Source organism: Thermosynechococcus sp. TG215, from assembly GCF_031583455.1.
In the GTDB taxonomy this organism is placed as follows: domain Bacteria; phylum Cyanobacteriota; class Cyanobacteriia; order Thermosynechococcales; family Thermosynechococcaceae; genus Thermosynechococcus.
In genome coordinates this window covers 230687-288357 of record NZ_CP134178.1, presented here as the reverse complement: position 1 = coordinate 288357, position 57671 = coordinate 230687, and the positions used below count along the sequence as shown (strand labels likewise).

Annotated in this window: 50 protein-coding genes and 2 tRNA genes (2 of these 52 running past the window's edge); 32 read left to right on the top strand and 20 right to left on the bottom strand. The window is 53.8% G+C overall.

The window, feature by feature from the left end:
- The 3 genes from psaB to RHJ02_RS01285 all read left to right on the top strand — a co-directional run.
- A protein-coding gene (gene psaB / locus RHJ02_RS01295) for a photosystem I core protein PsaB (protein WP_206200733.1) crosses the window boundary here: on the top strand, window positions 1-1185 show its 3' portion. The gene continues 1041 nt to the left of window position 1, outside the view; 1185 of the gene's 2226 nt are visible here — the last part of the coding sequence; the start codon falls outside the window, past its left edge; the stop codon is at window positions 1183-1185.
- Between the two features lie 319 nt (window positions 1186-1504).
- Window positions 1505-3109 (top strand): mechanosensitive ion channel, encoded by a 1605-nt coding sequence (locus tag RHJ02_RS01290; RefSeq protein WP_310822141.1) that lies wholly within the window; start codon window positions 1505-1507, stop codon window positions 3107-3109.
- Window positions 3110-3268: 159 nt separating this feature from the next.
- On the top strand, window positions 3269-3856 hold the full coding sequence (locus RHJ02_RS01285; protein WP_206200731.1) for an RNA-guided endonuclease TnpB family protein: 588 nt from the start codon (window positions 3269-3271) through the stop codon (window positions 3854-3856).
- Between the two features lie 37 nt (window positions 3857-3893).
- Here RHJ02_RS01285 and folE read toward each other — a convergent pair whose 3' ends face one another.
- From folE to RHJ02_RS01265, 4 genes are all read right to left on the bottom strand, one after another.
- Entirely contained in the window at window positions 3894-4544 is a 651-nt protein-coding gene (gene folE / locus RHJ02_RS01280; RefSeq protein ID WP_206200730.1) for a GTP cyclohydrolase I FolE, read from the bottom strand.
- Between the two features lie 183 nt (window positions 4545-4727).
- Window positions 4728-6623: an ATP-dependent zinc metalloprotease FtsH2 gene (gene ftsH2, locus RHJ02_RS01275; protein WP_206200729.1), complete on the bottom strand. Its 1896-nt coding sequence runs from the start codon at window positions 6621-6623 to the stop codon at window positions 4728-4730.
- 61 nt (window positions 6624-6684) lie between these two features.
- A complete protein-coding gene (gene recG / locus RHJ02_RS01270; RefSeq protein WP_310743263.1) occupies window positions 6685-9072 on the bottom strand; it encodes an ATP-dependent DNA helicase RecG in 2388 nt (795 codons plus the stop codon).
- 15 nt (window positions 9073-9087) lie between these two features.
- On the bottom strand, window positions 9088-9936 hold the full coding sequence (locus RHJ02_RS01265) for a hypothetical protein (protein WP_310800373.1): 849 nt from the start codon (window positions 9934-9936) through the stop codon (window positions 9088-9090).
- Between the two features lie 134 nt (window positions 9937-10070).
- Here RHJ02_RS01265 and RHJ02_RS01260 point away from each other — a divergent pair, with 134 nt between their 5' ends.
- The 9 genes from RHJ02_RS01260 (at window position 10071) to RHJ02_RS01220 (ending at window position 18860) form a co-directional block, all read left to right on the top strand.
- Window positions 10071-10892, top strand: a complete 822-nt coding sequence (locus RHJ02_RS01260) for an undecaprenyl-diphosphate phosphatase (protein WP_206200726.1) — start codon at window positions 10071-10073, stop codon at window positions 10890-10892.
- A gap of 233 nt (window positions 10893-11125) precedes the next feature.
- Window positions 11126-11911: an RNA polymerase sigma factor SigF gene (locus RHJ02_RS01255; RefSeq protein WP_206200725.1), complete on the top strand. Its 786-nt coding sequence runs from the start codon at window positions 11126-11128 to the stop codon at window positions 11909-11911.
- 19 nt (window positions 11912-11930) lie between these two features.
- Window positions 11931-12959 carry a circadian clock protein LdpA gene (gene ldpA, locus RHJ02_RS01250; protein WP_310743262.1) on the top strand — a complete coding sequence of 343 codons (1029 nt, stop codon included), beginning with the start codon at window positions 11931-11933 and terminating at the stop codon, window positions 12957-12959.
- The gene (locus RHJ02_RS01245) at window positions 12952-14655 is read left to right on the top strand and encodes a R3H domain-containing nucleic acid-binding protein (RefSeq protein WP_206200723.1); all 1704 of its coding nucleotides are present in this window, start codon (window positions 12952-12954) and stop codon (window positions 14653-14655) included. The genes ldpA and RHJ02_RS01245 overlap by 8 nt, the downstream gene beginning before the upstream one ends.
- A gap of 293 nt (window positions 14656-14948) precedes the next feature.
- A complete protein-coding gene (locus tag RHJ02_RS01240; RefSeq protein WP_206200722.1) occupies window positions 14949-15548 on the top strand; it encodes a hypothetical protein in 600 nt (199 codons plus the stop codon).
- Window positions 15549-15653: 105 nt separating this feature from the next.
- Window positions 15654-16232, top strand: coding sequence for a hypothetical protein (locus RHJ02_RS01235; protein WP_206200721.1), 579 nt, complete (start codon window positions 15654-15656; stop codon window positions 16230-16232).
- A 158-nt stretch (window positions 16233-16390) separates the two neighbouring features.
- Window positions 16391-17422 carry a uroporphyrinogen decarboxylase gene (gene hemE, locus RHJ02_RS01230; protein WP_206200720.1) on the top strand — a complete coding sequence of 344 codons (1032 nt, stop codon included), beginning with the start codon at window positions 16391-16393 and terminating at the stop codon, window positions 17420-17422.
- On the top strand, window positions 17422-18369 hold the full coding sequence (locus tag RHJ02_RS01225) for an NAD(P)-dependent oxidoreductase (RefSeq protein ID WP_206200719.1): 948 nt from the start codon (window positions 17422-17424) through the stop codon (window positions 18367-18369). The genes hemE and RHJ02_RS01225 overlap by 1 nt, the downstream gene beginning before the upstream one ends.
- Window positions 18370-18392: 23 nt before the next feature.
- Entirely contained in the window at window positions 18393-18860 is a 468-nt protein-coding gene (locus RHJ02_RS01220; RefSeq protein WP_302677061.1) for an EVE domain-containing protein, read from the top strand.
- Here RHJ02_RS01220 and RHJ02_RS01215 read toward each other — a convergent pair.
- From RHJ02_RS01215 to folB, 4 genes are read right to left on the bottom strand one after another with little or no spacing between them, the layout of a single operon-like run.
- Window positions 18857-19399, bottom strand: coding sequence for a hypothetical protein (locus RHJ02_RS01215; RefSeq protein WP_310743261.1), 543 nt, complete (start codon window positions 19397-19399; stop codon window positions 18857-18859). The two genes, RHJ02_RS01220 and RHJ02_RS01215, sit on opposite strands and share 4 nt — an antisense overlap.
- A 49-nt stretch (window positions 19400-19448) precedes the next feature.
- Window positions 19449-20525 (bottom strand): glycine cleavage system aminomethyltransferase GcvT, encoded by a 1077-nt coding sequence (gcvT, locus tag RHJ02_RS01210; protein WP_304941101.1) that lies wholly within the window; start codon window positions 20523-20525, stop codon window positions 19449-19451.
- A complete protein-coding gene (locus RHJ02_RS01205) occupies window positions 20518-22554 on the bottom strand; it encodes a thioredoxin domain-containing protein (RefSeq protein WP_310800372.1) in 2037 nt (678 codons plus the stop codon). The genes gcvT and RHJ02_RS01205 overlap by 8 nt, the downstream gene beginning before the upstream one ends.
- On the bottom strand, window positions 22538-22921 hold the full coding sequence (gene folB / locus RHJ02_RS01200) for a dihydroneopterin aldolase (RefSeq protein WP_255521478.1): 384 nt from the start codon (window positions 22919-22921) through the stop codon (window positions 22538-22540). Before folB ends, RHJ02_RS01205 begins: the two co-directional genes overlap by 17 nt.
- A gap of 12 nt (window positions 22922-22933) precedes the next feature.
- Between folB and cax the strand changes: the two genes are divergently transcribed.
- Complete coding sequence (gene cax, locus RHJ02_RS01195; RefSeq protein ID WP_206200715.1) at window positions 22934-24004, top strand: calcium/proton exchanger; 1071 nt, start codon at window positions 22934-22936, stop codon at window positions 24002-24004.
- Window positions 24005-24008: 4 nt separating this feature from the next.
- Here the strand turns inward: cax and RHJ02_RS01190 are convergent.
- Window positions 24009-24089: transfer RNA gene (locus RHJ02_RS01190), tRNA-Leu, on the bottom strand.
- Between the two features lie 123 nt (window positions 24090-24212).
- On the opposite strand from RHJ02_RS01190, the gene RHJ02_RS01185 reads away from it, so the two are divergent.
- Window positions 24213-24629, top strand: coding sequence for a heavy metal-responsive transcriptional regulator (locus RHJ02_RS01185; protein ID WP_149821266.1), 417 nt, complete (start codon window positions 24213-24215; stop codon window positions 24627-24629).
- On the opposite strand, the gene pxcA is transcribed toward RHJ02_RS01185, so the two are convergent.
- Complete coding sequence (gene pxcA, locus RHJ02_RS01180; RefSeq protein WP_206200714.1) at window positions 24630-26015, bottom strand: proton extrusion protein PcxA; 1386 nt, start codon at window positions 26013-26015, stop codon at window positions 24630-24632. It lies immediately after the preceding gene.
- Window positions 26016-26075: 60 nt separating this feature from the next.
- On the opposite strand from pxcA, the gene RHJ02_RS01175 reads away from it, so the two are divergent.
- From RHJ02_RS01175 to RHJ02_RS01140, 8 genes are all read left to right on the top strand, one after another.
- Window positions 26076-28142 carry a hypothetical protein gene (locus RHJ02_RS01175; RefSeq protein WP_310743258.1) on the top strand — a complete coding sequence of 689 codons (2067 nt, stop codon included), beginning with the start codon at window positions 26076-26078 and terminating at the stop codon, window positions 28140-28142.
- Window positions 28143-28155: 13 nt separating this feature from the next.
- Entirely contained in the window at window positions 28156-29745 is a 1590-nt protein-coding gene (metG, locus tag RHJ02_RS01170) for a methionine--tRNA ligase (protein ID WP_206200712.1), read from the top strand.
- 65 nt (window positions 29746-29810) lie between these two features.
- Window positions 29811-30506 (top strand): NYN domain-containing protein, encoded by a 696-nt coding sequence (locus RHJ02_RS01165; protein ID WP_310743257.1) that lies wholly within the window; start codon window positions 29811-29813, stop codon window positions 30504-30506.
- Entirely contained in the window at window positions 30493-31722 is a 1230-nt protein-coding gene (lptC, locus tag RHJ02_RS01160) for an LPS export ABC transporter periplasmic protein LptC (RefSeq protein ID WP_310800371.1), read from the top strand. The genes RHJ02_RS01165 and lptC overlap by 14 nt, the downstream gene beginning before the upstream one ends.
- Window positions 31723-31755: 33 nt before the next feature.
- Window positions 31756-32349 carry a 2OG-Fe(II) oxygenase gene (locus RHJ02_RS01155; RefSeq protein WP_206200709.1) on the top strand — a complete coding sequence of 198 codons (594 nt, stop codon included), beginning with the start codon at window positions 31756-31758 and terminating at the stop codon, window positions 32347-32349.
- Window positions 32350-32391: 42 nt separating this feature from the next.
- A complete protein-coding gene (locus RHJ02_RS01150; RefSeq protein ID WP_206200708.1) occupies window positions 32392-32922 on the top strand; it encodes a hypothetical protein in 531 nt (176 codons plus the stop codon).
- Between the two features lie 25 nt (window positions 32923-32947).
- Window positions 32948-33406: a hypothetical protein gene (locus tag RHJ02_RS01145; protein ID WP_206200707.1), complete on the top strand. Its 459-nt coding sequence runs from the start codon at window positions 32948-32950 to the stop codon at window positions 33404-33406.
- 224 nt (window positions 33407-33630) lie between these two features.
- A complete protein-coding gene (locus tag RHJ02_RS01140) occupies window positions 33631-35658 on the top strand; it encodes an IMS domain-containing protein (RefSeq protein WP_310800369.1) in 2028 nt (675 codons plus the stop codon).
- Here the strand turns inward: RHJ02_RS01140 and RHJ02_RS01135 are convergent.
- The 5 genes from RHJ02_RS01135 to glgA form a co-directional block, all read right to left on the bottom strand.
- Window positions 35651-36529 (bottom strand): carbohydrate ABC transporter permease, encoded by an 879-nt coding sequence (locus RHJ02_RS01135; protein ID WP_206200705.1) that lies wholly within the window; start codon window positions 36527-36529, stop codon window positions 35651-35653. The two genes, RHJ02_RS01140 and RHJ02_RS01135, sit on opposite strands and share 8 nt — an antisense overlap.
- A complete protein-coding gene (carA, locus tag RHJ02_RS01130; protein WP_206200704.1) occupies window positions 36526-37674 on the bottom strand; it encodes a glutamine-hydrolyzing carbamoyl-phosphate synthase small subunit in 1149 nt (382 codons plus the stop codon). Before carA ends, RHJ02_RS01135 begins: the two co-directional genes overlap by 4 nt.
- Before the next feature lie 93 nt (window positions 37675-37767).
- Entirely contained in the window at window positions 37768-38826 is a 1059-nt protein-coding gene (hrcA, locus tag RHJ02_RS01125; RefSeq protein WP_206200703.1) for a heat-inducible transcriptional repressor HrcA, read from the bottom strand.
- A gap of 136 nt (window positions 38827-38962) precedes the next feature.
- Window positions 38963-40261, bottom strand: a complete 1299-nt coding sequence (locus tag RHJ02_RS01120; RefSeq protein ID WP_206200702.1) for a recombinase family protein — start codon at window positions 40259-40261, stop codon at window positions 38963-38965.
- A gap of 20 nt (window positions 40262-40281) precedes the next feature.
- Complete coding sequence (gene glgA, locus RHJ02_RS01115) at window positions 40282-41706, bottom strand: glycogen synthase GlgA (protein WP_302678627.1); 1425 nt, start codon at window positions 41704-41706, stop codon at window positions 40282-40284.
- A gap of 121 nt (window positions 41707-41827) precedes the next feature.
- On the opposite strand from glgA, the gene RHJ02_RS01110 reads away from it, so the two are divergent.
- The 5 genes from RHJ02_RS01110 to RHJ02_RS01090 all read left to right on the top strand — a co-directional run bounded on the left by RHJ02_RS01110 (window position 41828) and on the right by RHJ02_RS01090 (window position 48173).
- A complete protein-coding gene (locus tag RHJ02_RS01110; RefSeq protein WP_310453897.1) occupies window positions 41828-43123 on the top strand; it encodes a glutamate-5-semialdehyde dehydrogenase in 1296 nt (431 codons plus the stop codon).
- A 360-nt stretch (window positions 43124-43483) separates the two neighbouring features.
- Entirely contained in the window at window positions 43484-45922 is a 2439-nt protein-coding gene (ppsA, locus tag RHJ02_RS01105) for a phosphoenolpyruvate synthase (RefSeq protein WP_310744711.1), read from the top strand.
- Window positions 45923-46029: 107 nt separating this feature from the next.
- Entirely contained in the window at window positions 46030-46710 is a 681-nt protein-coding gene (locus RHJ02_RS01100) for a HEAT repeat domain-containing protein (RefSeq protein ID WP_206200698.1), read from the top strand.
- A 5-nt stretch (window positions 46711-46715) separates the two neighbouring features.
- Entirely contained in the window at window positions 46716-47819 is a 1104-nt protein-coding gene (gene cbiD / locus RHJ02_RS01095) for a cobalt-precorrin-5B (C(1))-methyltransferase CbiD (RefSeq protein WP_310743982.1), read from the top strand.
- Window positions 47820-48173 (top strand): hypothetical protein, encoded by a 354-nt coding sequence (locus tag RHJ02_RS01090; RefSeq protein WP_310800368.1) that lies wholly within the window; start codon window positions 47820-47822, stop codon window positions 48171-48173.
- A 34-nt stretch (window positions 48174-48207) separates the two neighbouring features.
- Here RHJ02_RS01090 and RHJ02_RS01085 read toward each other — a convergent pair whose 3' ends face one another.
- Window positions 48208-48915, bottom strand: a complete 708-nt coding sequence (locus tag RHJ02_RS01085) for a class I SAM-dependent methyltransferase (protein WP_310744326.1) — start codon at window positions 48913-48915, stop codon at window positions 48208-48210.
- A 70-nt stretch (window positions 48916-48985) separates the two neighbouring features.
- Between RHJ02_RS01085 and RHJ02_RS01080 the strand changes: the two genes are divergently transcribed.
- Window positions 48986-49072: transfer RNA gene (locus tag RHJ02_RS01080), tRNA-Ser, on the top strand.
- A 60-nt stretch (window positions 49073-49132) separates the two neighbouring features.
- Here RHJ02_RS01080 and RHJ02_RS01075 read toward each other — a convergent pair.
- The 3 genes from RHJ02_RS01075 to RHJ02_RS01065 form a co-directional block, all read right to left on the bottom strand.
- Complete coding sequence (locus tag RHJ02_RS01075) at window positions 49133-49570, bottom strand: peroxiredoxin (protein ID WP_206200694.1); 438 nt, start codon at window positions 49568-49570, stop codon at window positions 49133-49135.
- Between the two features lie 70 nt (window positions 49571-49640).
- A complete protein-coding gene (locus tag RHJ02_RS01070) occupies window positions 49641-50666 on the bottom strand; it encodes an ABC transporter permease (RefSeq protein ID WP_206200693.1) in 1026 nt (341 codons plus the stop codon).
- A 12-nt stretch (window positions 50667-50678) separates the two neighbouring features.
- Window positions 50679-50906 carry a hypothetical protein gene (locus tag RHJ02_RS01065; RefSeq protein ID WP_206200692.1) on the bottom strand — a complete coding sequence of 76 codons (228 nt, stop codon included), beginning with the start codon at window positions 50904-50906 and terminating at the stop codon, window positions 50679-50681.
- Between the two features lie 135 nt (window positions 50907-51041).
- Between RHJ02_RS01065 and RHJ02_RS01060 the strand changes: the two genes are divergently transcribed.
- On the top strand, window positions 51042-51887 hold the full coding sequence (locus RHJ02_RS01060; protein WP_206200691.1) for a lipopolysaccharide assembly protein LapB: 846 nt from the start codon (window positions 51042-51044) through the stop codon (window positions 51885-51887).
- A 4-nt stretch (window positions 51888-51891) separates the two neighbouring features.
- Here the strand turns inward: RHJ02_RS01060 and RHJ02_RS01055 are convergent, their stop codons facing one another.
- A complete protein-coding gene (locus tag RHJ02_RS01055; protein WP_310453140.1) occupies window positions 51892-52431 on the bottom strand; it encodes a peroxiredoxin in 540 nt (179 codons plus the stop codon).
- 102 nt (window positions 52432-52533) lie between these two features.
- Here RHJ02_RS01055 and RHJ02_RS01050 point away from each other — a divergent pair, with 102 nt between their 5' ends.
- The 3 genes from RHJ02_RS01050 to RHJ02_RS01040 all read left to right on the top strand — a co-directional run.
- Window positions 52534-55377, top strand: coding sequence for a UPF0182 family protein (locus RHJ02_RS01050; RefSeq protein ID WP_310800367.1), 2844 nt, complete (start codon window positions 52534-52536; stop codon window positions 55375-55377).
- Window positions 55378-55814: 437 nt separating this feature from the next.
- The gene (locus tag RHJ02_RS01045) at window positions 55815-56684 is read left to right on the top strand and encodes a DNA methyltransferase (RefSeq protein WP_206200688.1); all 870 of its coding nucleotides are present in this window, start codon (window positions 55815-55817) and stop codon (window positions 56682-56684) included.
- 311 nt (window positions 56685-56995) lie between these two features.
- A protein-coding gene (locus RHJ02_RS01040; RefSeq protein ID WP_310822136.1) for a DUF559 domain-containing protein crosses the window boundary here: on the top strand, window positions 56996-57671 show its beginning. The gene runs 1865 nt beyond the window's last position; 676 of the gene's 2541 nt are visible here — the first part of the coding sequence; it begins with the start codon at window positions 56996-56998; its stop codon lies beyond the right edge, outside the window.

Here is a 57671-nt window from a genome sequence, read left to right as displayed (position 1 = left end):
ATCACCTCCTTGGTGGCACAGCACATGTACTCGCTGCCACCCTATGCCTTCATTGCCCAAGACCACACCACGATGGCTGCCCTCTATACCCATCACCAGTACATTGCTGGCTTCTTGATGGTGGGTGCCTTTGCCCATGGGGCTATCTTCTTGGTGCGGGACTATGATCCAGCCCAAAACAAAGGCAATGTGTTGGATCGGGTACTACAACACAAAGAGGCGATCATTTCCCACCTAAGCTGGGTGTCCCTCTTCTTGGGCTTCCACACCTTGGGTCTCTATGTCCACAACGATGTCGTGGTCGCCTTTGGTACCCCCGAAAAGCAAATCCTCATTGAGCCGGTGTTTGCTCAGTTCATTCAAGCGGCCCATGGCAAACTGCTCTATGGCTTTGATACGCTGCTGTCGAACCCCGATAGCATTGCTAGCACCGCTTGGCCGAACTACGGCAATGTCTGGCTACCCGGCTGGCTCGATGCCATCAACAGTGGCACCAACTCTCTGTTCTTGACGATTGGCCCTGGGGACTTCTTGGTGCACCACGCCATTGCCTTGGGTCTGCACACCACCACCTTGATTTTGGTCAAAGGTGCGTTGGATGCCCGTGGCTCCAAACTGATGCCAGATAAGAAAGACTTCGGCTATGCCTTCCCCTGCGATGGCCCCGGCCGTGGCGGTACCTGCGATATTTCTGCATGGGATGCCTTCTATCTGGCCATGTTCTGGATGCTGAACACCATTGGCTGGGTTACCTTCTACTGGCACTGGAAACACCTTGGTGTCTGGGAAGGCAATGTGGCTCAGTTCAACGAAAACTCTACCTACCTCATGGGTTGGCTGCGGGATTACCTCTGGTTGAACTCCTCCCAGCTCATCAATGGCTACAACCCCTTCGGCACCAATAACCTGTCGGTGTGGGCATGGATGTTCCTGTTTGGTCACCTTGTGTGGGCAACAGGCTTCATGTTCCTGATTAGCTGGCGTGGTTACTGGCAAGAGCTGATTGAAACCTTGGTGTGGGCGCATGAGCGCACTCCCTTGGCCAACTTGGTGCGTTGGAAAGACAAGCCGGTGGCGCTGTCGATTGTGCAAGCCCGCTTGGTGGGTCTGGCACACTTCAGCGTTGGCTACATCTTGACCTATGCGGCCTTCCTGATTGCCTCAACCGCAGCCAAGTTCGGTTGATCTACTTAAGTTAAGTTAAATTTTGTCAGCTCCCCTGCCTCTAGGTGGGGGATTTTTGTGTTTGATAACAAGTTGTAGCTGCTTGTTTTAGAGCGAGCCAACTGATTCCTTGCTAGTGACCACAGTTAGGATTTTTTAACATATCTCAATATCTCAGTACCTAAAAACGTTTTTCAATGACATCACGCTACTTTTTAGATATCCTAGGACTGAATTTTGCATTGATAAGGGTGTGTCTGAATTGAGGACGGTTGTAATGCGTGATACATTTAACCTAGCTATTTTAAGGTTTTCATCTAAGAACCCTATTGAAGGCTTGTTGGCTCAAGTTAATACTGAAGAAACTTCCCAAATTGTCGGTGAAAATTCAGTGAATCCAGCTTTTGATCTCAACAATTTGGGGAGCCTTTTAGCGCAAGTCATTATTGCAGTTGCTTTGCTGCTCATTGGCTGGATTGTTGCCACTATTCTGGCAAAGATAACACGCTCGGTTTTGAAACGAATGCGGGTTGATGAACGATTGACCCAATTCTTTGGTGGAAATGAGTCGCTCCAAGGCATATCAGTGACTGCGATTCTGGCAGCAGTAGTTTTCTGGGTCATTCTTTTGCTGGCGGTGGTGGCCTTTTTAGATGCCCTGCGCTTGACGACAGTGTCACAGCCCCTCAATGCGTTTCTCAATCAAGTTTTTAGTTTCCTGCCAAAGCTGGGGGCAGCGATCCTGCTGGCGAATGTAGCTTGGGTAGTAGCAACTATATCGAAAATAGTGGTCACTCAGTCTGCCCGTTCTTTGAATTTGGATCGTCAACTCCCCCTTGAATCTGAGGGGAATGGTTCCTCAGAGGGGCCGGCCACCATGTCTGTGGCTGAGATGTTGGGAAATACCCTCTATTGGTTTGTTTTTCTTTTCTTCCTGCCCCTAATTTTGGGGGTGCTTGATCTGCAAGGCTCATTGCAGCCTGTACAAAATCTCTTGAATGATATTCTAGGCGCACTGCCTTTTGTCTTTAAGGCGCTGATTATCGCGGTTGTCGGTTGGTTTATTGCCCGTATTGTCCGCAGTTTAGTCATTAACTTAATGACGGCCATGGGAATTCAGCGCATTGGTCAGCGCCTCGGTCTAGGGCAAACCAGTTTAGGGGAATCCCTAGCAACGGTCATCGGTACGATTGTCTATGTCTTAATCTTGATTCCGACGGCGATCGCTAGCCTTGATGCGCTACAAATCGTGGCCATTACGGAACCGGCAACGGCAATGCTAAACCAAGTGCTGACGGCATTGCCGAAAATTTTTACTGCAGCCATTATTCTGCTGCTGGCCTATGTAATTGGCCGCTTTGTGGCGGAGACGGTTACCAATTTCCTGCAAACCATCGGCTTTGATCAAGTGTTGGTCTGGCTAGGTCTAGAGCGTCCGATGGTGGATTCTCAGGAGTCTCAGCCTGCGGAGGCACCCGAGCAGCGCTGGCGACAGCCCTCAGAAGTGATGGGCATCGTTGCCTTTGTTGGCGTTTTGTTATTTGGAGCGATCGCTGCCGTTGATGTACTGGATATTCCTGCTCTCAGTGCTTTTGTCACTGCCCTAGTAGTGGTGATTGGTCGGGTGTTGGTCGGAACGCTGATCTTAGCGGTAGGGTTGTACTTTGCCAATTTAGTATTTCGGCTTGTTGCTAGTTCTGGCACCTCCCAAGGGCGTTTTCTCGCTCAGGCGGCACGGCTAGCAACGATGACGTTTGTGGGGGCAATGGCTCTGCAGCAGATGGGCATTGCAACGAGCATTGTCAATTTAGCCTTTGGCTTGCTCTTTGGTTCTATTGCGGTGGCGATCGCCCTTGCCTTTGGCTTGGGATGCCGGCAAATTGCAGCGGCTCAAGTTGAGGAATGGCTGAATTTACTCAAAGGCAGAAATTCTGAAAATAATTGAGGCAGGTAGCAAGAGCTGGCCTAGGAATTTAGTAAAGGAACTGACGCAAGGTGAAGCTGAATGAGAAGAAGGGGCGTTGCCGCGACAGCTTCGATGTTGCCAACAACCAGTTCTGTGTTTCGGGCAAAACCATTCGCCTACCCAAGCGGCGAGGTTGCCATGGCTGAGGCACTGCGCTTTAGCGGCAAGATTCTCGGTGCAACGGTCTTCCCTACAGCACATCGCTGGTATGTGGCCATCCAAGTGGAAGTACCCGATGCGCAGTTTTATCGCTGGCGCACAGCGGATGAAATAACCGGTGTCGACCTTGGTGTTACAGCAGCGGTAACACTTTCTAAGGGTGAGACCGTCGAATCCCCGCAGCCTCTCAAAAGGGCGCTGCGTCGTCTCAGAATTCGGAGCAGGCGCTTGAGCCGCAAAATGGCGTCGGCCAAAATCGCAGCTGGATGTGCACCGAAAGATAGACTGCCAAAAGGGAAAAAGCTTCCCATTTCCAACAACCGCAGGAAGTCCTCTGAAGCATTGGCACGGCTGCATGCTCGCATCGCCAATGTCCGAGCCGATTTCTGCCACAAGCTCACGCCCCGGCTCTGCCGCGAAAACCCAGCGGTGGGGATCAAGGGGATGCTGGCGAATGAGCGGCTTGCCCGCGCCATCAGCAACGTGGGTTTTGGTCTGTGCCGCTGGCAAATGGCATACAAGGGCAAGCGCTACGGCACTCAGCTGATCGTTATCGACCGCTGGTAGCAGAACGGTGTCCTCTCCCCCTCGTCTGGTAATCAGACTAACGGAAGGAGGGTTGGTGGCGGATCAGATCTAGGAACTCTTGGCGGGTGCGGGCATCTTCAGCAAACACCCCTTGCATTGAACTGGTGACCGTCCAAGAGTCTGGTTTTTGTACGCCTCGCATCACCATACACATATGGGTGGCCTCAACAACCACAGCCACCCCTTGCGGTTTCAGGAGTCCTTGCAAAGCATTTGCAATTTGTTGGGTCAGGCGCTCCTGCACCTGTAGCTGCCGCGCATACATCTCGCAAATGCGGGCAATTTTTGACAGGCCAATGACCCTGCCATTGGGAATGTAGGCGACATGGGCTCGCCCAATGATTGGCAGAATATGGTGCTCACAACAACTAAAGAGATCGATGTCGCGCACCAAGACCATCTCATTGGTGTCTTCGTAAAAAACGGCACCATTCAGCAACTCATCCAAGGATTGGCGGTAGCCACTGGTTAAAAACTTCAAGGCTTGAACAACCCGTTTGGGGGTATCCCGCAGGCCTTCGCGATCAGGATTTTCCCCTAGCCCGATGAGGAGTGTGCGAACCGCCTGCTCCATCTCAGCATCTGACACCTGGGTCGAGACGCAGGTGGGTATACTTTCAAGGCTGCTTTGCACGGTTAACAACTGGTTACGGGATTGCTGGGACATAGGGTACCTAAAAATAATAACGATTATCATTCTATTTACTGGTGGAAATGGTGTCAAGGAAACTGACATGAAAGTCGGTTTAGTTGAGCATAGAATTTACAGAGGAAAAGCAGTCAAAATAAAATCCCCCTCATCCGCACTGGGAGAGGGGTTAGGGCGATTGAATCTACTAATTTAGCTTATCTAAAGCTGCGGTACAAAGCGCTCTTTATCGGGAACAACGGTGTATTCAGCAACAATTTGCCGGAACTCTTCACCATCAATGGTTTCTTTCTCTACTAGGAGATCGACGAGGCGGTCAATGACCACGCGATTGTCCCGGATAATCTTGATGGCAAGTTCGTAGCTGTGCTGCACCAACTCCCGCACTTGGGCATCAATGCGAGCCGCAATTTCTTCGGAGTATTCTGTTCGAGACACCAAGTCCCGCCCCAAGAACACTTCACCGTTTTGGGTTTCCAAGGAGAGAGGTCCTAGATCTGACATACCAAAGCGGGTCACCATTTGCCGTGCCATCGCTGTCACTTGCTGCAGGTCATTGCCAGCACCAGTCGTGACTTCAGCATCGCCAAAGACGACGTATTCAGCAGCCCGACCGCCCAAGGCACCAGCCATCCGCGCCATCAGTTGCGATCGCGAGATCAATCCGGAATCCTCTGAAGGCATGAACCAAGTCAGGCCACGGGCTTGACCACGAGGCACTAATGTCACTTTTTGCACAGGATCGTGATCCTTCAAGAGGGTACCGACAATGGCATGACCCACTTCGTGGTAGGCGATGAGGCGCTTGCTCTTGCCGTCAATCAGCGGTGTGCCCTCCATACCAGCAACAACCCGGTCCACGGCATCGTCAATTTCCAGCATGGTGATGGCGGGTTTCCGCCGCCGGGCCGTGAGAATCGCCGCTTCATTGAGGAGGTTGGCCAAATCGGCACCCGTAAAGCCGGGGGTACGGCGAGCGATCGCCTCAAGGGAAACTTCGGGCGCCAATTTCTTGTTGCGGGCATGCACCTTGAGAATCGCCAAGCGACCCTTAATATCCGGCGCATCCACCACCACCTGTCGGTCAAAACGACCCGGACGCAGGAGAGCCGCATCCAAGACATCCGGGCGGTTGGTTGCCGCAATCACAATGATGCCGGTATTCCCCTCAAAGCCATCCATTTCGGTCAGCAGTTGGTTGAGGGTTTGCTCCCGCTCATCGTTACCGCCGCCAATGCCAGCCCCGCGTTGGCGACCCACAGCATCAATTTCATCAATAAAGATGAGACAGGGAGCATTTTCCTTGGCCTTGCGGAACAAGTCCCGGACGCGGGAGGCACCAACACCAACAAACATCTCGACAAATTCTGAACCCGAGATGGAGAAGAAGGGTACCCCTGCCTCACCCGCGATCGCCTTGGCGAGCATCGTTTTCCCCGTGCCGGGGGGACCTACTAGGAGAACCCCTTTGGGAATGCGAGCACCCACCGCTGTAAATTTCTCGGGCTTCTTCAGGAAGGTGACCACCTCTTGTAGTTCTTCCTTGGCTTCATCGACACCAGCAACATCGTCAAACATGACACCCGTTTTGGCCTCCATTTGGAAGCGGGCGCGAGACTTACCGAAGTTCATCGCCTGACCTGGTCCTCCGGGCACGTTGCTGGAGCGGCGGAAGAGGAAAAAGAGTCCCCCCAAGAGCAAGACGGGGAAGAGTAAATTACCCAAGAGTCCCCACAGGGCACCATCATTGCGAGCGGGATGGACATCAATTTCTATGTGCTGCTCCCGCAGTTTACTAATGACTTCTGGAGCCGTCCCCGGCATATCTACCCGTACCCGCAGGGGACGACCGTTAATCAATTCTGGATCAGAGACATCCACAATGGCGGTGCGACCATTATCGAAAATGTCCACTTTACTAATGCGACCCGCATCTAAATAGTTGAGGAATCGCCCATAGCTCATGCGCGTACTGGCGGTATTCAGAGGAGGCTGACTTTGATTGAGCATAAAGTTGCTCGCCCCCTGCCAGAGGAGAACCCCCATGAGCAGTAGGGGGATTGACCAAAGGAGAACAGTTTTCCAAGAGACTTTCATTGGCGGCGCTTTTTATCAGGTTCTTAACTAAATTTAACATATCCCTCCCAAAGGGGGAGTATTAGTTCATCATGCCCTCCAGCAGGCGATCGCGCCGTTGCTGGAGAACTGCTTGCAGCAGAGGATAGCCCCGTAACTCAGGATCCTGGGCGATCAGTTCACTGGCCGCCGATCGCGCCGCCTCTAGGCAATCTTGATCCTCAACAAGGCTAGCGAGGGCAAAGTCCGGTAATCCCGATTGCCGCGTCCCCAAAACCTCCCCCGGACCGCGCAGCCGCAGATCCATCTCTGCAATAAAGAAGCCATCCTGAGACTGCGCCAGCACATTCAGCCGTTGCTTGGCAGCATCATTGCGAGAACTATTGAGCAGCAGACAATAGGACTGTTGGGCACCCCGCCCCACCCGCCCCCGCAGTTGATGGAGTTGGGATAGGCCAAAGCGTTCAGCATGTTCAATGAGCATCACCGTGGCATTGGGGACATCCACCCCCACCTCGACCACCGTGGTAGCCACCAGAATATCCAATTCCCCCTTGGCAAAGGCTTGAATCGTGGCATCCTTGTCACTCGATGCCATGCGACCGTGGAGCAGCCCGACGCGAAAATTGGGAAAAATCTCCGTTTGTAATCGCTCGTGCTCGGCAATGGCGGATTTCAGATCTAGTTTTTCCGATTCCTCAACCAAAGGCAGGACAATATACGCTTGCCGCCCTTGGGCCACTTCACGGCGGATTAAATCATAGGCGCAGGAGCGATCGCCCCGTCCCAAGACGGTTGTTTGAATCGGCTGCCGACCGGGGGGCAATTCATCAATTTGACTCACATCCAAATCCCCATGGAGGGTCAAGGCAAGCGTGCGGGGAATCGGTGTCGCCGTCATAGTCAACACGTGGGGCAGGAGTCCCTTGGCTTGCAGCTTTGCCCGTTGTGCCACCCCAAAGCGGTGCTGTTCATCAATCACCACCAGACCCAACTGCTGAAACGTCACCCCCTCTTGGATCAGAGCATGGGTGCCCACCAGCACCGGCAATTCCCCCGTTGCCAGTTGATCCAGAATCTGGCGGCGCTTGGCTGTACGTATCGATCCTGTGAGCAGTTCCACCGGCACATGGAGGGGGGTGAGCCATTCCAAGAGCTTGCGATAGTGCTGCTCTGCCAGAACCTCTGTGGGTGCCATTAGTGCCCCTTGATAGCCGGACTGCACAGCCGCCAATAGCGCAATCACAGCGACAACGGTTTTGCCGGATCCCACATCCCCTTGGACAAGGCGATTCATGGGAATCGGGCGCTCTAAATCCGCCAAAATTTCCGCCACCACCCGCTGCTGCGCCCCTGTGAGTTGAAAGGGCAGCCCCTGGTAAAACTGCTCAATCAGTTCCCCTTGGGGGTTGAGGGGGGCACTGGCCTGCTGTTGCTGCTGGCGCCGCCGTTGGAGCAATCCCAGTTGCAGGTAGAAAAATTCATCAAAAATCAGCCGCCGCCGTGCCAGACTCAGTTGCGTTTGATCTGGCGGAAAGTGAATGTGACGCAGCGCCGTATCTAGGGGAATCAATTGGTGACGTTGGCGTAGCCCCTGCGGTAGGGGATCAGGATAGCCCTGCACCAAGGGCAGAACGCGATCGACCGCACGGCGAATGACATCGGGAGATACTCCCTCCGTTAAGGGATAGACTGGCACAATACGGCCAATCGTGAGGGAGTCTATTTCTGCCCCAGCATGATCCAGCACTTCCAACTGCGGATCTTCAAGGGTAAGGCCATACTTCGTCAGTTTCACGAGGCCAGAGGCAGCCACAATGGTCTGTGGGGCATAGAGGCGTTTTTGCTGCTCTTGCCACCCCCGTTGGGCATAGCGGGCACCCGCATAGAAGCGACTCAGGCGAATTTGCCCGGTGCGATCTTGAAGAACAATTTCTAAGATCGTCAGCTTGGCATTGCGGGGACTGGTAAAACAGTTGCAACGGCGGACTTTACCCACAAGGGTGACGGTCTCCCCAGCTTGGAGTTGCCGAATCGGGACTTGGCGGGCATAGTCAATGTGATCGCGGGGGAAGTAGTAAATGAGATCCGCAACCGTATAAAGCCCAAGTTTTTCCAGTTTCGCCGCAGTGCGCTCACCAATCCCATTCACTGTTTTGAGCGCTTGATCGAGGGGACGGGGGCGCGGGGGCGGACTCGTGAGTTGTTTGTGGACATCGTGGAGCAGTTGGCGCGTTTTCACCACGAGGTGTTGTCGTTGGCTGGGGGAGAGATCGTTGTAGTGGGCATAGGCTGCCGCCGTTTCCTGCCAGCGATCGCGCACCTGAAGGGGGAGTTGTTGCAGAGGGGCTTGCGTTAACGCTGCGTGTAAATACTCATTAAACCGATAGGTATTGCCCTGAAGGTTGCAAAAACCCCGCTCCGTTTCAATGGCAAGGGCGCGTTGTAGGCGTGGCCAGTCAAGGGACACAGCAGGCCTCCTTCCCTATTGCTCACCATCCATTGCTTCGGGGACACTGGCGGTCGCGTCTGCGGCTTCATTGGCTTTCCACGTTTGCCACCATGCCCGACTGGCCTTGAGAACCAGATATTGCCGCTGTTTTTTATGCAGTTGCTTCTGGAGGGTGGCCAGACGTGCTTCCAGTTGGCGAATTTGACTGCGCTGATTGCCGAGGGGAGGATGCTGAAACTCCAGTTCCTCAAGTTGCAGGTAAATGGCTGCCATGGGGTGATGACTGGAAGATTCCCTTGGGGACTCACTGGTGTCTCGCTCCTCTTCGCCCTCCTCTTGTAGTTTCTGCTCATCTAGCATCATCGTCAACAAATGGGGAATCCGCCCAAGGGGACGATTTTCCGCTTTACTGGCAATCTCTAAAATGACCGCGATTGGGGCAGGCGGTAAGATAGCCGCCCGTTGCAGTAGATGGTTTATCTTGAGCGAACTTTGATAAAGAACTTGGCTCAATTGCTCCGATAGGGAGGAGGGTTCCTGTTCCTTGGTTGCGTTTTCTTCCCCATTCGTCGCCTCTTGCTTTGCAGTTGAGTCTTCTTGGCGACGGGGCTGTAGGCCTAAAATCGTGGTTTCCAAGGCGATCGCCAGTTCAACAATCTGACGCTGAAGATCCTGTCGCTCTGGGTCTTCAAGGGTCAAAAATTTCTCTGGAAAGACTTGAGTGCACACCTGATAACTGACGGTGATCAACTGCTGGCGGGCAATGGGGGCGAGCATTTCTAGATAAACATCATAAAGCTGACGCATTTCCGCCAAGGCGGCCAATAGCATCCCCTGTAACCCTAAAATTTCCCGCTCAACGGCTTCTAAGTTACCCGACATACACGCCTAACTGGCAAAACAGTGCTGCTGCGTTTAAGAAGACTGTTTCTACAATCTATTACAACATCTTGGCGAGGATAGCCTGTTCACCGACTCATGGCAAGATAGTGGGGTTGCAAAGGTGAGACAGAAACGTGGATATTATTCTCTGGCTGCAAGCAGTCATCCTCGGCTTCGTGCAAGGTATTACAGAGTTCTTGCCCATTAGCAGTACCGCTCACTTGATTCTCTTTAGTGACCTCTTGGGGTGGAAAAGTGTCTGGCATAAAACTGCCCTAGATGCGATGCAGTTTGGTAGCGTGATCGCGGTTTTTGGCTATTTCTGGCAGGATATTCGCCAAATTGTCCAAGGGGCTTGGCAGGCATGGCAACAGCGGGATTGGCAGCGGGAAGAATGGAAACTGTTGGTTGGGATCACGGTGGGCACGATTCCCGCACTAGCGGCAGGACTTCTTCTGAAATGGGCCAAAGTTGAGTTGGATCGGCCTCAGATCATTGCCACGATGGCGATCGCCATGGCAATTCTTTTGGGATTCGCAGAAAAATGGGGTTCCCGCAAACGCACCTATCAAGACATTGGCATTTTAGATGGCTTTCTAGTGGGTTGTGGCCAGATGATTGCCCTGCTGCCGGGGGCTTCGCGTTCAGGCTCCACGCTAACGACAGCTTTATTTTTAGGGCTGGAGCGGCAAACAGCGGCGCGCTTTTCTTTTCTGTTGGGCATTCCCACACTGACGATCGCCACCCTTGTCCAAGCCAAAGATGTTTTTGATGAGGGGACGCTGTTTATTCCTCTTGTGATTGCCACACTCTCGAGCATGGTTTTTTCCTATTTGGCGATCGCTTGGCTGCTGCGATTCCTGCAACGCCATTCCACTTGGGTCTTTATCTGGTATCGCATTGGCTTGGGAACTGCATTGTGGGGCGCGATCGCCCTCGGTAGTCTGCGAACCTAAGGAACAACATTTAGCAAAATTTAACCTAACCTGTGGTCGAGATCACAGGGAAACTACGGATGCCTTGCCATACTAGATGTGGAATCGTAAGAATAGGCGATTTCATAGTCGCAGTTGATATCTAGTTCAGGTATCTATTTAAGTTGTTGTTCAATAACCCAAGAAGACCGTAGGATGTGCTCATTGATCTGCTCATTTTGAAGCTGTGGGGGATTTAAGGTACGGTGTGTTCTATGTTCAGCACGACAGCCAATACTGACCTCAAGCATTCCACCCTCTCGCTGTTGCAGGCATACCAAGACAACCCTGCACGCGAATTGCGGAATCGCCTTGTCGAGTTGAACATGGGACTGGTACGCAAGGAAGCCCATCGCTGGGTACAGTGCACCCAAGAAAGCTTTGACGACCTGATGCAAGTGGGCACCCTTGGCCTCATTCACGCCATTGAACGCTTTGATCCCAGTAAGGGCGTGGCCTTTAGTTCCTTTGCCATTCCCTACATTCGCGGTGAAATTCAACATTATTTGCGCGACAAAAGTCCACAAATTCGCGTCCCCCGCCGTTGGCAAGCCCTCCAAAGCCAAGGAAAGCGGGTGATTCAAGAACTCCGCCAACAACTGCATCGCCCCCCCACCGATAACGAAATTGCCCAAGCGCTCGATGTTCCCCTTGAAGAATGGCAAGCGGCAAAATTTGCCAACTACCACACCACCCCGGTCAGCCTAGATGCCCCCACCTTTGAGGGTGAGGAAGATGCCGTTTCCCTCGGTGACATCGTGCCCGATCAACGGTACCAAAGTTTTCAACTCGCCCAAGAAGATCGCATTCGTTTGCAGCAGTGTCTGCAAAAACTAGAAGCCCGCACCTGTCAGATTCTGGAATTTGTCTTTTTGCACGATTTGAGTCAAAAAGAAACTGCTGAACTCTTGGGTCTAAGTGCGGTCACAGTTTCTCGCCAGATTAAAAAAGGCCTGCAAGCCCTACAACGGATGATGAGTCACGACGACGCTGAATCCTGAAAACGCATAAAATATATTTATGGTTAATTTTGCTGCCCCCCTAGCGGCTTTAGCGGCACATCGTTGGTTCAAACTCATTAACGGTGCCAGTTTCCAAGATGTTGCCCAAATTTATAACTTGACGTTGGCCTATGCACTGGCAGGGGCTGATTGTATTGATGTGGCCGCCGACCCTGCCGTGATTTACGCGGCTAATGACGCTTTGACGGTTGCGGCAAGCCTTGGGGCCACTCGCCCCCTGCTGATGGTGAGTATTAATGATGGGGCTGACCCGCATTTTCGTAAGGCCACGTTTGATCCGAGTCGCTGTCCGCCCGCCTGCGATCGCCCCTGTGAACGCATTTGTCCTGCTGCCGCCATTCGCTTTGATGAACAGGTGCAGGGGGTGGTGCGCGATCGCTGTTATGGTTGTGGCCGCTGTTTACCCCTGTGCCCCTTGGGTTTGATTCGCACCGATGAGCAACCCGCAGTCTTTGAGCAGCTCACGCCCCTGATTCAGGCGGGCACGATCCAAGCCCTCGAAATTCATACTCAACCCCAACGCTACAGCGCCTTTCACGAGCTTTGGCAGCGAGTGCGGCCTTGGGTGCGCTATTTACAGGTGCTAGCCATCAGTTGTCCCCAAGGCGAGGGAGTAATTGACTATTTGCGCTGGATCAATGGGCAGATTCAACCGTTGCAGTGTGCCCTCATTTGGCAGGCGGATGGTCGTCCCATGAGTGGCGATATTGGCGATGGTGCAACACGAGCCACCATTCAATTGGGTCAAGCCATTTTAGGGGCAAATTTACCCGGATTTGTGCAGTTGGCGGGCGGCACAAATGGCCATACGGTTGCTAAACTCAGGGCAATGGGATTGCTAGATCCACAGGGAATTGCTGGTGTTGCCTATGGTAGTTATGCTCGCAAACGCCTTGCCCCTTTCCACGCGATCGCCGACCAACCCTGGCAAACTGTTCCTGCCGTCCTTGCAGCGGCTGTTGCTGAAGCAGCTACCCTTGTGTCTCCTTTGAAATCTGTCCCGTCACCCTCTGTACCCTATGGTTGAATTGACTGCTGGACAACGCCAAGTCACTGACGATCTCGATCAATTATTGGCGATCCTACCGCCGCCCCTTGGACAGTCCCTCACCGATCATCCACAGCGGGAAGAACTCTTAGAAATCGTTCTCGATTTGGGGCGATTGCCGGAAGCACGGTTTATCCACAGCACCCAATACCTTGCCGAGACGCCCGTCAGCCGTGAGATGTTGCAATATGCCGTGGATCGGGTGGGTGAGTTTAGTGGTGACAATCGCGCTGGCATTGAGCGTACGCTGCACCGCATTAGTGCCCTGCGCAATCGCCAAGGAACGATTATTGGCTTGACCTGCCGGGTGGGGCGAGCCGTCTTTGGCACGATTGGTATGATTCGCGACTTGGTGGAAAGTGGCCAGTCTATTTTGCTTTTAGGTCGCCCCGGTGTTGGTAAAACAACGGCACTACGGGAAATTGCCCGCGTCTTGGCCGATGAGTTGCACAAACGGGTAGTGATTATTGACACCTCTAATGAAATTGCGGGCGACGGTGATATTCCCCATCCAGCGATTGGCAAGGCACGACGAATGCAGGTGGCTCGCCCGGAACTTCAGCATCAGGTGATGATTGAGGCGGTGGAAAACCACATGCCCCAAGTGATTGTCATTGATGAGATTGGCACCGAACTAGAGGCACTAGCAGCACGCACCATTGCGGAGCGAGGCGTACAACTGATTGGTACTGCCCACGGCAACCAAATTGAGAACCTGATGAAAAACCCGACCCTCGCGGATTTGGTGGGGGGCATTCAATCGGTCACCCTTGGGGATGAAGAAGCGCGGCGGCGGGGCACCCAAAAGAGTGTTCTTGAACGCAAAGCTCCACCCACTTTTCAAATAGCCGTGGAAATGCTGGAGCGCGATCGCTGGGTTGTGCATCTCGATGTGGCCGCCAGTGTGGATCTCCTACTGCGGGGTCGCCAACCCTCACCTGAAATTCGCAGTGTTGCTGCCGATGGCTCAGTGGTGATTAGTCGTCCTGAGCCTCCTTCCCAGCGATCGGAGGTCAAATCTGTGCCTCAGCGTCCCTCTTGGCGTGAGAGTGGCCAGATGCTACCCGTCGTCGATGCCAACAAAGAACCTCTGCGAGCCAACTTTGCCCAACTGCTCGAAGCCACATTGGATGCCCCCACGGTTGGGCCGAATGGCGAAGAACTCCCCCTCCACGTCTTTCCCTATGCCGTCAGCCGCCATCATTTAGAGCAAGCCATTCGCACTCTCAACCTACCCATTATTGTCACTAAGGATATTGATCAAGCGGATGTGATTTTGACGCTCCGCTCCCATCTCAAGGGGGAAAGCAAGCTGCGGCACCTTGCCCATATTCACCATCTCCCCGTCCATGCCATTAAGACAAATAGTATGGCGCAAATTGTGCGGGGGTTACGGCATTTGCTTGGCATTGAAGACCCCAGTCCAGCCGAGTCAGCAGATCTTTCCCTCTTTAGTCCAACGGGCAGTGATGACGAATTGGAAGCCCTTGAGGAGGCGCGCTTAGCTGTGGAAGAAATTGTTATTCCCAAGGGGCAAGCAGTGGAGCTACTCCCGCGATCGGCCAACATTCGGCGAATGCAACACGAGTTGATTGAGCACTACCAGTTGACCTCCTGTAGCTTTGGTGAAGAGCCGAATCGGCGGCTGCGGATTTACCCGAATCTATCACGCTAATCAGGGATTGACCAGTGCCTGCAAAAAGGCACCTCTGCGCCCAATGGGCAAAACATCCTGCACAGCGCCAAGGGCGATGGCCTGCTTGGGGATGCCAAAAATGACACGGGTGGCCTCATCTTGGGCGCAGTAAGTATAGTTTGGGCATGAATGCAGGTTCCTGTTTGTCAGCGGCTGAGGTTTAGAAATTGTGCGAGTAGTGGATCATTCATGGGTTCTATTCCCTAGGCTATGATCGTATAGAAAATACCTGAGCTTGGCGGCAATCCTCAATCAAGTCAATAATCAATTCAATGACACAAGCATACACCCCTGAAGATGTTTGGCGGTTATTGGGGGAGTTACTGGAAGCCCAAAAGGAAACAGAACGTCGATTTCAGGAGACTGAGCGGCGTTTTCAAGAAACTGACCGACGTTTCCAAGAGACTGAGCGTTTACTACGGGAAGAAGCACGGCAGCTCAACCAACAGATTGGTAAATTGGGCAACCGCCTTGGGGAATTTGTGGAATGGCAAGTACGTCCAGCCGTGCTGCGCTTATTTCAGAGTCGGGGGATTGCTGTCTCCCAACTCTACAGCGATGTGATCCTCCAAGATGGGAATGAGAGCCTAGAGATTGATTTGTTGGTCGTTAACACCGATGAAGCCGTTCTCGTTGAGGTGAAAACCAAGCTCAGCCAAAGTGATGTCGATGAACACCTAGAGCGGATTGCCAAATTTCGCCGTTTGGCTCATCAGTATCGGGGTACAAAACTCTTGGGAGCCGTGGCGGGGATGATTGTGCCGCCTGAGGTGGCTCGCTATGCCTATCGGCAGGGTCTATTTGTGTTGGCACAGTCGGGGGATGGCGTGGCAATTCTCAACGACCCGCAGTTTCAGCCCCGCGCGTGGTAAAGCACAGTGGCAGTGCCCTTGCGCAGTTTATGATGGAAATTCTCTGAGCGCCTCCTAGGCTATGATGAGAGGGTTAGCTGTAGCCTAGAAAACCCGACCAAGATCATGACACAAGCCCATACCCCTGAGGATGTTTGGCGGTTATTGGGAGAGCTGCTGGAAGCTCAAAAGGAAACAGAACGCCGATTTCAAGAAACTGAGCGGCGTTTTCAAGAGACTGAACGGTTACTGCGAGAAGAAGCTCGCCAACTTAACCAACAAATTGGCAAACTGGGTAACCGTCTTGGGGAATTTGTGGAATGGCAGGTACGTCCAGCCGTGCTGCGCTTATTTCAGAGTCGGGGGATTGCTGTCTCTCAACTCTACAGCGATGTGATTCTCCAAGATGGGAACGAGAGCCTAGAGATTGATTTGTTGGTCGTTAACACCGATGAAGCCGTTCTCGTTGAGGTGAAAACCAAGCTCAGCCAAAGTGATGTGGATGAACACCTAGAGCGGATTGCCAAATTTCGCCGTTTGGCTCATCAGTATCGGGGTACAAAACTCTTGGGAGCCGTGGCGGGGATGATTGTGCCGCCTGAGGTGGCTCGCTATGCCTATCGGCAGGGTCTATTTGTGTTGGCACAGTCGGGAGATGGCGTGGCAATTCTCAACGACCCGCAGTTTCAGCCCCGCGCGTGGTAAAGCAAGGGAATTCTCCTCTGAGGTGTGGGAGCGATCGCCCCCTAGGGTATGATTGTAGGGTTAAACTCTGTGAATCGCAGGCAACACCTGACTTCAATAGGGCTTGCTGAGCGAGTCTTCCAGAGCCATTGAAAACGATTGGAATTACACATTTTAGGATGACCACCCCTTTACTCCTACGTGCTGCCCGTGGTGAAAGCGTTGAGCGTCCCCCCATTTGGTTGATGCGGCAAGCTGGACGCTACATGAAGGTCTATCGTGACCTGCGCGATCGCTATCCCTCGTTTCGTGAGCGATCGGAAATCCCTGAACTGGCTATTGAAATTTCACTCCAACCCTTTCGTGCCTTTGCCCCAGACGGTGTGATTCTCTTTTCGGATATTCTCACGCCCTTGCCGGGGATTGGTATTCCCTTTGACATTGTCGAGAGTAAAGGGCCGATCATTGATCCACCCATCCGTACCCTTGAGCAGGTGCAACAACTCCATCCCTTGGAACCGGAAGTGGCCTGTCCTTTTATTCGTCCAATTCTCTCGACCCTACGCCAAGAGGTGGGCGATCGCGCCACGGTGCTGGGGTTTGCCGGTGCCCCTTGGACACTTGCCGCCTATGCCATTGAGGGCAAAAGCTCCAAGGACTACATTGAAATCAAAACCATGGCCTACCGTGAGCCAGAGTTGCTCCACAAGTTCTTAAACCATTTGGCCACTGCCATTGCCGACTACCTGTGCTATCAAATTGACTGTGGTGCCCAAGTGGTGCAACTGTTTGATTCGTGGGCGGGTCAACTCAGCCGTCAGGACTACGATACCTTTGCCTTCCCCTACCAAAAGCAGGTGGTTCAGCAGGTCAAAGCCGTCTATCCCGATGTGCCAATCATCCTCTATATCAATGGCAGTGCCGCAGTGGTCGATCGCATGGCAGCAACTGGGGCAGATATTGTCAGCCTTGACTGGACTGTGGACATCGGCACGATTCGCCAGCAGTTTCCTGCCAGTGTCGGTCTGCAGGGGAATTTAGACCCCGTCACGCTCTTTGCCCCCCAGCCAGTGCTCAAGGAACGAGCGCTAGCCATTATCGAAGCGGGTCGCAAGGGCAAATATATCTTTAACCTTGGCCATGGCGTTCTCCAAGGAACCCCTGAGGAGAATGTGGGTTTTCTCTTTGATCTGGTGAAGTCCCTCGGCTAATGCGCATCTTAATGACGGGTGCCAGTGGTTGCATTGGCCAGTACATCGCTGAGGCGCTGATCCAAGAGACGGATCATGAACTCTTTTTGCTGGTGCGGCATCCAGCACGGTTGCAGATTGATCCTCACCAAAGAGCCGGGGTGAACGTGATTCAGGCGGATCTCATGGATTTGACCCCCTTGGAACCGCTACTGCCCACCCTCGATCTTGCGATCCTAACGGCAACCGCTTGGGGAGGGAACAATGTCTTTGCCATCAACTACGAGCAAACCTGCCATCTCCTCAAGCAACTGGATCCGCAACGCTGCCAGCGGGTCTTTTATTTTTCAACGGCAAGTATCCTCAATCATCAAATGGAACCGCTGCCGGAAGCAGGCACCTTGGGAACGGATTATATTCGCTCCAAGTATGAGTGTCTCCATGCCATTGAGCAGTTACCCGTGGGCGATCGCGTGATTGAACTGTTTCCCACGATGGTCTTTGGTGGTGGCGCCGATGGCAAGCGACCCTCGTTTATCACCGAAGGCATGCGCGAAGTGCTCAAGTGGCTGTGGTTGGCTCGCTTTTTCCGTGCTGATGCCAGTTTTCACTTTGTCCATGCCCGCGATATTGCCCAAGTGGTTCTCTACCTGTTGCAGCATCCTGAGTATCCCGTACCGCGTCGGGTGGCTCTGGGTAACCCGCCAATTACTGTCAATGAGATGTTGGCGCAGTTGTGCGCTGCGGCAAAGCTGCCCATCTATTTGCAAGTCCCCTTGACGCTGCCAGTGATCAACTTCTTTGTGCGGGTATTTCGAGTGCAAATGTCGCCGTGGGATTATTTTTGCTTGAACTATCGTAACTTCACCTATGACACCGTGCTTAATCCTCAAACCTTGGGGCTAACTCCCTACTGTGCAACCGTTGAGGATTTGCTACGCTGTAGCTTGGGCACGGCAGACCTCTAAACTTAACCATTGCGGAATCTTTGATGGCAGGGATTTGGTTACTGAAGTCGGAGCCAAGCGTTTTTTCTTGGCAGGATTTGCAGGCAGCCCCACAACAAACCACCTGTTGGGAAGGGGTACGCAACTACCAAGCTCGCAATTTTATCCGCGATCACATGCAGGTGGGCGATCGCGTGCTCTTTTACCACAGTAATGCCAACCCACCAGCCATCATGGGCATTGCCGAAGTCGTCAAGGCCGCCTATCCCGACCACTTTGCTTGGGATCCGGACAGTCGCTACTTTGACCCCAAAAGTACGCCTGACAATCCCCGCTGGTTCATGGTGGATATTCAGTATCGCCGCGATTTTTCACCGCCAATTACACTTCCAGAACTGCGGCAAACGCCCGGCCTAGAGGGGATGCTGCTGTTGCAAAAGGGCTGCCGTCTCTCGGTACAACCGGTCACCGAACAGGAGTGGCAGATTATTCTCGGTTTGCGATCGCCCTAGGGTTGGCGAGGCAGACGGCGCAAATAGGGTAAATTTTTCAGGTGGCGATCGCTAGAGTATTGAAAGCCAAAATCCGCATATTCGGCGGTATTCACCAGTCGCCGAAAGGCCGATAAGCCAATCCGCCGCTTGCCATCGAGGGTACTCACCTTGGAGTTGGGGTTATCTGGGTTGCCGCCCAAGAGTTGAAAGGCCTCTTCAGGAGTCAGCCACTCCTTACTGGGATCACCGGTGGGAATTTTTTCCTCGAGGTGTTTGAGCTTGGTGACGAGGCTTTCCCAGAGATTGCGGCGGGGCTTTTGCTGCTGCGAACGAGCGGTCAGCGATCGCCACAAGCGTTGCAGTTGTCCTCCTAGATACTGGAAAAAACGCTTGATCAGCCGCCTGATTTGACTGAGAAGGAGAGACAATCCCGTGGGGGGCGGTGGCGGCGATCGCTCAATAACCACCGTACTCCAACCGCAGGCACTACACACTTGGCGGCCAGAGGACAAGGGCTTTCCTAAACGAGCACCACAGCGAGGGCAAGTTTCCAGCATTCGTTGCACTTTACGACTGATGAATCAAATTTTAGCGGAATTGCAGCGGCTACCGAGGACGGCGATAGAAGGGGCGAGGAACCACCACGGCTGGGACTTGGCGATCGCGCACTTGTACCGCCAGTTCCCGACCGATGTGGGCAAACTCTGGAAAGACATAGCCAAGGGCGATCGCCTTCCCCAAGGTGGGAGATAGGGTGCCACTGGTAACCTCCCCCACAGCCTGTGCCCCCGCATAGATAGGATAGCCGTGGCGAGCAATGCCTTTGCCCACCAGTTCTAACCCCACCAATTGCCGCTCAATCCCCTGCTGCTTTTGGGCTAAGAGGGCCGCACGACCCACAAAATCGGGCTTTTGCCAATCAATCAGCCAATCGAGACCCGCCTCTAGGGGGGTGGTTTGCTCATCCATGTCTTGGCCGTAAAGGAGCATGGCCGCCTCCAAGCGCAGGGTATCCCGCGCCCCCAAGCCACAGGGAGTCACACCCGCCGCCAGCAGGGTTTGCCACAACTGTTGCCCCAATTCTGGTGCCACAAGAATTTCCCAACCGTCTTCGCCCGTGTAGCCCGTACGCGCAATCCAAGCGGGCTGTTCCAGCAGGTTCACTTGAGCATGGCGATAGGCCTTGAGGTCATCTAGGGGGCGATCGCACAGGGGAGCTAAGGTCGCTGTCGCGGCAGGACCTTGAAGGGCAATCAGTACCTGTGTCGCTGACTCATCAATGAACTCAATACTGGCGGGTAAATAGGTCTGCAACCATGCCCAGTCCTTGGCAGTGGTGGCTGCATTGACAATACAACGCACTTGACCCTCGCCTATGTAGAGAATGACATCATCGACAATGCCTCCGGCCTCATTCAGGAGAACGGTGTATTTCGCTTGGCCGGGCTGGAGACGACTGAGATTGGTGGGTACCCGTTCTTGGAGTGCCGCGATCGCCTCAGAGCCGCGCAGCAGAAACTTGCCCATGTGGGAAATATCAAACATCCCCACCCGCTGCCGCACCGCTTGGTGTTCCTGCAAAATGCTGCTGTACTGCAAGGGCATCTCCCACTCGCCAAAGGGGGTAAACCGTGCCCCTTGATGCAGGGAATAGAGGGGCGTACGACGCAACGCTTCAGCCATAGAGATTATCCAGTTGTTGTTGTAGTTGGGTGGGGGTCAGTGCCGGTTCGCGGCAGCGCAAGCCTTCACAGACAAGGGCGACTGGCTCGAGGTCATCGCGAACTTTGAGGACAGCCGTTGGCAAGTAGCGCTCCCAGAGGGTTGTAACCTGATCAGGCCGCGCTTGCACACAGACAGGACGCAGATACCACTGCAACGCCGCCAAAAGGCTCGGACAACTCTGGGGAGACTCCTTCATCAATGGGCTAAAGAAACGCAATCCCTTTTCTGCCTGTTCGAGGTAGGCGGGATTCTCTGTGAGCAAAAAGAGTTGCACCAAGTTGGCGATCGCCACCCCATTCGCAGAAGGTGTAGCATTATCGAGACCTTCCCGCTGGCGCACAATCAAATCGGCGCGCTCCGGTGCATTGTAGTAGCCCCCCTCCGTTGCCGCCAATTCCTGATCAAAGAGGGTTTGATACTGCGTGGCCAATTCCAACCACGGCTGAGCCGCCTCCCCCACCGCTAAACTGGCTTGATGCAGGGCAAGCAGGGCTTGGATCCAGTAGGCATAATCCTCGGCCTGCGCCACTTCGGCCACGGTGCCGCCATAGTTGAGGCGGTAGAGTTTGCCTTCTTGATATTGATGCTCGTGGAGCCATTGTGCCGCTTTAGCCGCTCGCTGCCAGTAGGTGCGCTCTCTCCAGACTTGGGCTGCCGTTGCTAAGCCAGTGATCATCAGGCTATTCCAAGCCAAAATCATTTTTGTATCAGTGACCGGCGGAATCCGTCCCGGCCAAGCCTGTCCCTTTGCGGTTGCATTATCCGTGGCCACGGGAAAGGGTTGATCCATGGGCGTATCGGCACCATAGCGGCGAGCAAAGAGTTTACGCAGAATCGGTGCTAGCACCTCAGGATTCGCCGGCGGGCGCACTTGCTTGAGCACAATCTTGCCCTCGAAGTTGCCCCTGGGAGAGATGTCAAAGTGGGCTTGCAGTTGTGCCAATTCCGTTGGGGTTAGGGTCTGCTCTAGCTCTGCATATTGCCAGCAATAAAAGGCGCCCTCCTCGGGTTCAGGATCATTGGCACTGATAAAGCTATCGGCATCCTGTGCTGCATAGAAGTAGCCCTCAGGGGCCGTCATTTCGCGATCAAGCCATTGAATCGTTTGGGCAATTGCAGCGGGAATCTGGGGGGCGCGATCGCCCTGCTGCCACAGCCGCGCTAGATAGGTCACAATTTGGCCATTGTCGTAGAGCATTTTTTCAAAGTGGGGCACTGTCCATTGGGGATCCACGGTGTAGCGATGCCAACCACCGCCCACATGGTCATAGATCCCCCCCCGCAAGAGGTTGTGTCCCCGCAACTGACACAGCTGCAACAGTTCTGGGGGATCGGGACTGAACGCCAGCCCCTGTAGGAGCATTTGGGCATAGGGCATCATGGGGAAGCAGGTGCCTTGGGGGCGATCGCGCAAAATCGGCGTCACTTGGCGAATCCCTGCCCTTAGGAGTTCTTCAGTGAGGGGGACGGCTTCTCCGATCTCAGCGGGGGGAGCGAGATATTGCCAGAGCGTGGCCTGTTGGGCAGCGAGCTTGTCCTTTTCTTGGTCATAGAAGCGACGCACCGCCTGCAACACCTGCAAAAACCCCGGACGGCCATAGCGCGGTTGCACGGGAAAATAGGTACCGCCATAAAAGGGACGGCGATCCTGCGGCGTCAGGAATACATTGAGCGGCCAGCCTCCTTGACCCGTCATCAGTTGCAGCGCCTGCATGTAAATACTGTCCAGATCGGGTCGCTCCTCGCGATCCACCTTAATGGGCAGGAAATGGGCATTGAGATAGGCGGCAATCTCCAGATCCGAAAAGGCTTCCCCCTCCATGACAGTGCACCAGTGGCAACTGGAGTAACCAATCGAGAGAAAAATCACCCGATCCTCTGCCGCTGCTTTGGCAAGGGCTTCATCACACCACGGCCACCAGTCAATGGGGTTTTCGGCATGCTTGCGCAGATAGAGACTTTGGCACTGGCTAAGGCGATTCGGCATGGCAGCGCACCATTTCAACACTAATTTGACCCGTAAAATTGGGCACGGGGGGGGCAAGTTTGGTTACACGCACAGCAGCTCGCTGCACTTGGGGGGGCGCTAGGCACAGTTTCATAATTGCTGCTGCTAGGGTCTCAATTAAGTGAAAGCGTTGCTGCTGCATTAACTGCTCGATGGCTTGCAGGAGGGGACGGTAGTCAAGGGTGTCCTCGAGGCGATCGCTGGCCGCCGCTTGTGCCATATCCAACCAGAGCTTAATATCAATCTCAAACCACTGGCCGAGAATTTGTTCCTCTGGTAGGGCGCCCGTATAGCCGTAGTAGCGAATTCCCGAGAGGTGGAGACAGTCAGTTGATGATTCGCTCAAGGGGATCGATCCATGACAACACAGGAAAAAATTCTGCTGGGCTTACTGATTTTTGTGCCCCTTGCTCTCCTTAACTTTATCGTCAAAATGCCGCCAATGGTGAGCTTTATCCTCAGTGGTCTCGCCATTGTGCCCCTTGCGGCTGGGATTGCCAATTCCACAGAGGCGATCGCCGAAGTCATTGGCCCTGCCCTTGGCGGACTCTTGAATGCCACCTTTGGCAATGTCACTGAGATGATTATCGCCATTGTCGCCCTGCGTCAGGGTCTGGCAGAGGTGGTAAAAGCCAGTCTCAGCGGTGCCATTATTGCCAATTTGCTTTTGGGATTGGGTCTGGCCATTGTTGTTGGGGGCATCCGATTTCCAGAGCAGCAGTTCTCAGCACCTGTGGCACGCATTAATGCCTCTGCCCTCACCCTATCGGTGATTGTGCTGATGACCCCGACCGCGATTCAGGCGGCGGCGCCCAGTGTGCCGCTTCACTTGATTGATCACTTCTCCTATGCGTCGGCGATTTTGCTGCTGATTTTTTACGGTCTGATGTTGCTCTTTTCCATGAAAACCCATCGTCACCTCTACCTGATGGATGAGACGATCGCTGGTCAGGAACCCTCCCCCACTGTCAATCTCAAGGTGCCCGTTGCCATTCTGCTGGTGGGTACGATTTTGCTAGTCTTTGTTTCCGACATCCTCGTGGATAGTTTGCAGGACAGCATTAGTGAAATCGGGTTGACCCAATTGTTTACAGGCGTGTTTCTCATTCCCATTTTCAGCAGTGTGGTTGAGTTCATCACCTGTATCAAGTTTGCCCTCAATAATCGTATGGAAGGGGCAGTGGCGGTGGCGATTGGGTCTAGCCTGCAGATTATTCTTTTTGTGGCGCCGGTGCTTGTGCTGGTGGGCTGGCTCTTGGGACAACGGGAGATGAACCTGAGCTTTAACCTCTTTGAGCTGCTGGCAGTTGTGGCTGCTGTCGCGATCACTAACTCCATTAGTAGTGATGGGCGCAGCAATTGGCTAGAGGGCGTCCTGCTGATAATGACTTACCTCGTGCTAGCGATCGCCTTCTTTATTCACCCATAAAAAATGCGGATGGCGAGACTCGAACTCGCAAGGCAAAGCCACACGCCCCTCAAACGTGCGCGTATACCAATTCCGCCACATCCGCGTAGCTTTATGATTATAGCGCAGATGGCTGAATTTCTGAAAGTGGTGATCTGGCCTCTCGATGGCAGAAAATTAAAGTGCCCTTCTCTAAAATCGCTGTCTCGCTGATCTTGGGAGAACTGCCATGAATGCAGCTGCCTACTTGATTGGTACCGTTGCCCACAGTAGTGGCCTGCCCGTCAAGACCATTCGCTATTACGAGGAATTGGGGCTGTTGCGAACAGTTGGCAGAACCAGTGGGGGCTATCGCCTCTTTGCTGAGGATGTCTTTGCTCGCCTAAGTTTTATCAAACGTGCCCAGTCCCTTGGCCTCACCCTGAGCGACATCAAAGCCTTGCTTGAGGTATACGATCGCGGTGAGATTCCCTGTGATCACATCAAGGAAAAGTTAGAGGAAAAATTGGCGGCCATTGAGGCACAAATTCAGCAGTTGCAGATTCTTAAACAGGAATTGCAAGGCCTCCTATCTGGCTGGCGATCGCCCGCGCAACTCCAAAAGGGCAGGATCTGTCCCATTCTCCAGCCAGTGGTGTGCTCCTAACTACTCGTTCATATTCTTGTAGGTGGCCACTGCCGAAGGGGAAATCTGGTTGAGATAGCGGAAAATCCAATACTTAAATACCGTATCGAGCATCACCGGAAAGGTGGCAATAAACATGTTGATAAAGTCCTCATTGCGCGGAAAGCCAAAGTGCTCGAGGGTATTGTTCACCAACACTTCCCAGCCGTGGGGGGAGTGGTATCCGACAAAGACATCCGTAAATAGGATAATGATAAAGGCTTTGGCACTGTCACTGAGGCCATAAACCACTTCATCCAAAAAGACCTTGACAATGGCCAGTTGCCGCTGACCTGTGAAAACCAGCACCAGAAAGACGGTAAACCCCAAGGCATCGGAAAGGATGTTTTTCAGGGGTTCAATCAGTTCCTTTTGGTATTCCGTGGATAGCTCGATCGCCTTCTCGCGGATGCGGTCTTGAATTTCCTCTGCAGAAACAGGAACATTGCTCACCAGACTTTCAAAGCGAATTTTATTTTCAAAGCGAGCCAGTTCATCGAGAATGTTGTCCTCCAGTTGGGAGTTAATGATGCGTTCAATTTGCCCCACCGCCTTAAAGTGGTTGACGAGGGGGCTGACAATGAGTGCCTTGGAAATTTGCTGGGTCAACAGGGGCAAAATCACCAGCAAGAGCATAAAACGAACCGCCAGACGGGTGCGCAGCTTTGAGGTGCGAAAATCACGAACGACTTCAGCTTCGGTGGTTTCATCAGAATTGAGTTCACGGCGAAAGCGATCGGCGGTGCGCAAAATCGAGCGCGGAATAAAGCTGCTGCTGTCCAGCTTGGAATCATCGGTGAGATCATCACTGATATATTCCGAGAGATAAAGGGAATCATCCTCAATTTTGTCGAGGGCAGCCGCCTGCTGGCGTTGTTGGGGATCTTGGCGACTGAGGCTGGGACGGGCAAGGGCATTGAGTTCCTTTTCACGCTGCCGTTTATAGCGGTTGAGGGTGGCATCAATCACCCGCAGCTTTTCATAAACGCTGGGTTCCTCGGTCGTGCTACTGACGGTAGCCGTCACCGTATAGGTTGCCGTTGCACCATTGACACTATCGTTGACAGGAGTGGGGGGGCTTTGGGGGGGAGCAAGGGGCAAAATTTGACGGCTGGCGCGAAACTCCATCATCCGCATACGAATGGTTTTTAGCAGTTGTTTTAGCTCTGTCTCGAAGTAGCTAGAGACTTCTCCCACGGGTAGATTGAGGGGACTAATGGGTTGACCGTCAAAGTGTTCCAGTTCGATGGCGCGAATTTTCAGAGCGGCTTCATAGGCTTCCTGTAGGGCGCGGTTCGGAGTTGTGCGATACCACTGCTCTGCACGCTTGATCCAGTCTCTGAGGCGAATAAAGGGGTTGCTGGACATTGCTATTGTTCTCTTACCGCAGCAGCAATAAATCGATAGGATAGATAGAATCGTAGCAAATTGGCTTTGCGGGCTTTGTTGGCGGTGTTGCAGTGGATCAGTGGCGGTAGTCGCAGTGGCAAGACCTGTGCACTGGTAAGGGAATTTGCCCAGTGGGTCGGGCAGGACAAGTCCGTGATTCCCCGTGAGCGATCGCTCCTCTTTTTGACGGATAGCGTAGAAGGCCGCCAAGTCATCCAACGGGAAATTGAGTCACAGTTGGGCAGTGGCTACAGACCTTATATCACCACGCCAGTGGGCTTCATGCAGGATGAGGTGGAACTTTTTTGGCCGCTTCTGGTGCAGACGAAGGCCGTCGATCCGCATCCCCCTTTGCGTCTGAAACCAGAAACGGAGTTGGTATGGGCACAGCGGTTGTGGCAGCCTTGGCTTGCCAACCAGACGTTTGCTGTCCTCAGTGAAAATCGCGATCGCGCCACTCGCCATCTGCTTGATATTTTTCAATTGGCTGCCTTTGCCCGCCTCAGCCTCGATGATCTACCCCAACTCATTTGGGATCATCAGCTTGAGATGCCTTCAGAAACCGTGGGGGCGATCGTCACTGCCCTGAAACAGTGGCAAAGTTGGTGTACTGCCCACAGCCTTCTCACCTACGGCATTACCACGGATTTATTTGGCCGAGTTCTCCTTGACCATCCTCGATACCAAGCCTCCTTGGGGCAACGGTTTCAGTGTCTTTTGGCTGACAACACCCACAACTATCCAGCGGTGATGGCGGATTTGATCGCCCGCTTCAACCAACAGGGGATCAAAATTGTCCTGACTCACCAACCCATTGGCGCTGTCCGTCTCGGTCTGGGAGCTGATCCCGATGCGTTTCTCAGCCTGAAAAACCAAGCCACCGTCATTGAGCAACCCTGCCCTGCCGAAACGATTTTTGGCAACACCCCTCTCCAAACTGAGATTCAAGAACGCCTCACTACGCCCCAAGCTACGCTGCCCGAAAACATCGCGGCTATTCAGACCACTTCGCGGATGCAACTGTTGCAGGAAGTGGTTGCAACGATCGCCACCGCCATTCATCAAGGGATGGTGCAACCAAACGAGATCGCCATCCTTGCCCCCGGTTTAGATAGCGTTGCCCGCCATGTCTTTAGCACTGAGTTAAAAAAACGCGACATTCCCTTGGTGATCTGGAATGAGCAGCGCCCTCTGATTCAATCCCCCTTTGTGCGTGCCCTTTTGACGCTGTTGCTGTTTGTTTATCCGCGAACGGGAATGATCCCAGAGGCAACGGCGGTTGCGGAGATGTTAACGGTTTTGCTGCCGCGAGCGATTGATCCTGTGCGGGCAGGCCTGCTCTCTTGCTATTGTTTTCAGCCGGGTCTGGAGAAAGCCGAACTGCTGAGTACAACCCAGTACAGCCATTGGGATCGCTTTGGTCATCGTGCCACGGACGCCTATGAGAACTTGCGTCATTGGCTGAGCACACTAGATCCTAGCCAAATGCCTGTGTATCTCCTAGAGGCGGCGATTCAACGCTATCTCTGGCCACACAACCTGACAGCCAGTGAATTGGCTCCCCTGCGATCGCTCCTTGAGGGCACAGCCGCCTACTGGCAAATTTATGATCACCTCCCAGAACACCAAGCTACGCCAACGGCTGAGCGACTACGGGAATGGATCGCCCTACTGCGGCGGGGAATTGTAACCGCTGATCCCGCTCCACCCCTGCGGCAGCCCCAAGGGGTCTTACTGGCAACCACATTTCAATATCGCAGTGCCCAACTGGCTCATCGCTGGCATTTTTGGTTAGATGTCGGCAGTCCGCGTTGGCAGGATGGCGGCTTGCAATGCCTTTGGCAGGCGCCGATCTTTTTGCGGCAGGGAACGGCGAGTCCCAGTGCACGGGTGTGGCAATTGGAGTCAGAACGTCTGGAGCATTTACTGGTGGATCTATGTTCACGGGTGAGCGATCGCCTATTCCTTTGCCACAGTGACTTGGCTGCCAATGGCAGTGAGCAAGAAGGCCCCCTGAGTCCTTGGGTGGATCTGGCGGTGGGCGATCGCCTCCAAGCTGTTACCGATGGCACTATGATAAATAACGCGATTTGCTCGTCCTCCTAGGGAGAAACACTGCTTGTCACCGCACTTTTCACTCACTACCCCCCTGTACTACGTCAATGCCCTTCCCCACATTGGCAGTGCCTACACAACCATTGCTGCCGATGTGCTTGCTCGCTTCTATCGTTTGCAGGGCTATCAGGTGCGGTTCATTACCGGTACCGATGAGCATGGCCAAAAAATTGAGCGCACCGCCCAACAGCGGGGTCTCAGTCCCCAAGCCCACTGCGATGAGATTGCCGCTGGTTTTCAAGCCCTGTGGCAACAATTGAATATCCACTACGATCGCTTTAGCCGCACCACCAGTCCTCGCCACCACGCCATTGTCAACGAGTTTTTTCAGCGGGTATGGGACAACGGCGACATTTACCTCGGTCAGCAGCAGGGTTGGTACTGTGTCGAGTGCGAAGAATTCAAGGAGGAACGCGAACTGCTTGAGGGTCGGCGCTGCCCGATCCACGTGAATCGGACGGTGGAATGGCGAGATGAGCGCAACTATTTTTTCCGCCTCTCGAAGTATCAGCCGGCGCTCTTGGACTACTACGCTGAACATCCTGACTTTGTCCAGCCCCCTAGCCGTCGCAATGAGGTGCTGAGTTTTATTGAGCGGGGGCTGCAGGACTTTTCCATTTCGCGGGTGAATCTGGCGTGGGGGTTTCCCGTGCCCACGGATCCAGATCAGACCCTCTATGTCTGGTTTGATGCCCTCTTGGGCTATGTCACTGCCCTCTTGGAACCAGAAGATGAGCCAACCTTAGCCAATGCCCTCAAAACTTGGTGGCCGATTGATCTGCACATTATTGGCAAGGATATTCTTCGCTTCCATGCCATTTCTTGGCCGGCAATGTTAATGTCGGCGGGTTTGCCACTGCCAGAGCAGATCTTTGTCCATGGCTTTCTCACCAAGGATGGTCAAAAAATGGGCAAAAGTCTGGGGAATACCCTTGATCCCTTTGCCTTGGTGGCGCAATACGGTGCCGATGCCGTGCGTTACTACTTCATGAAAGAGGTGGAGTTTGGCCGCGATGGTGACTTTAGCGAGACCCGCTTTGTCAATATCCTCAATGCGGATCTGGCCAATGATCTGGGCAATTTGCTCAATCGCACGCTGAAAATGGCTTGGAAATATACCGATGGGAAAGTACCCAATGTCCAAGGGTCAGCGATTCCGCGCGAGCATCCCCTGCGGCAACTGGCGGAGCACCTCTGCCAAACCTATGGCCAAGGGTATCGGCAACTGGCCTTCCATGAGGTGTGTCAACAGGCACTGACGCTGGCACGGGCGGGGAATAAGTTCCTTGATGAAGAGGCACCGTGGCAACGCTATAAGGCTGGGGAAACGCAAGCGGTGGCGGAGATTCTCTACTGTGTATTGGAGTCAGTGCGCCTTGTGGCCTATGTCCTTGCCCCGATTATCCCCCAACTGAGTGAGGCTATCTATGGGCAGTTGGGCTATAGTATTAAATTTAACGGATCAGTTGACCCCGACCTTTTGGGCGATCGCCAAGCCCAGTGGGGTGTTTTACCTGCGTCACAACCTCTGGCCAATCCAGAGCCGATTTTCCAAAAACTGTCGCTGCCTGCAACTGTCGCCGATTCCCCTTGACGCGCGATACGCTAGAGGTATGACTTCATATTTCGATAACACACTTTTTTTGAGATGATTTCTACATGGTTACATCTTCGTCTTCAGCTATTTACACGCCAGAACAGGTGTTACAAAATCGCGGGCGCGTTGCCATTTTTATTGATGGCTCCAACCTCTTCTATGCAGCACTGCAACTGGGCATTGAAATTGACTATTCAAAACTCCTCTGCTACTTGACCCAAGGTTCCCGTCTCTTTCGCTCCTTCTTCTATACAGGGGTTGACCCCACCAATGAAAAACAGCAGGGGTTTTTGCTGTGGATGCGCCGCAATGGCTACCGTGTCGTCTCCAAGGAACTGGTGCAGCTGCCGGATGGCTCGAAAAAGGCCAACCTTGATGTAGAAATTGCCGTCGATATGATGGCACTGGTGGGCTGCTATGATACGGCCATCTTGGTTAGCGGCGATGGGGATTTGGCCTATGCGGTGGATGCTGTGAGTTATCGGGGGGCACGGGTCGAGGTGGTGAGCTTGCGATCGATGACGAGCGATAGCCTGATTAACGTTGCCGATCGCTACATTGATCTCGAAAGCATCCGCGAAGAAATCCAAAAAGCACCCCGCCCAACCTATACCTATCGCCCCGTCACGGGTAGCCTGACGCCGCCCCCCATTGTGACTCCCCATTGGGAGCAGAATACCGCCGAAGGGAAAGATGAAGCTGCGGCCAATAAGTCACCTGAGACCCTAGAGAACCTAGACAACAATGCCTCTGCCTAGACCCCTCCTCCCCCTTTGCCTTGTACTGGCCTTGACAGGCTGCGGCTGGGTGGATCAATGGGTGGGCGAGGAACCCTCACCAGAACCAGAAATCAGGGGGGATGTCAAGCTGCAAAATCTGACCCTACGGCAAACCAATGCCAAAGGTGAACTTCTCTGGTTATTACAAGCGGCGGGAGCGCGCTATCGCGATGACGATCGCCAGCAATTGGAGATTCAAAACCTCACGGGGGAATTAAAGGCAGAGGGCAAAACTGCTTACAAGGTGCAAGCTAAGGCAGTCAATGTGCGGCAGCGGGATGGGCAACTCTGGATTGCAGGCCGCACCACCGTCACTGATCTCCAGCAAAAGGGGACGATTGTGGCCGATCAATTGGTCTGGCAGGGCGATCGCGGCGTTCTCATTGCCCAGAAAAACTTGCAAGCCCGCTATCCCCAAGTCACTGTTACTGCTAAGCGCCTCGAAGCCGATAGCCAACGCCAAGAACTGCGTGCCCTCAATGCCGTTCAGGTGACCTCGTCAGCCAAGGAGGCCAAGGATTTGCAACTCAGTACGGAGAGTCTAGTGTGGCAGCAGCAACCCAATCGACTGTTGGCAGGGGTGATTGGTCAAGGGGGGGTCACCGTCCGCGGTGTGGCGGGCGATCGCCAAGGGCAGCGGCTGCAAGCCCAAAGGGCCATCTGGTCGATTAGCGATCAGGTAGTTACCCTTGAGGGGGGTGTTCAAGTGCAGCTTCCCAACCCTGCCCTACGGGTTGAAGGAGAAACGGTACGCTGGTTGATTCCGCAGCAGCAATTGGTGAGCGATCGCCCGGTGCGGGTGCAGTCCTCCACTCAAGGCATTCAAGGGCAGGCCAATCGTGGTGTCTTCCTGATGGCTGAAAACCGCGCCATCTTTGACAATGCCCAGATCAATAGCCAACCTCAACAGGCACAACTGCGTGCCCAACGCCTCAATTGGTGGATTCCCCAAGAGCGGGTGGAAGCCAGCGGTCAAGTGGAAATTCAGCGCCCCAATGCCCACCTGCGCACGGCTCAACTGATTTGGCGGATTCCTCAACAGGAAGTGGAAGCCCAAGGGGGCGTCTTTTACCGCCAGCGCAATCCCCGCATTCAAATTCAGGGACAGCGGGCAAAGGGGTGGCTCGATCGCCAAGAGGTGATTGTCAGTGGCAATGTCCAAAGTGAAGTACCGCTGCAACTACGCCTCCCCTAAACCGATGGTAGAGATAGCAACAATCTTTGCCCTATGAGTGCTGCACCATTGCAAATTCTTGACTTGGGGGGTGAGATTCTCCTTTTTCAGCGTTTGATTCCGGCTCACCAGTGTCAGCAGGTGATTGCTACGGCTGAGAAGGTGGGGTTTGAGGATGCACAAATTCTCATGGGGACGGTCGATCGCTCAGTGCGCGGCGGCAGTTTGCTCCGCTTTGATCCCCAAGATCCCCAACAGGCGACAATGCGGCAGATTCTGCTTCAAGCCACACAAACGATTCAGATTGTTCTCTACCAGCACTATGGCATTCGCTTTCCTGAAATTGAGAACTTCTCGATCCTGCGCTATCGCGTGGGCGAGGGCTATCGCCGCCATGTGGACAACCTGCTGCTGGCCAGTCGGCAAATGGAACTGGCGCAAGGTATCCCAACACGGGATGTGAGTTTAGTGGGCTATCTCAACGAGGACTTTCAGGGGGGAGAAACCTATTTCGATCGCCAAGGGGTGAAGGTCACACCCCGCACCGGTGATGTCGTTGTCTTTCCCGCCTACTACACCCATCCCCATACGGCTTTGCCCGTGGTGCAGGGGACTAAATATGCCTTTGCCACTTGGCTATTCTATTGATGGATGATCATGAACCCTTGAGGCAATAACTCAGCAACAACCATGACTGAACCTCTGCGCTTCAAAACCTCGCCCCTGATTTCTGGAACGCTCATTGCCCTCTATGGCGCACTCACACTTCCTCTCCCCTTTTTGGCGGCACAGACGGCGGCGCCTGTTTCACCCCTGCTGCTTTGGGGGGCGATCGCCTGTGGGGGCATTTTGCTCTGGGGGGCACTGAGTCAGCGGGTAGAACTGGACGCGCAAGGGATTTGCCTCACCTATCCCGGTTGGGTGCCCCCCTTCCTGCAGCGGCAGTGGCAACTGTCTTGGTCAGAGATTCAAGGGCTTCAGCCCCGCAGTACCAGCCAAGGGGGCTTGGTCTATTATCTAGTCACTGCCACAGGTCAGGGGTATCTTCTGCCGATGCGAGTGGCGGGATTTGCCCAAATGATGCGTGCCATTGAAGCTCATACGGGATTGCCCACAGAGGTGATTAAGCCCCTTGCTCAGCCTTGGATGTACGGTATTTTGGCCGTCTTTACGCTGCTATTGGGAGCGGTTGATCTGTGGATTTTGACCACTGTGGGATAATAGGGGCGTGTTGAAGTGCTGAGCGATGACCATGAGTGCAAATTGGTTTGTGGCATATCTGCGTCGAGGAGTGGTGTGTTTGCTCCTGAGTGTCCTGTGCTGGTCAAGTATCGCCCCGCTGCCGGCGATCGCCGCTATTCAAGTGCGGCTCTTTGACCTCAGTTACCACGAATGCCCGCCAGAAATTGGTGAAGGTTCAGTCACACCCGGGGGCACGACCCTCAAGGCCAACTGCTACCTGATTACTGGCAAAGCAGAGAATAAATCCGGCAAAACAGTGGTGGATGCCGATGTCTTTGGCCGCATCTACGATGCCAATGGCAATCCAGTGTTGCAAAACCGCACACGGGTTGGGGCAATTGATGTGATTCCACCCGGCATTAGCGATTTTGAAATTCGCATTAGCGTGCCCTACGACCAACCAACACCTTTGCAGTTGGAGCAATTTAAGGCCTCTGGCTTTACAGCAAAAGTGCGCGGCTAAGCCAGCCAATCTCTGCGCAAACTCGCACTGAGGGGCAAAAATTGTGATATCCTAGAATGTTTGATGCTCCCTTTTTTCTGGGAATCCTCTGTAGGGTTATTCCCAAAGGGTTCTGGTGTCATTTCTAAACCCTTAGCCATTTTTGGAGGGGTTCCCTGTTCTTCCTAAATCAAGGCACGTGTTGCGGTTGATGGACTGGTTTATCTCTAGAGGTTTGGGTTCAGGTGCGCATTCCCCTCGACTATTACCAAGTGCTGGGTGTGCCAATTCAGGCAACGCCGGAGCAAATCGAGCAAGCGTTTCAGGATCGGCTGTTGCAACTGCCCACCCATCAACACTCCCCCACCACCGTTGCCACCCGTCGTGAACTCATTGAGCAAGCCTATGCGGTTTTGCGAGAACCTGAGCAGCGCCATGCCTACGATCGCCACTGCTGTGCCGTTGACCCCAATGATTTGATTGCCCAGTTGGATCCCGATGCCACCGCTCCCCACCTTGAAATTAGTGATCAGCAATTTTCGGGGGCGCTCCTCCTGCTCTATGAACTGGGGAACTACTCCCAAGTGGTCAAACTGGGAGAACAATTCCTAAAGGAGGATGCTTTTGATCTCAACCGCCCCTATACTTCCTCTGCCGCCGTTGCTGACATTACGCTGACTGTGGCTTTGGCCTATTTGGAATTGGGACGCGAGGAATGGCAGCGGCAGTCCTACCAAGCCGCCGCCTCTCGCCTCGAAGCCGGTCTAGAGGTACTTCAGCGGGCGAACCTGTTTCCCGACCTCCAGGAGCAGTTGCAGACGGAACTGCATCGGCTGCGTCCCTACCGCATTCTGGAGTTACTGGCACTGCCTCTATCCGATAGTGTGAATCGGCAGCGGGGTATTTTATTGCTGCGGGAGATGCTCAGCGATCGCGGGGGCATTGAAGGTCGTCATGACGATCACTCTGGCCTAGGGGTTGAGGATTTTCTCAAATTTATTTTGCAACTGCGCAGCCATCTCACCGTAGCAGAGCAACAGGAACTCTTTGAACGAGAATCCCGCCGTCCCTCAGCAGTAGCGACCTATCTGGCAGTGCATGCGCTGGTGGCACGGGGCGTACAGGAACTTCAGCCGAGCTATATTCGCCGTGCCAAGGATTTACTAGAGCGACTCTCCCCCAATCAAGACATCTACCTCGAACTGGCCAGTTGTTTACTGCTGTTGGGACAACCTGCTGAGGCCTTGGCCGCTCTCGATAAATCTCAAGATCAGCAGAGTCTCGCCTTTATCCGCCGTCATTCCCATGACTCCAGCGATCTGCTGCCGGGCCTGTACTACTACACAGAGCAATGGCTACGGGAAGAAATTTATCCTGCTTTTCGGGATTTGGGGGAAACGCCGGTGGCCTTGGATGCCTACTTTGCGGATCCCGATATCCAAACCTACTTAGAGGCTCTCAGTGACGACTCCTTTGCCCCTGAACCGCCCAGCACCACTGCCTCTGCCCTCCCCGAAGTCATTAGACCAACGGTGGCCGTGCCGCCGCCCGTCTCCTTCACAGCGGAAACGTTGCCCTTGGAGTATCATACTGGGCTGGGTCAAGGCTTTTCGGCAGCGGCTGCTACCCGCTCTTCAACCGCAACGGAGACCGACACGCCCCCAGCATCCACTCGCAAACGGCGCCGCCCTCCAACCAGTCACCACAAAAAACGTCAGACTTGGTTTTGGATGGGTGCAGGGGTTGTTCTTGTTGGGTTAGGCGCCTTGGCAAAAGTCTATTGGCCAGCCAAAACGGCTGAAGCCCCACCACCACCACCGCCAGTGACCCCGACGCCAACTCCTGTGGCAACGCCAACCCCAACGCCACAACCAACGACCTTAGCCACCACCTTAACGCCGGAGATGGCACGCGATCGCCTCCGCACGTGGCAGCAAATTAAAGCCCAAGCCCTTGGCACGGCATTTGAGATGGACAAACTAGCAACGATTTTGGTGGAGCCAGAACTCAGCCGCTGGCGATCGCGGGCACAGAGCTTAAAATCCGAGGGTAGCCATTGGGTCTATACCCTGCGGAACCTAGAAGTGAAGGAAGTCCGTCCCCGAGGCAGCGATCGCGTGGATGTATTGGTGGAAGTCAATGAGGATGCCCGTTTTTATGAACAGGGAACCCTACGCAATGATATTTCCTATAGCGATCCCTACCGCGTCATTTACACCTTTACCCGTCGCGGCAATCAATGGTTGATTCAACGCATGCAGGTGGTTAGCTAAGGGGCATTTCCACCTGTCGGCCAAACTTGAGATTCAAGAGAGACAACGACAGGATAAATAGGAATAAGACCAGTCCCATCGTACAGGCGTAGTTGATCTCTAAGCGCTGAAAGGCATTCTCATAGATGTAATAAACAATGGTCTTGGAGCTATTGAGGGGCCCCCCTTGGGTCATGACATAGACCTCTTCAAAGACCTTCGTGGCAGAAATTGCTGAGATAATGCTCACCAAAAGAATATAGGGACGCATCAGCGGTAGGGTAATATCCCAATGCTGTCGCCAGCCGTCACTGCCATCGAGTGCTGCCGCTTCGTAGAGTTCACCACTAATCCCCTGAAGTCCCGCCAGATAGATCACCATGTAGTAGCCCAAGCCTTTCCAAATCGTGACGGCCATGACACTAAAGAGGGCGAGTTGGGGACTTGTCAGCCAAGGAATCGGGGTGTCCCGCAGATGCAGACCCTGTACCAGTTGATTGAAGAGGCCATTGGGGGCATAGAGCCAGCGCCAAGCAATCCCCGCCACCACCATTGAGATAATCACGGGGCTGTAGTAGGCAGCACGAAACCAGTGGATGCCCCGCAGGGGTTGATTGACCAGAATCGCCAACAGCAGGGGGGCGATCGCCAGAATCGGCACCACGACCACTAAATAGAGGAAAGTATTGGCCAAGGTTTTCCAGAAAACACCATCGCGCCACAATTGCGCAAAGTTGGCCCATCCCACCCACACAGGCGGACTCAGGAGATCCATCTCATAGCGGGTGAAACTCAGGAAAAAGGCCTGTAGGGCTGGCCAAAAGACCGTCAGTGTGAGTAACCCCAAGGCAGGGGCAAGAAAGAGATAGGGGGTGAGCGATCGCCCTTTCATTGGCTGCGGGGGTGTTGTTGACGATAGGCACGCATTTGCGCCACAAAGTCGCCAAAGAGATAATCAGCATCGTGGGGGCCGGGGCTGGCCTCAGGGTGGTACTGCACTGAGAAAATCGGCAATGTTTGGTGCTTCAGACCGGCAACGGTTTTGTCATTGAGGTTAAAGTGGGTAATCTCAACGGGGGTTTGGGCAAGGGATTCTTCAGTAATGGCAAAGCCGTGGTTTTGGCTGGTAATTTCCACTTGCCGGGTCAGGCCAGCGGGCTGGTTCAACCCGCGGTGACCAAATTTCAGTTTGAAGGTTTCCGCCCCCAAAGAAAGTCCCAACAACTGATGCCCCAGACAAATGCCAAACATGGGACGCTGAGCCGCCAGTAATTTGCGTGCGGTTTCAATGCCTTCCTGAACCGCCGCAGGGTCGCCGGGGCCATTGGAGAGGAAAATGCCATCGGGGTCATAGCTGAGAATCGTTTCCGCTGGGGTATCCGCCGGCACAACAATCACACGGCAACCATAACTAGCCAAGCGACGGAGAATGTTGCGCTTCACGCCAAAGTCAATAGCCACAACCGTCAAGGGTGGCTCTTCGGTGGCTGTTTGGGGACGAAATTCCCAAGCCGGGGGCGTCGGTTCTGTCCATTCATAGGGGGTGCGGGTGGTCACCACCTTGGCTAGATTTTGTCCCTGCATACTGGGAGCGGCAAGGACTTTTTGCAGCAGTTCAACGGGATCAAGGATTTCCGTGGAGATGCCGCCATTCATGGCACCGACAGTACGAATTTTGCGGGTGAGGGCGCGGGTGTCAATCCCGTAAATGGCGGGAATGCGATGGGCTTTGAGGTAATCAGGTAAGGATTGTTGCGATCGCCAGTTACTGGGAATGTCACAGATATGGCGAGCAACCGCACCGCGCACTTGGGGGCGATCGGATTCATCGTCTTCGGGCGTTGTTCCAGTATTGCCCAACTCAGGGTAGGTGAATGTCACGATTTGACCACAATAGCTTGGGTCAGTGAGTACCTCTTGATAACCCGTCATGCCGGTATTAAAGACCACTTCGCCAATGGCTGTTCCCGGTGCCCCAAAGGAAAAACCGCGAAAGACTGAACCATCGGCAAGAACCAGCAAGGCGGGTGTCGGCATTTCAATATCTCCAACTGGGAAAGCCCAATAGTTTATTGTGCATGATAAAGCCGGCCGTTGACTGCACAAGAATTCTCGGATGTTTTGATTTTCTTACTTGCGGCGACTCACCTGTTCAGTTAGATAATCTGCCGCTGTGGCCACTAGGGGAATAATCCGTGCATAGGGCATCCGCGTCGGCCCTAGAATGCCAATACTGCCCACGGGGGAGTCCCCATAGCAATAGCAGGAATAAACCAGTGTACAGGACTGCATCGGCGCTAAGGTATTTTCACTGCCAATGCGGATTTGCACCTGCGAGGGGGCTTGGCTATCGCCACTGATCAAGGGAGCCAGTTGATCCTGTTGGTCTTCGAGAAGATGCAGTAGCATTTGCACCTGCTCCACTTGGGAAAACTCCGGCTGCTGGAGAACATCGGCAAGACCACTGATGACAAAGGAAGTGCCTTGGTGGCTGTAGCGATCGCTCAACTGCCGCAGTAGGGTCTGAAGCTGCTGACTGTAGGTCTGAAACTCCAAATCCAGTTTTTGCCAGTCAATGGCACTGAGTTCCACCAGCGATCGCCCCTGCAACTGATGATTGAGGAAGTTGGTCAGTACCTGGAGGGTGCGCTCCCGCAGCTCAGGATCCTCTTCCCCTTGCCCCAATTGGATCAGTGCCGACTGGGTTTCGTAGGTATCGAGCACAAGAATCACCATCACCTGCTGGGAATCCAAGGCGACCAGTTGAATCACCCGAATCTGCCGCTCCAAACGATTGGGGAGCGTAATCAGGGTAATGTAACCACTGAGATCCGAGAGCAACTGCGCCGCTTGCCGCAAGATCACCTCAAGGCGTTGTTGCCCCCAGATAAACCGCTCACTCAAGAGACTCTCGGCTTTGCGAGCCACATCGGGAATGGGCTGGATCAGTTCATCCACATAGACGCGATAGCCAGAATCAGAGGGCACCCGCCCTGCGGAGGTGTGGGGTTGGTAAAGCAGGCCACTTTTTTCGAGGAGCAGCATCGTATTGCGCACCGTGGCCGGGCTGACGTTGAGGTTGTATTCCGTGGCGATCGCTTTTGAGCCGACGGGTTCTGCCGTGGCAATGTAATGGTTAATCGTGGCGCCAAGAATTTGTTTTTGGCGATCGCTGAGTTCAATCGTCATAACCCCTTACACCTGTGACTTGTTATCTGTGTTTTTTATCTATCTATAAACTAGCCTTTGTATTTCAGCAATTCTGAGTTGCAACTTGCGGCTATGGCGATTGGTCTTTTGTGACTAAAAACTCAGCTAGAAATGGCTAAGCAGTACTGCCAATGGGGGATTCCCAAATAAATTGCAGATGGATCGACCAAGGCTGTGGCGGGCGGCTGGTGACCGCTATGGCATGTAAAAACTCCCGTAGATAGAACCGTTGCTCTGCTGCCGAGAGTTGGTACCAAAATTGCGGCTGACCAAGGGTCACCGCCAGTTGCAAAAGATTACTAGGGGGCAATTGGGCCTGCTGTGCCTCAATTTGTGCCCGTTCCCCAGCCAGTTTATAGCGGCGCAGTTGAGCGGTTTCGGGATCCAAGAGGCCTTGGGCTTCTAGTTCGGCAAGGCGGTGCAGTTGGGTTTCAATTGCTTGCAGTTGAGCCGTCAACGGTGGCGGCGGCAGCGACAGTTGGGCGATCGCGGGCGGCAGGCGCTCAGCAATTTGATCAATCACAGCAGCCAAGGCCGCGTCGTAGGGAATGCTGCGACATTTGGGGGAGAGGGGACAGTGCAGGGGACGCAAGTAGGCATATTGGCTCGGTTGGCGGTAAGGCTGCACCTGAGTCCGGCCAAAGCGTTGCTGACATTGGCGGCAAATCACCAATCCCGCCAGAGGATGGGGGGCACTAGCACTGCGACGAGGCAGAGAGCGTTGGCGTCGCAACAGCCGATCCACCTGAGCCGCTTCATCGGGGGCAATCAGGGGGGCATGGGTCTGAGGAATCACCGTTTTCCCTTGGTAGTAGAGATGGCCGCGATAGACGGGGTGGGTCAACCAGCGCCGACCGGTCGCTACGCTAATCTGCTTGTGGTGGGTGGTGGCAATAAAGCGCACCGCTGCACTGAGGGAGCCATAGAGGAGAAAATGCTCGACAAAATCCTTGACGACAACGGCTGCCGCTCGATCAATGACATAGTGCTCTTTGCCCCGGCGATAGCCATAGGGAGCACGACCCGGCGGCGGACGGTGCTTGAGGCGATTGCGGGCATGGCCATGGCAGAGAGTGTGGTGATGGAGTTGCTGCTTTACTTGATCCCAAAGGGATAGCAGCTGATCTCCGCTGGGGGGGCGATCGCTTACGTAGCCTTCGGCTAGGGCAATCACCATAATACCCGCTGCCTCCAGTTGCCGCAGGCGATCGCTCACTTCCATCACCGTTTGGCCAAGGGCACTTAATTGGTGTAACAGCCAATAGCCCGGTGCTAACCGCTGCAACCAGTACCGCAACTGCGGCCGAGCAGCCTCCACATCCAGTACCCAGTGGTCAATCTCCTGCCCCCACCCTTGGGGATCGGGGAGGGGCTGCCAGAGGGGATCAATGTACTCGTAGGCAATAATGACCACACATTACATCGTCCTGAGGATCAGGTCGTTGCCGGTACTAGGGTTGGACTAGGATTGGGCATGGTCTCTGGCGGCAAGCCATAAATGGAGTTATAGAGGGCATTGTAGGCTAGTGCTGATTTTGTCCAGCTAAAGTCCTCGCGCATACCCCGCTGCTGGAGGGTGTGCCACTCCCGTTTGTAGCGATACCCTTCCCACGCCCGCACTAGACAGGTGTAGAAGTCAAGGGGTTCATAGCGGTCAAAGCAGTAGCCCGTTCCCGTTTGCCGCTCTGGATCATGGTGAGAGACGGTATCCACAAGGCCACCGGTACGGCGCACAATTGGTACACAGCCATAGCGCAGGGCAATCATCTGAGCAATGCCACAGGGTTCAAAGCGACTCGGCATGATGAAGGCATCGGCACCGCCATAGATCCGCCGTGAGAGGACATCACTGTAGAGCAACTGGACACTACAGCGCCCCGGAAACCGTGAGGCAATTTGCCACATTTGGGTTTCGTAGTAGCGATCGCCCGTTCCCAAGAGGACAAACTGGCTATCGGTGTAGGCCAAAAAGCGATCCAGCACCTGAATCAACAGATCCAACCCCTTTTGCTCCACCAAGCGGGTGACCATCCCCACCAAGAAAGCACCGGAATTCACCTCCAACCCCAGTTCCTCTTGGAGCGCAATTTTGTTGGCCTTACGCCGCTCAAGGGTATCTACGGTGTAGTTTTGCACAAGGGCGCGATCGGTACTGGGATCAAAGACCTCTGTATCAATCCCATTCAGAATGCCGGAGAGCTTGCCACTAATAAACGACAGCAGCCCTTCCAATTTCTCACCATATTCGGGGGTTTTAATCTGTTCGGCGTAGGTGGGCGAAACCGTATTGACGCGATCGGCATACTGCAGTGCTGCTGCCATCGTATTGTGCCCCTGCATGTACCACGGACACCAAGTAATTTGCTCGAGGCGCCACCGCCAGGGCCCTTGATAGGCCAAGTTGTGAATGGTGAACACAGTGGTGATGTCGGGATCCTGATGCATCCACACTGGGATCATTCCCGTGTGCCAATCGTGGCAATGGATAATCTGGGGTTTCCAGTAGTTCCAAGCAAATTCTGCTGCCCCATTGGCAAAGAAGGTGAACCGCCAGTCCTCATCCTCCCCGTAGTAGATGCGGCGGGGATTAAAGCAGGGATGGCCAAACAGGTAAAGGGGCACGTCCGACCCCGGCAACACCGTTTCATAGACATGGAACGTCTGAAACATGGCATGGCCAATCCAGATGGGATCTTTGGGAATCTCCACCTTGTCGGGCAAGAAGCCATAGTAGGGCATAAAGATGCGCACATCATGTCCCATGCGGCGTAACACCTTGGGCAGGGAACCCACCACATCTCCCATGCCCCCCACTTTCGCCAGCGGTGCCGCCTCAGCAGCAACAAATAGAATTCGCATGATCCTCCTGAACCTGTTTTTTGGCCAATTCTAGGGCAACGCAATTGCCGTTAACCTACCACAAGTGCGGGACAATTTGGCGTACGATCGCTCTTATACGTCTTTGGAATTGGCAACCCCTATGGCAGATTCTCCCCTCGTGCAACGGGTCAAAGAAGTTCATGAGCAGGCGCGTCTGTTGGCTCAGCTGGATGCCACTGCCCGCAATGATGCCCTAGAGCAGGTGGCCTGTGCCCTTGAAGCGGCGCGGGAGGAGATTCTGGCGGCCAATGCTGCCGACTGTGAGCAGGCCAAGGCCAATCAGCTCAATCCTTCTCTCTATGCGCGGTTGGAACTGAGTCCCAGTAAACTAGCGGCGGCGATCGCCGGGGTGCGTCAAGTGGCGACCCTTGCGGATCCTCTGGGTCAGCGCCAACTCCATCGCGAATTGGATACAGGCTTAATTCTCAGTCGCGTCACCTGCCCTTTGGGGGTGCTGGGGGTAATTTTTGAAGCGCGTCCCGATGCCGTCGTGCAAATTGCTTCCTTGGCAATTAAATCGGGGAATGGCGCCATTCTCAAGGGAGGACAGGAGGCGAGTCGCTCGTGCCAAGCGATTATGCAGGCCATTCACAGAGGGCTAGAAAAGTCGGCAGTGCCCGCTGGGGCGATCGCCCTCCTGATGCGGCGGGCAGAAATTACGGAATTGCTGCAACTGGATCAATGGGTTGATCTGATCATTCCGCGGGGTTCCAATGAATTTGTACGTTATATCCAGAACAACACGCGGATTCCTGTGCTGGGGCACGCCGATGGTCTGTGTCATCTCTATGTGGATGTCGCTGCGGATCTGGAGAAGGCGATCGCCATTACCCTCGACGCCAAAACCCAGTACCCGGCTGCCTGTAACGCCATTGAGACGCTTCTTGTCCATCGGGGCATTGCCGAGGCCTTTTTACCCAAAGTGGCTGCTGCCCTTGAGAAAGCAGGGGTGGAATTGCGGGGGGACGCGATCGCCTGCCACCTTGTGCCCATGACCCTTGCCAGTGAAGCCGACTGGGCGACAGAATACTGCGATTTGATCCTCTCCATCAAAGTCGTTCCGGATCTCGATGCCGCGCTGGATCACATTGCCACCTATGGATCGGGGCACACTGAAGCCATTGTTACCGAGGATGCTGCCGCCGCCGCCCGTTTTCTGCAAGAGGTGGATGCCGCTGGCGTTTTTCACAATTGCTCCACCCGCTTTGCCGATGGCTTCCGCTATGGCTTTGGCGCTGAAGTCGGTATCAGTACCCACAAACTACCGCCGCGAGGCCCGGTGGGGCTAGAGGGATTAGTCACCTACAAATACCAACTGGTGGGGAATGGCCACATTGTGGCAACCTATAGCGGCGCCAATGCCAAACCCTTTACCCATCGTGATTTGGAATCCTAACGAATTTAAGGGATTGTTAAGCAACAAACAAAGCCAATTTTTCTGTTTCAGAATGGAGATATAGGGCAATAGTGATTTAACCACCGTGCAGATGATGACCGCTGCAAACTTTGCCTATCCAGTCTCCGTTGGAAATGTGTTGCGTGCTTTACCCAGTGTCTGAGCAAAGGAGCAGCCTGCGTTTGGCAACGGACAAGTCTGACTTGGGAATTGCGTGCAGTTAGGTGATTCACAGATTCACGATAGCAAAGGGAGCCAAAGACACTCAAAACTTTAACGGCTCAAGCACTGCTGTTGCATCCCCAGAGGGACAGCAAACGGCAATTTAATCAATGAAACTTAATGTTTGGGAGCATAACAATGACTCAATCCATCCCTAGACCAACCAGTGAAGTGACCCATCGGGAAACAGCGTTTGTTTTAGAACTGAATTCCTTGAGCTGCAAAGACCTGCCCCTAGTGGGGGGCAAAAACGCTTCCTTGGGGGAAATGCTCCAACAACTGACGCCCAAAGGCATTAATGTCCCCGATGGTTTTGCGACCACAGCCTATGCCTACCGTTACTTTATCCAAGCGGGAAATCTTGATACCCAACTGCGGCGGCTCCTTGAAGGTCTCGATGTCGAGGATGTCACAGAACTCCACCGCGTGGGGCAAGCGATTCGCTCGCTAATTTTGCACACGCCGTTTCCCCAAGAATTGACGGATGCGATTGCTGCCGCCTACCAAAAAATGTGCGATCGCTATGGCCCGAATACGGACGTGGCGGTTCGCTCCAGTGCCACCGCTGAAGATTTGCCCGATGCTAGCTTTGCCGGTCAGCAGGAAACCTACCTCAATGTCCATGGTCTCAAGGGCGTTCTCGACGCCTGTCATCGCTGCTTTGCCTCACTCTTTACGGATCGGGCGATCTCCTACCGCCAGATCAAAGGCTTTGACCACTTCAATGTGGCCCTGTCGGTGGGGGTGCAAAAAATGGTGCGCTCCGACTTGGCCTGCTCTGGGGTGATGTTCTCCATTGATACAGAAACGGGCTTTAAGGACACTGCCCTGATCACGGCCGCCTATGGCTTGGGCGAAAACGTTGTTCAAGGCGCCGTCAACCCCGATGAATACTTGGTCTTTAAGCCAACCTTGAAGGCGGGCTATAAACCCATCTTGAAAAAAGCCCTCGGCACCAAAGAAATTCGCATGGTTTATGCCCTTGGCGGGACGAAGCTCACCCGCAATGAACCCGTGCCTGAGCCCCTGCGGAAACAATTTGCCCTCAGCGACGAAGAAATCCTCACCCTAGCCCGCTGGGCCTGCCTCATTGAGGAGCACTACTCTGCTCTGCGGGGAACCTACACCCCGATGGATATTGAGTGGGCAAAGGATGGCCTCACAGGTGAACTCTTTATCGTGCAGGCGCGCCCCGAAACCGTCCAATCCCAAAAAGCCACGAACGTCCTGCGCAGCTACCATCTCAAAGAAAAAGGAACGCTCCTTGCCACAGGTCGGGCAGTTGGCGAAATGATTGGCCAAGGCCGTGCCCGCGTCATTCTCAATGTCCGCAATATCGATCAGTTCCAAGCGGGGGAAGTGCTGGTGACCCACCGCACGGATCCTGATTGGGAGCCCATCATGAAAAAAGCTAGTGCCATTGTCACCGATCAGGGGGGACGCACCTGCCATGCGGCGATTATTGCCCGTGAGTTGGGCATTCCTGCCATTGTCGGTTGTGGCGATGCCACCGAAACCATTCCCAATGGTGTTGAGGTCACGGTCTCCTGTGCAGAAGGGGAAGAGGGGCACGTCTATCAGGGATTACTGCCCTTCCATGTGGAGGAAGTGGCTCTGGAAAATCTGCCGCGAACCCGCACCCAAATCCTGATGAATGTGGGTAACCCCGAGGAAGCCTTCAGCTTGGCGGCAATTCCCAATGATGGGGTGGGGTTGGCACGTATGGAGTTCATTATTGCTAACCACATTCAGACCCATCCCTTGGCGCTGTTGCACTACGATGAACTGACCGATGAAGGGGCAAAACGGAAAATTGCCGAGCTGACTCAAAACTACACCGACAAGGCGGAATACTTTGTCGATAAGTTGGCTCAGGGGATTGGGGCGATCGCTGCTGCCTTTTATCCCAAGCCTGTGGTCGTGCGCATGTCCGACTTCAAAAGCAATGAGTACGCCAACCTCTTGGGCGGTCGCCAGTTTGAACCCCATGAAGAAAACCCAATGATTGGCTGGCGGGGCGCTTCCCGTTACTACGACCCCAACTATGCCGAAGGCTTTGCCCTTGAATGCCGCGCCATGAAGAAAGTCCGCGATGAGATGGGGCTGACGAACGTGATTCTGATGATTCCCTTCTGTCGTACCCCAGAGGAAGGACGGCGAGTACTGGCAGAGATGGCCAAACATGGGCTGAAGCAAGGGGAAAATGGTCTGCAAGTCTATGTGATGTGCGAACTCCCCAGCAACGTGGTGTTGGCGGATGCCTTTGCCGAGGTCTTTGATGGCTTCTCCATTGGCTCCAATGACCTGACGCAACTCACACTGGGGTTGGATCGCGATTCGGCCTTGGTGGCGCACCTGTTTGATGAACGCAATGAAGCGGTCAAACGCATGGTGGCGCAAGCGATTCAAACAGCGAAGGCCAAGGGGCGCAAAATTGGCATCTGTGGTCAAGCCCCCAGTGACTATCCTGAGTTTGCTCAATTCTTGGTGGCGCAAGGGATTGACTCCATTAGCCTCAACCCCGACTCCGTCCTGAAGACGATGCTGCAAATTGCTGAGGCTGAAAAACAGGCCTAGAGTGCACAACCCAGTGACAACGCCTAAGCTGAGGGCAGAGAATTGAAGCCGCGATCGCTCTGCCCTTTTCTGTGGGTGACGCAACCCAGTAGGATCAAAGGAATCAGGTGGAGAATATTGGCGTGGACACAGCAGCAATTCAGGAACTCATTACCTCGGCGGATGTGGGCGATCGCCTGCGGGGCATCAATCAACTGCGTAGCCTTGACCCCAACGATGCCTTTCGGCTCATTCAACCCCTCAGCCAAGATGAAAATTCCCGTGTCCGCTACGCTGCGGTGAGTCAAATTGCCAGCCTTGGGCACGTCAATCTCAATCAAGCCCATGACCTGTTGCGCGATCGCCTGCTCCATGACAGCGAAACGGATGTCCGTGCTGCCGCAGCGGATGCGATGGCTGCCCTACAAGTTCCCTTTGCCCTTGAAGATTTAGAAACGGCCTACCACAGTACCGATGATTGGCTGTTGCAGTTTAGTATCATTGCCGCCTTGGGTGCCCTAGGCAATCCTGCTGCTGTTGGGCTGCTCACGGAAGCCCTCAATAATCCCCAAGAATTGGTGAAATTAGCCGCCATTGGTTCCTTGGGTGAACTGAAACAACCAGAAAGCATTGTCCACCTGCGGCAGTTTGTCGAGTATCCCGATTGGCAAGTCCGCCATCGGCTAGCGATCGCCCTTGGCCAAATTGGCACTCCAGAGGCTCGCCCCCTGCTTGAACAATTAACCACTGATTCTGCGGAAGCGGTTGCCGAAGCGGCTCGCACTAGTTTGGCTCAGTTAACTACTTAACACCCGTGGGTTATACGCTACCAGTTTTTGCGGCGGCGGCGGCGGTGGCGGCATTGCGTTGCCTTACGGAAGGAACCTGTCCTAAGGAAATCACCCTTGCGCTGCTGCGCCCCAACCGCTGTGAAACCTTTAGGATTGCCCAAGGGGCATGCTTAGATGCCCAACAGGCTTTGGCTATTACCTACAGTGAACCCAGTGATCCCCTTGATCTCACCCGCCATACCCCGATCTGGGCTTGGGTGCGCTGGCAAGACCCTGTAACGGCTCCCAAAATTCACATTGAGGGGGGCTTTGGGGTTGGGCGCGATCGCGCCACGGGCGAGGCAGCTATCTATCGCTATGCCCGCTTGTTGTTAACCACTAACCTGTTGCTCTATTGTCCTAAGGAGCGGGCGATCGCCGTCACGATTCTCCTGCCCCAAGGGCGAGATTTGGCAGAGCGCACCTCGAATGCGGCTTTTGGCATTGTTGAGGGACTCTCCCTACTGGGAACCACTGCCTTAGCACAACCCCTCACAGCCTCGGAGCAACTGGATCGCTATCGCGAGGACTTAGCCCAGAAAGCAGCAAAATCTCCCATCCTCGTCTTTTGTATTGGCGAGAACGGCCTTCAGGTGGCGCAGCAACTCCAGATTCCCCCTTCCCTGTGTGTAAAAACTGCCAATTGGCTAGGGCCAATGCTGGTGGCCGCTGCTCAACACAAGGTTCAACAGTTGCTCCTCTTGGGCTACCACGGCAAATTAATTAAACTCGCTGGCGGCATTTTCCATACCCATCACCACCTTGCGGATGCTCGCCAAGAAATTCTCACCGCCTTTTGTGCCCTTGCAGGCTTAGACCCAGAGATTCTGCATCAGGTGTGGCAAGCACCAACGGTTGAGGCTGCCCTCAAATTTTTAGCAACAATGGCTCCCCAAGCCTTACCTGAGATTCTCAGCCACATTGCCAACCGCATTGATGAGCGCGCCATTACCTATATCCATGCCCATTGTGCTGCTCCCATGGGGCGGTCATTACAGGTGGGATGTGCCTTGTTTGGGCGCGATCGCCAAATTGTTGCCATCAGCGAGGCAGGAAACCTAATTTTGACAAGGATTAGGCTATACTAAGTGAAAGACTCAATAAAATGTGTACCAGCACTTATGAGTACAAACTGCCATGTTCTTGATCGCGAAGAGGTCATTCGTTTTATCCCGAATGAAGATGATAACTCAAGAATTATTTACAAACACCGTAATACTGATATTACTTATCCAGGAGAATTTCTAAATCTTATTTTTAATGATGCTAGATTGATTCCACCATTAGTTAGAGGTTGCTCAGCAAGAGTTATGATGCTCGATAAGACGGGTTGGCATAAGGGTAGAGTGCGATTAGAAATTGTATTCTATCCCGATGAGGAAAATCCCAATATCAATGTTAGTGATGAACTGAACATTAACGAATATCTATCTCAGAGTTAGGGTTGATCTCATAGAAGCTAAGGAAAGCGGTCTACTAAGGATTGGGGTTTCTAAAGACGGTAAAAGATTGATAGCCAGTATCAATTAAGATATGCTCAAATAGTTCCTCTGCAATCAATTCATCAATAACTTGCTTCACGGGTGAGTTATTATTACCTTCAGCATCATACCAGCCATAGTAATCATGCAAAATAAAGTAGCCACCCGGTCGTAAATACCAAGGCACATAATTAAAAACATCCGCTTTGCACCCCTCATAACTATGATCGCCATCAATAAAAATGAGATCAACTAAACCGTCAATCGTGACTTCATCTGAACGGGTATTAATAAATTCAACATAGTTTTCAAGATTTGCTTCAAGAATTAATTCCTCAGCTTCCTTGGTTGGAAATGGATCAATTGAAAGCAGTTGTCGTTTTTTCGGCGCTTCAAATTCGTTGTAATTGATGTCAGGTCGCTGCTTATGTTGTTGTGGTTCTTGCCAGCCAATATCAATGAATCGTAGGGCACTTGCTAGACAGAGAGTTGAAAAGCCCTTAAAACGTCCAATTTCAATGATCCGAGTAGCGCGAATACTTACGGCTAGAGAAAATAGGGTCATTCCTAACCCCAGCTCTGAGCCACCAGCAACGAGTGCCTTCCGCATCAGGCCAAAAAAATCCCCAAAATAGCTTTCCATCTTTTGCTGGTTATGGGCTAGGGGTTCTGTTGTCATGAAATATTCTGGGCTAAAACTCATGGGAGTATTTCCGGCAGCGACTTCTTGTGGCTCTACCTTATCCTAGCTGAGGGTACAATATAGGATACTGGGAGAGATGGCAGAGTGGTCGAATGCGCTCGACTTGAAATCGAGTGTGGCAGGGATGCCACCGAGGGTTCGAATCCCTCTCTCTCCGTTGGATGAAAAAAGGCAGCTAGAACTGCTCTAGCCGCCGAAACATCACTCTTGGAAACCCTTACAGACCAAGATCTGCCAAAATGTCGGTGGCGTGGGTATCGGTTTTCACACTGGTATAGACGTGGGAAATAATGCCATTGCCATCAATGACATAGGTGACTCGCTTGGCGTAGCCGCCACCATCCACGTCGTAGGCCTTGATAATGGATTTGTCCACATCTGCCAAGAGGGGAAAGGGGAGGTTGTATTTTTCAGTGAACTTTTGGTGCGAGGTTTCGTCATCGGTACTCACCCCCAAAACGACAATCTCTTTGCCCTGATAGGCAGCATAGTTGTCACGGAAGCTACAAGCCTCTTTGGTGCAGCCGGGGGTGTCATCCTTAGGGTAGAAGTAGAGCACCACAGTTTTGCCCGCAAAGTCGCTGAGGGACACCGTATTGCCATGGGTGTCTTTGGCAGTAAAGGCAGGGGCGGGTGTACCAACGGCTAAAGCCATGGGGGATAACCTCCTAATGTTAAGTTTTATTACGTGCTTGTTCTTTATTTTATCGGCAGATGCCAAAAAGTTAGTAGTGGATGCGGGGGTCAATCCAAGCATTGAGCAAGTCAATGAGAATACTGGCGGCAACCACAATCACGGCAAAGAAAACCACAATGCCCTGTACGGTTGGATAGTCCCGCAGAGCAATGGCCTCGTAGAGTCGCTGACCCAGCCCCGGCCAAGAAAACGTCACCTCTGTCAACACGGCTCCCCCCAAGAGGCTGGCAAGGGTCAGCCCCAAAACCGTGATCACTGGAATCAAGGCATTCTTGAGGGCATGGTGAATGAGAATCCGATGCTCAGGGATACCACGGGCACGGGCGGCTTCCACATAATCGGCCACTAGGGTTTGCTTGAGATTCACCCGCACAATGCGCTCAAAGATACCACTGAGGACGATCGCCAGCGTCAACGCAGGCAGGAGCAAGTAACTAAAAGCAGTTCCCAGTTGGTGGAGATTACCATTCAGGAGCGCATCCAGCAGGTACAGCCCTGTGGGACCTTGGGGGGGTGTTTCCGTGATTGGGTAGCGGGTACCCAAGGGAAGCCAACGCAGATTCACCGCAAAGAGCAGTTGCAAAAGCATCCCCAGCCAAAAGAGGGGCAAGGCATAGGTGATGATGCCAAAGAGACGCCCTCCGATATCCCAAGCAGTGCCAGATTTGACCGCAGCCAGACTGCCAATGAGCACCCCTAAACCAAAGGCGATCGCTAGACTGACGAGGCCTAATTCTGCCGTTGCAGGAAAATGCTGAGCAATGATACTCGTGACGGCTTCCCCTTGACTGGTGAGGGAGGTTCCCAGATCAAATCGCAGGAGTTGCCCTAAGTAAGTCAAGTATTGCTGCCACAGGGGTTGAGCCAAGCCCAATTGTTCTCGCAAGGCTTCCTTGACAGCCACCGGGGCACGGGGACCTAAAATCGCATCCACGGGATCCCCCGGCGTGGCTCGCAGCAGCAAAAAGACGACGGTGACAATCGTCCACAGCATCAGCGGCGCAAGTAAAAGCCGCAGGAGCAGGTACCCCTGCAATGCACGCAGACGAGACATGAATTGCTCGAGTTATTCTTGAGGTGGGTTCGCCGCTCGCTGGCGATCGCGCTCAATCGCGGCCAAAAGACGTTTGGGATAGCTATCCGCTGCAATTTGCAGAATTTGATCGAGGGGCGTATCATTCATAAACTTGGTGGCGGCAGCAATGTACTCACGGTTGGGACAGCGATCGCCCAAGACACAGCCATTGACACAGGCCTCTGCACAATTGATGGTTTCTGGCGTTAGTTCACCCATGGCAGCTCTCCGAGGAATTGCTCAAATTTTAACAGGGGGAAGGTGGCCGACCTGAAAATTGGCCGTGATTCCCCTCGGCTCCTAGGCTAGAATCATACTGGCACTGGAAATGCTGGGCACCCTCAAGGAGGCACAATGCGCAAGAAGTGGCTCACCCTTTTGGTTTTGCTGTTGGGCGTGGTTCCTTTCATTGCCATTTCGGTGATGCCCCTGCTCAGCAGTGCCTTTAGCCCAGCGCAACCCACGCCAAGCCCCGTGACCAGTCCTGCCGCCACTGACAAAGTTGCCGAACTGCAAGCCCAAGAAAAAGGCTACCAACTGGTGCTGGAGCGTGAACCCAACAATGCCACAGCCTTAGAAGGGTTGGTGCTGGCTCGGCTGCAACTGATTCAACTGGGCAAAGGAGAAATTGCTAGCGTCATTGACCCCCTGCGCCGCTTAGCTGCTCAGCGCCCCGAACAAACAGATTATGCGATTCTGCTGGGACAGGCACAGCAGCAAACGGGCGATCGCGAGGGGGCTGCCCAAACCTTTCAGGGGGTTCTGGCCAAATCCCCCGGCAATCTCAATGCCCTGCGGGCTTTAGTGGATCTCTACTTGAAGGAAAATCGTCCCCAAGCGGCCATTGGCCTCATTGAAGAGACCCTCCAAGGGGCAGAGCAAGCCAACAAAGTCCAACCAGGGAGCGTCGATGTCACGGCGGTACAACTTCTCCTTGGCGATGTCTATATGGCGCAAAAACGCTACGATGAGGCGCTGACCCTCTTCCAAAATCTGGGCAAAGAAAACCCCAACGATTTTCGCCCGGTGCTTGCCCAAGCGATGGCACTGACGGAACAGGGGAAAAAGACAGAAGCTGCGCCTCTGTATGCCAAAGCCGTGGAACTTGCACCCGCCAAGTATAAAGATGCCATTCAGCAGGCGGCGCAGCAGGTGCAAAAGGAATCTCCAGCAACCCCTGAACCCCCGCCACAGCAATAGAGGCCTAAACTTGCTGTTGCAGTTCCTCTAGGCGAGCCAGTACCTCCTGACTGTGGATCGCGGGATTCACTTTGACAAACCGCTCGCGCAATATCCCCTCAGGATCGATGATGAAACTGTGGCGCAGCGAGACAAACCCCAACCAGGAGCCATAGGCCTTGCTGACGCGGCCATCGGGGTCAGAGAGGAGGGGAAAGGTCAAGCCTTCACTGTCACAGAAATCTTCGTGGGAGTCCACGGAGTCGGCACTGACGCCAATGACTTCAGCATTGTGGGCATGAAATTGCTCAATATCCCGCTGAAAGCGTTGGGCTTCGAGGGTACAGCCAGCGGTAAAGTCCTTGGGGTAAAAGTACAGCACCACCCACTTGCCGCGATAATCCTTCAGGGAAATCGGCTGGCCATCGACACTGCTGGGAAGAGAAAAGTCGGGTGCTGGGGCATTGAGGGGCGGCAATTCACCCCCGAGAGCCCAACTGGGAACTGATGGGCTCAGAAACAGAATCAAACTCAAAAGGGCAACAAGTAGTGAGCGCAAGAACATGGTTAAATCGCTAAACTGGCCTTAGGAAAGCATCTAGCTGCACTGTACCGTAGTTTTAACGATTTTTCGAGGTTGATGCCGTCACTCCCTCTTGTACAGTTGATGCCCCGCTGGCTGCGCTGGCTGGGTGGTCTGGTTCTAGCGATCGCCCTTGGGGTTGGCTTGTGTCGCTTCATTGCCGAAAGTCTCTGGTTTGATCAACTGGGCTATTTGGCGGTGGTCTGGCAGCGCTGGAGTGTCCAAGCTGTACTGTTTCTGGCGGTTGCGGGGGCATCGGCACTGTTCTATGGCTGGCAGCAACACTGGCTCCTGCGGCAACGCACCGTGACCCTCGAGCCCACCCTGACCGCCCAGAGTACCTATCGGGGGCTGGGGCTGTGGCGGCTTTTGTTGTGTGCTAGCGGTTTAACTTGGCTGCTAATTGTTGCTACTTACCACATTGGGGCGATCGCGCTGCAACTGTGGCAACAGCGTTCAGAAATCACCTTTAACAGCCCTCTGCTGCCGCAATTGAGTGTCTGGCGGGTGGCAGAGCTATCACTTCTAGTGGTGCAGAATCCTTGGCTACTCGTGCCGAGTTTGGCGGCATTGGTACTGGGGTTGTGGTTGCCCCTGCGCCTCTTTCAGGGGGTTGCAATTCTCTTGAGCGTTGCCATGGGGGCGATCGCCTGCCTGAGCTGGCCGGTGGTGCTCAAGGGACTGTTTGCCGCCAGTGATCCCCACACCGAGCCCCTCTTTCACCATTCGATGAGCTTTTACCTGTTTCAGCTGCCCCTGTGGGAATTGTTGCGCCTATGGCTGGTGAACCTCAGTGTTGTCGGCTTAGGGGGAACGGCCTTGGGTTATCTCCTTGCCAATGAAAGTCTCAGTCATGGCAAATTCCTCGGCTTCGTGCGATCGCAACGGCGGCATTTACAGGGCTTAAGCGCCTTTGTCTTTGCCACAGTGGCCTTTAGCTTCTGGCTAGAACGCTACAAACTTCTTTATTCGACCAATGGGGCTGCCTTTGGCGCCGGCTATACCGACGTCACTGTACGCTTACCCCTCTATGGTTGGCTTTCAGCCTCGGCTTTTGGCGTCGCCTGTTTACTGGCTTGGTCAGCGATTCGACGGGGCGGCGAAGGGCAGCGGCGGCTAGGACCGATCGCCCCCGGCCTCTTTGGCTTTACATTGGGCTATTTAGTGGTCATCCTGATTGCCGATTGGCTCCTGCCCACAGCCATTGAAGCGGCCATTGTTCAACCCAATCAACTGCAACGGGAACTCCCCTACATTCAACGCACCATTACCCACACCCGCGAAGGCTTTAACCTTGAAAAAATGCGGGTCGAACCCTTTCAGCCGGAAAATAACCTCAACGCCGAGATCATTGCTGCCAACGCCGCCACCACCCGCAATATCCGCCTTTGGGATACCCGCCCCCTTTTAGAAACGAACCGGCAACTGCAACAACTGCGCTCCTACTATCGGTTTCCAGCGGCCTTTTTGGATCGCTACTATCTCAAACTATCCCCTGAGCAAGACCAATCAGAAATTCGCCAAGTCCTCATTGCCGCTCGCGAAGTGGACTACAGTGCGGTTCAGCGCTTTGCCCGTACTTGGATTAACGAGCACTTGGTCTTTACCCACGGCTATGGCTTCACCATGAGTCCCGTGAATACCGCCGAAGCCAATGGTCTGCCCAAATACTTTGTCCGCGATATTGGCGATACGGGTGAGCTACTGGTCGATCCGCCGCAAATCCGTGAAAGCATTCCCTTTTTCTACCCCCGGATCTACTACGGTGAACTTACCCATACCTATGTCTTTGCCCCTTCGGCGGTTCCAGAGCTGGATTTTCCCCGTGGCGCCGAAAATGTCTATAACCACTACGACGGTACGGGGGGGGTTCCCATTGCCAGTTGGTGGCGGCGCTTGGTCTACGGTGTCTATTTTGGTGACTGGCAACTGCTGTTGACCCCCAATTTACGACCGGACTCACGGGTACTTTTTCGTCGCTTAATTCAAGAGCGGGTGCGGGCGATCGCCCCCTTTTTACGTTTTGACAGTGAACCCTACCTTGTGGTCGCCGATCCACGCTCTGAACAGGACATTGCCGCCAGTCCTAGCGCCACAGGGGTGAGCTATCTCTACTGGATTATTGATGCCTATACCGTCAGTCGCTACTATCCCTATGGCGATCCCGGCGAGCACTCCTTTAATTACATTCGCAACTCTGTCAAAGTGGTGGTGGATGCCTATAACGGCGATGTCACGTTTTATGTGGTGGAACCCGACGATGTCATAATTCGCACGTGGCAGCGGGTTTTTCCAACCCTCTTTCATCCCCTGAGTGCCATGCCCCACCGCCTCTACCGCCACATTCGCTATCCCATTGATTTGATGCAGGTGCAGTCGGAACAACTCCTGAAATACCACATGACGGATCCCGTGGTCTTTTACAACCGCGAAGACCTCTGGCAAATTCCCAAGGAGATTTACCGCGAAAAGCCCCAAGCCGTTGCCCCTTACTATCTCATTACCAAGCTGCCCATTGGCTACACTGAGGAGTTTATTCTGCTTGTTCCTTTTACGCCCGTGAATCGTCCCAACCTCATTGGTTGGCTAGCGGCTCGCTCCGATGGTCAAAACTATGGCAAGCTCCTGCTGTACGTCTTTCCCAAGCAAGAACTGGTCTTTGGCCCTGAACAAATGGAGGCGCGGATCAATCAAGACCCAATGATTTCACAGCAAATTTCCCTCTGGAATCGCCAAGGGTCAAGATCGGTGCAGGGCAATCTCCTCATTATCCCCATCGAGCGATCGCTCCTCTACGTCGAACCCATTTACCTCGAAGCCGATCAAAATCAACTGCCCACCTTGGCACGGGTCATTGTTATGGATAACCAGCGGATTGTGATGGCACCTACCCTAGAGGAGGCTTTGCAAAAACTGTTTCCTGATTAACTTTCATCGCAGAAACGTTGAAAGATAGTTTAATTGGTATTACTTCCGTAATGGGAGCACCTGATTTCTCATCAGCAGTGACAGATTCCATGGTTTCGGAGTGGGCTTTTCCCCTTGGTTGACTAAATGGCGAGAGGAGGGGTCTGTAATAACCAATCGACTGCTGGGCTTCAGCCTGTTATTTCACCGTCTGTCTCTTGGAAGCTAGTGCAGGCTGCCAGAATCCGACTCATACTTGTTGCAGAAATGCAGGTAAAAGCGCACTCACTTTCGATACTCAGGCCATTGTTCTGTTTGGGTATTTTGCTTAGATAGCAGGTTAAGTATGGGGTCTCTATGCTGTTTATCGTTACAAATTAAGTCCTTGCATACGTATCTACTATTGCAGTTTAATTACTGTTTAGCTTTCAAAACCACCAATCTGCAGACAGGACTTGATGGCCCGAAAAAAGAAGACCGAGACCAAGCGTCCGATCGCACCCTACGAGCATCGGGACAAAGCGCGCGTCAACAACCCGCCCGTTGGGCTGGTCACGCCCGAAACCGACCCCGACACCGGACAGCAGAAAAAGCGCTACGCCTACGACCCGCACCTCGACCCGCAACTGGTCTGGGCGGGCAAAGCCGAGCATACCTCGTTTGAAGTTCCTACCGTCTCCCTGCACGTCCACGAGCGCATTGACCCGCGCACAATTATCGAGGCGGTGCGCAAGAAAAATGGGCAACAGGAACCGGTGCAACTGGGGTTGTTCGAGGTCGAGCACCAAGAACCCTTGCACAAGGCCGTCGAGTTCTACCAACACAAGCACGACTGGAGCAACCGCCTGATCGCCGGCGATTCGCTGCTGGTGATGAACTCGCTGCTGGAAAAGGAGGGCATGGCCGGCAAGGTGCAGATGACCTACATTGACCCGCCCTACGGCATCCGCTACGGCTCCAACTTCCAGCCCTTCGTCAACAAACGCGACGTGAAGGACGGCAAGGACGAGGACTTAACTAGCGAGCCGGAGCAGATCCGCGCCTTCCGCGATACTTGGGAGCTGGGCATCCACTCCTACCTCACGTATCTTCGCGACCGGCTGCTTCTGGCGCGGGAACTGCTCACCGAGAGCGGCAGCATCTTCGTGCAGATCAGTGACGAGAACGTGCACCACGTGCGGGAGTTGATGGATGAGGTGTTCGGGGCGGGGAATTTTGTAAGACAAATATCTTTCCGCAAAACATCGCCTCTTGGGTTTGGAGAATTACCGAGAGTTCACGATATCATTAATTTGGTATGCGAAAAACAGGGAGGGCGTGAAATATAGGCAGCTTTACACGGAGAAGAGTCTTGATGAATCCTGGTTTGGATTCGTAGAGTTGCCGAGTGGAGAGGTAAAACCAATTCGTGCATTGTCAACCGAGCTTGACCAAATTGAAGGATCAAAGAGGCTGGCTTTGGGTGACCTCAAGTCTTCTGGTTACACCGAGTCTTGCACCTATGACTTTGAGTTCTCAGGAAGGATCATATCCGCACAAAGGAAAAGCTGGCGCACACATAGGGAGGGAATGCAACGCCTTATTACCGCTTGCAGACTATACGACACCGGCAACATTCCAAGATACAAGCAATGCTTTGATGATTTTCCTCTCCAGCAGATTGACAACCTTTGGAATGATACTGCCGCTGACCACCGACCTTGGCGACCTGGTGTTCGACCCGACCTGTGTGCGGAAGGGGACGAGGGTGTGGGTTTGCGGCTCCTCCCCGACCCTCCCCACGTGTGGGGAGGGAGAAGCCCTATCCCCCCGCGTGCGGGGGGATGACAGGGGGGCTACCCTCATCGCCATCGAAGACATCCACCCCGGCGACTACCTGCTGGCGCATGACGGCTTGCCCCATCGCGTCGTGCGCACGATACGGCGAATGTATCGCGGCGTGATGATCGGCATCCGGCACGACCTTAGCGGGCAAACCCTATGGCTTACGCCCGATCACAGGGTGTTGGCCCACAGACGACCGCACAGCTTGGGTGGACATTCCGACTGGTCCGGTATTCCCAAAGCGCTGCGCGGCAGAAGCAAAATACTCCGCAAGGAAATGACTCCGCCTGAACGGAAACTTTGGAAAGTCTTGCGAGGCAATGGGTTGGGCTTTACCTTCAGACGTCAGCACCCTATTGGCCCCTATATCGCCGATTTCTATTGCCGTGAAGCTGCCTTAGTGGTAGAAGTGGACGGCGCCATGGCTCATGGCACTCCGGCCGCCATGGAACATGACCGTGTTCGCGATGAGTTCATGCACGCGCTGAATC

Bases quoted from the DNA above. Each gene is read 5' to 3' on its own strand.
- RHJ02_RS01285 (WP_206200731.1), top strand. From the start codon at position 3,269: ATGGCTGAGGCACTGCGCTTTAGCGGCAAGATTCTCGGTGCAACGGTC.
- folE (WP_206200730.1), bottom strand. From the start codon at position 4,544: ATGTCCCAGCAATCCCGTAACCAGTTGTTAACCGTGCAAAGCAGCCTT.
- ftsH2 (WP_206200729.1), bottom strand. From the start codon at position 6,623: ATGAAAGTCTCTTGGAAAACTGTTCTCCTTTGGTCAATCCCCCTACTG.
- RHJ02_RS01265 (WP_310800373.1), bottom strand. From the start codon at position 9,936: ATGTCGGGTAACTTAGAAGCCGTTGAGCGGGAAATTTTAGGGTTACAG.
- RHJ02_RS01255 (WP_206200725.1), top strand. From the start codon at position 11,126: ATGTTCAGCACGACAGCCAATACTGACCTCAAGCATTCCACCCTCTCG.
- ldpA (WP_310743262.1), top strand. From the start codon at position 11,931: ATGGTTAATTTTGCTGCCCCCCTAGCGGCTTTAGCGGCACATCGTTGG.
- RHJ02_RS01245 (WP_206200723.1), top strand. From the start codon at position 12,952: ATGGTTGAATTGACTGCTGGACAACGCCAAGTCACTGACGATCTCGAT.
- RHJ02_RS01240 (WP_206200722.1), top strand. From the start codon at position 14,949: ATGACACAAGCATACACCCCTGAAGATGTTTGGCGGTTATTGGGGGAG.
- RHJ02_RS01235 (WP_206200721.1), top strand. From the start codon at position 15,654: ATGACACAAGCCCATACCCCTGAGGATGTTTGGCGGTTATTGGGAGAG.
- hemE (WP_206200720.1), top strand. From the start codon at position 16,391: ATGACCACCCCTTTACTCCTACGTGCTGCCCGTGGTGAAAGCGTTGAG.
- RHJ02_RS01225 (WP_206200719.1), top strand. From the start codon at position 17,422: ATGCGCATCTTAATGACGGGTGCCAGTGGTTGCATTGGCCAGTACATC.
- RHJ02_RS01220 (WP_302677061.1), top strand. From the start codon at position 18,393: ATGGCAGGGATTTGGTTACTGAAGTCGGAGCCAAGCGTTTTTTCTTGG.
- RHJ02_RS01215 (WP_310743261.1), bottom strand. From the start codon at position 19,399: ATGCTGGAAACTTGCCCTCGCTGTGGTGCTCGTTTAGGAAAGCCCTTG.
- gcvT (WP_304941101.1), bottom strand. From the start codon at position 20,525: ATGGCTGAAGCGTTGCGTCGTACGCCCCTCTATTCCCTGCATCAAGGG.
- RHJ02_RS01205 (WP_310800372.1), bottom strand. From the start codon at position 22,554: ATGCCGAATCGCCTTAGCCAGTGCCAAAGTCTCTATCTGCGCAAGCAT.
- cax (WP_206200715.1), top strand. From the start codon at position 22,934: ATGACAACACAGGAAAAAATTCTGCTGGGCTTACTGATTTTTGTGCCC.
- RHJ02_RS01185 (WP_149821266.1), top strand. From the start codon at position 24,213: ATGAATGCAGCTGCCTACTTGATTGGTACCGTTGCCCACAGTAGTGGC.
- pxcA (WP_206200714.1), bottom strand. From the start codon at position 26,015: ATGTCCAGCAACCCCTTTATTCGCCTCAGAGACTGGATCAAGCGTGCA.
- RHJ02_RS01165 (WP_310743257.1), top strand. From the start codon at position 29,811: ATGGTTACATCTTCGTCTTCAGCTATTTACACGCCAGAACAGGTGTTA.
- lptC (WP_310800371.1), top strand. From the start codon at position 30,493: ATGCCTCTGCCTAGACCCCTCCTCCCCCTTTGCCTTGTACTGGCCTTG.
- RHJ02_RS01155 (WP_206200709.1), top strand. From the start codon at position 31,756: ATGAGTGCTGCACCATTGCAAATTCTTGACTTGGGGGGTGAGATTCTC.
- RHJ02_RS01150 (WP_206200708.1), top strand. From the start codon at position 32,392: ATGACTGAACCTCTGCGCTTCAAAACCTCGCCCCTGATTTCTGGAACG.
- RHJ02_RS01145 (WP_206200707.1), top strand. From the start codon at position 32,948: ATGACCATGAGTGCAAATTGGTTTGTGGCATATCTGCGTCGAGGAGTG.
- RHJ02_RS01135 (WP_206200705.1), bottom strand. From the start codon at position 36,529: ATGAAAGGGCGATCGCTCACCCCCTATCTCTTTCTTGCCCCTGCCTTG.
- carA (WP_206200704.1), bottom strand. From the start codon at position 37,674: ATGCCGACACCCGCCTTGCTGGTTCTTGCCGATGGTTCAGTCTTTCGC.
- hrcA (WP_206200703.1), bottom strand. From the start codon at position 38,826: ATGACGATTGAACTCAGCGATCGCCAAAAACAAATTCTTGGCGCCACG.
- glgA (WP_302678627.1), bottom strand. From the start codon at position 41,706: ATGCGAATTCTATTTGTTGCTGCTGAGGCGGCACCGCTGGCGAAAGTG.
- RHJ02_RS01110 (WP_310453897.1), top strand. From the start codon at position 41,828: ATGGCAGATTCTCCCCTCGTGCAACGGGTCAAAGAAGTTCATGAGCAG.
- ppsA (WP_310744711.1), top strand. From the start codon at position 43,484: ATGACTCAATCCATCCCTAGACCAACCAGTGAAGTGACCCATCGGGAA.
- RHJ02_RS01085 (WP_310744326.1), bottom strand. From the start codon at position 48,915: ATGAGTTTTAGCCCAGAATATTTCATGACAACAGAACCCCTAGCCCAT.
- RHJ02_RS01075 (WP_206200694.1), bottom strand. From the start codon at position 49,570: ATGGCTTTAGCCGTTGGTACACCCGCCCCTGCCTTTACTGCCAAAGAC.
- RHJ02_RS01070 (WP_206200693.1), bottom strand. From the start codon at position 50,666: ATGTCTCGTCTGCGTGCATTGCAGGGGTACCTGCTCCTGCGGCTTTTA.
- RHJ02_RS01065 (WP_206200692.1), bottom strand. From the start codon at position 50,906: ATGGGTGAACTAACGCCAGAAACCATCAATTGTGCAGAGGCCTGTGTC.
- RHJ02_RS01060 (WP_206200691.1), top strand. From the start codon at position 51,042: ATGCGCAAGAAGTGGCTCACCCTTTTGGTTTTGCTGTTGGGCGTGGTT.
- RHJ02_RS01055 (WP_310453140.1), bottom strand. From the start codon at position 52,431: ATGTTCTTGCGCTCACTACTTGTTGCCCTTTTGAGTTTGATTCTGTTT.
- RHJ02_RS01050 (WP_310800367.1), top strand. From the start codon at position 52,534: ATGCCCCGCTGGCTGCGCTGGCTGGGTGGTCTGGTTCTAGCGATCGCC.
- RHJ02_RS01045 (WP_206200688.1), top strand. From the start codon at position 55,815: ATGGCCCGAAAAAAGAAGACCGAGACCAAGCGTCCGATCGCACCCTAC.